Source organism: Jannaschia pagri, from assembly GCF_019655435.1.
In the GTDB taxonomy this organism is placed as follows: domain Bacteria; phylum Pseudomonadota; class Alphaproteobacteria; order Rhodobacterales; family Rhodobacteraceae; genus Jannaschia; species Jannaschia pagri.
The window spans coordinates 114,368-171,303 of sequence record NZ_BPFH01000001.1; the positions used below are offsets into that span (position 1 = coordinate 114,368).

At 64.6% G+C, this 56,936-nt stretch carries 53 protein-coding genes (1 of these 53 cut by a window edge); 14 read left to right on the plus strand and 39 right to left on the minus strand.

The window, feature by feature from the left end; all coding sequences use genetic code 11:
* Nucleotides 1-42 precede the first annotated feature (42 nt).
* Nucleotides 43-1,434 (plus strand): magnesium transporter, encoded by a 1,392-nt coding sequence (gene mgtE / locus K5R33_RS00535; protein WP_220747021.1) that lies wholly within the window; start codon nt 43-45, stop codon nt 1,432-1,434.
* Between the two features lie 29 nt (nt 1,435-1,463).
* Here mgtE and K5R33_RS00540 read toward each other — a convergent pair whose 3' ends face one another.
* The 21 genes from K5R33_RS00540 to K5R33_RS00640 all read right to left on the minus strand — a co-directional run bounded on the left by K5R33_RS00540 (nt 1,464) and on the right by K5R33_RS00640 (nt 24,001).
* Nucleotides 1,464-1,895, minus strand: coding sequence for a potassium channel family protein (locus K5R33_RS00540; RefSeq protein WP_220747022.1), 432 nt, complete (start codon nt 1,893-1,895; stop codon nt 1,464-1,466).
* A gap of 9 nt (nt 1,896-1,904) precedes the next feature.
* The gene (gene recN, locus K5R33_RS00545; RefSeq protein ID WP_220747023.1) at nt 1,905-3,557 is read right to left on the minus strand and encodes a DNA repair protein RecN; all 1,653 of its coding nucleotides are present in this window, start codon (nt 3,555-3,557) and stop codon (nt 1,905-1,907) included.
* Nucleotides 3,558-3,634: 77 nt separating this feature from the next.
* Nucleotides 3,635-4,474, minus strand: a complete 840-nt coding sequence (locus K5R33_RS00550; protein ID WP_220747024.1) for an outer membrane protein assembly factor BamD — start codon at nt 4,472-4,474, stop codon at nt 3,635-3,637.
* 92 nt (nt 4,475-4,566) lie between these two features.
* Nucleotides 4,567-5,481: a UDP-3-O-acyl-N-acetylglucosamine deacetylase gene (gene lpxC / locus K5R33_RS00555; protein ID WP_220747025.1), complete on the minus strand. Its 915-nt coding sequence runs from the start codon at nt 5,479-5,481 to the stop codon at nt 4,567-4,569.
* 401 nt (nt 5,482-5,882) lie between these two features.
* Nucleotides 5,883-7,529, minus strand: a complete 1,647-nt coding sequence (gene ftsZ, locus K5R33_RS00560) for a cell division protein FtsZ (RefSeq protein ID WP_220747026.1) — start codon at nt 7,527-7,529, stop codon at nt 5,883-5,885.
* A 130-nt stretch (nt 7,530-7,659) separates the two neighbouring features.
* Nucleotides 7,660-8,988 carry a cell division protein FtsA gene (ftsA, locus tag K5R33_RS00565; RefSeq protein WP_220747027.1) on the minus strand — a complete coding sequence of 443 codons (1,329 nt, stop codon included), beginning with the start codon at nt 8,986-8,988 and terminating at the stop codon, nt 7,660-7,662.
* Nucleotides 8,985-9,887, minus strand: coding sequence for a cell division protein FtsQ/DivIB (locus K5R33_RS00570; protein ID WP_220747028.1), 903 nt, complete (start codon nt 9,885-9,887; stop codon nt 8,985-8,987). Before K5R33_RS00570 ends, ftsA begins: the two co-directional genes overlap by 4 nt.
* Nucleotides 9,875-10,789: a D-alanine--D-alanine ligase gene (locus K5R33_RS00575; RefSeq protein ID WP_220747029.1), complete on the minus strand. Its 915-nt coding sequence runs from the start codon at nt 10,787-10,789 to the stop codon at nt 9,875-9,877. The genes K5R33_RS00570 and K5R33_RS00575 overlap by 13 nt, the downstream gene beginning before the upstream one ends.
* A gap of 96 nt (nt 10,790-10,885) precedes the next feature.
* The gene (murB, locus tag K5R33_RS00580) at nt 10,886-11,833 is read right to left on the minus strand and encodes a UDP-N-acetylmuramate dehydrogenase (RefSeq protein WP_220747030.1); all 948 of its coding nucleotides are present in this window, start codon (nt 11,831-11,833) and stop codon (nt 10,886-10,888) included.
* A gap of 257 nt (nt 11,834-12,090) precedes the next feature.
* Nucleotides 12,091-13,500 carry a hypothetical protein gene (locus K5R33_RS00585; protein WP_220747031.1) on the minus strand — a complete coding sequence of 470 codons (1,410 nt, stop codon included), beginning with the start codon at nt 13,498-13,500 and terminating at the stop codon, nt 12,091-12,093.
* A 102-nt stretch (nt 13,501-13,602) separates the two neighbouring features.
* Complete coding sequence (locus K5R33_RS00590) at nt 13,603-13,863, minus strand: DUF2484 family protein (protein WP_220747032.1); 261 nt, start codon at nt 13,861-13,863, stop codon at nt 13,603-13,605.
* 64 nt (nt 13,864-13,927) lie between these two features.
* Entirely contained in the window at nt 13,928-15,328 is a 1,401-nt protein-coding gene (gene murC / locus K5R33_RS00595; protein WP_220747033.1) for a UDP-N-acetylmuramate--L-alanine ligase, read from the minus strand.
* Complete coding sequence (gene murG, locus K5R33_RS00600) at nt 15,325-16,416, minus strand: undecaprenyldiphospho-muramoylpentapeptide beta-N-acetylglucosaminyltransferase (protein ID WP_220747034.1); 1,092 nt, start codon at nt 16,414-16,416, stop codon at nt 15,325-15,327. Before murG ends, murC begins: the two co-directional genes overlap by 4 nt.
* Nucleotides 16,413-17,582: a peptidoglycan glycosyltransferase FtsW gene (locus K5R33_RS00605; RefSeq protein ID WP_220747035.1), complete on the minus strand. Its 1,170-nt coding sequence runs from the start codon at nt 17,580-17,582 to the stop codon at nt 16,413-16,415. Before K5R33_RS00605 ends, murG begins: the two co-directional genes overlap by 4 nt.
* A gap of 296 nt (nt 17,583-17,878) precedes the next feature.
* Entirely contained in the window at nt 17,879-18,472 is a 594-nt protein-coding gene (locus K5R33_RS00610) for an SCO family protein (protein WP_220747036.1), read from the minus strand.
* A gap of 4 nt (nt 18,473-18,476) precedes the next feature.
* Nucleotides 18,477-19,052, minus strand: a complete 576-nt coding sequence (locus K5R33_RS00615; RefSeq protein WP_220747037.1) for a copper chaperone PCu(A)C — start codon at nt 19,050-19,052, stop codon at nt 18,477-18,479.
* Between the two features lie 116 nt (nt 19,053-19,168).
* Nucleotides 19,169-20,617, minus strand: coding sequence for a TRAP transporter large permease (locus tag K5R33_RS00620; RefSeq protein WP_220747038.1), 1,449 nt, complete (start codon nt 20,615-20,617; stop codon nt 19,169-19,171).
* Entirely contained in the window at nt 20,617-21,474 is an 858-nt protein-coding gene (locus K5R33_RS00625; RefSeq protein WP_308442977.1) for a TRAP transporter small permease subunit, read from the minus strand. Before K5R33_RS00625 ends, K5R33_RS00620 begins: the two co-directional genes overlap by 1 nt.
* A 172-nt stretch (nt 21,475-21,646) precedes the next feature.
* Nucleotides 21,647-22,693: a TRAP transporter substrate-binding protein gene (locus K5R33_RS00630; RefSeq protein WP_220747039.1), complete on the minus strand. Its 1,047-nt coding sequence runs from the start codon at nt 22,691-22,693 to the stop codon at nt 21,647-21,649.
* A 223-nt stretch (nt 22,694-22,916) separates the two neighbouring features.
* Nucleotides 22,917-23,717, minus strand: a complete 801-nt coding sequence (locus K5R33_RS00635) for an N-acyl homoserine lactonase family protein (protein WP_220747040.1) — start codon at nt 23,715-23,717, stop codon at nt 22,917-22,919.
* Nucleotides 23,714-24,001: a putative quinol monooxygenase gene (locus tag K5R33_RS00640; protein ID WP_220747041.1), complete on the minus strand. Its 288-nt coding sequence runs from the start codon at nt 23,999-24,001 to the stop codon at nt 23,714-23,716. The genes K5R33_RS00635 and K5R33_RS00640 overlap by 4 nt, the downstream gene beginning before the upstream one ends.
* 60 nt (nt 24,002-24,061) lie before the next feature.
* Between K5R33_RS00640 and K5R33_RS00645 the strand changes: the two genes are divergently transcribed.
* Both K5R33_RS00645 and K5R33_RS00650 read left to right on the plus strand, forming a co-directional pair.
* Entirely contained in the window at nt 24,062-25,129 is a 1,068-nt protein-coding gene (locus tag K5R33_RS00645) for an isocitrate/isopropylmalate dehydrogenase family protein (protein ID WP_220747042.1), read from the plus strand.
* Nucleotides 25,126-26,124, plus strand: a complete 999-nt coding sequence (locus K5R33_RS00650; protein WP_220747043.1) for a Gfo/Idh/MocA family protein — start codon at nt 25,126-25,128, stop codon at nt 26,122-26,124. The genes K5R33_RS00645 and K5R33_RS00650 overlap by 4 nt, the downstream gene beginning before the upstream one ends.
* A gap of 1,144 nt (nt 26,125-27,268) precedes the next feature.
* On the opposite strand, the gene rpe is transcribed toward K5R33_RS00650, so the two are convergent.
* A complete protein-coding gene (rpe, locus tag K5R33_RS00655; RefSeq protein WP_220747044.1) occupies nt 27,269-27,961 on the minus strand; it encodes a ribulose-phosphate 3-epimerase in 693 nt (230 codons plus the stop codon).
* 44 nt (nt 27,962-28,005) lie between these two features.
* Entirely contained in the window at nt 28,006-28,575 is a 570-nt protein-coding gene (locus K5R33_RS00660; RefSeq protein ID WP_220747045.1) for a 5-formyltetrahydrofolate cyclo-ligase, read from the minus strand.
* Between K5R33_RS00660 and K5R33_RS00665 the strand changes: the two genes are divergently transcribed.
* Together K5R33_RS00665 and K5R33_RS00670 are read left to right on the plus strand one after the other, a co-directional pair.
* Complete coding sequence (locus K5R33_RS00665) at nt 28,574-29,176, plus strand: VOC family protein (protein WP_220747046.1); 603 nt, start codon at nt 28,574-28,576, stop codon at nt 29,174-29,176. The two genes, K5R33_RS00660 and K5R33_RS00665, sit on opposite strands and share 2 nt — an antisense overlap.
* Entirely contained in the window at nt 29,176-29,571 is a 396-nt protein-coding gene (locus K5R33_RS00670) for a metallopeptidase family protein (protein WP_220747047.1), read from the plus strand. The genes K5R33_RS00665 and K5R33_RS00670 overlap by 1 nt, the downstream gene beginning before the upstream one ends.
* A 6-nt stretch (nt 29,572-29,577) precedes the next feature.
* On the opposite strand, the gene K5R33_RS00675 is transcribed toward K5R33_RS00670, so the two are convergent.
* From K5R33_RS00675 to K5R33_RS00695, 5 genes are all read right to left on the minus strand, one after another.
* Nucleotides 29,578-30,081, minus strand: coding sequence for a CarD family transcriptional regulator (locus K5R33_RS00675; RefSeq protein ID WP_220747048.1), 504 nt, complete (start codon nt 30,079-30,081; stop codon nt 29,578-29,580).
* 239 nt (nt 30,082-30,320) lie between these two features.
* Nucleotides 30,321-30,656, minus strand: coding sequence for a ferredoxin FdxA (fdxA, locus tag K5R33_RS00680; RefSeq protein WP_220747049.1), 336 nt, complete (start codon nt 30,654-30,656; stop codon nt 30,321-30,323).
* A 172-nt stretch (nt 30,657-30,828) separates the two neighbouring features.
* On the minus strand, nt 30,829-31,182 hold the full coding sequence (locus tag K5R33_RS00685) for an RNA-binding S4 domain-containing protein (RefSeq protein ID WP_220747050.1): 354 nt from the start codon (nt 31,180-31,182) through the stop codon (nt 30,829-30,831).
* The gene (locus K5R33_RS00690) at nt 31,179-34,016 is read right to left on the minus strand and encodes a helicase-related protein (protein WP_220747051.1); all 2,838 of its coding nucleotides are present in this window, start codon (nt 34,014-34,016) and stop codon (nt 31,179-31,181) included. Before K5R33_RS00690 ends, K5R33_RS00685 begins: the two co-directional genes overlap by 4 nt.
* 10 nt (nt 34,017-34,026) lie before the next feature.
* Nucleotides 34,027-34,599 (minus strand): tetratricopeptide repeat protein, encoded by a 573-nt coding sequence (locus K5R33_RS00695; RefSeq protein ID WP_255576107.1) that lies wholly within the window; start codon nt 34,597-34,599, stop codon nt 34,027-34,029.
* A 51-nt stretch (nt 34,600-34,650) separates the two neighbouring features.
* Here K5R33_RS00695 and K5R33_RS00700 point away from each other — a divergent pair, with 51 nt between their 5' ends.
* Both K5R33_RS00700 and K5R33_RS00705 read left to right on the plus strand, forming a co-directional pair.
* Nucleotides 34,651-34,935 (plus strand): SCP2 sterol-binding domain-containing protein, encoded by a 285-nt coding sequence (locus K5R33_RS00700; RefSeq protein WP_220747052.1) that lies wholly within the window; start codon nt 34,651-34,653, stop codon nt 34,933-34,935.
* A 5-nt stretch (nt 34,936-34,940) separates the two neighbouring features.
* Nucleotides 34,941-35,882 (plus strand): alpha/beta fold hydrolase, encoded by a 942-nt coding sequence (locus tag K5R33_RS00705; RefSeq protein ID WP_308442976.1) that lies wholly within the window; start codon nt 34,941-34,943, stop codon nt 35,880-35,882.
* Nucleotides 35,883-35,933: 51 nt separating this feature from the next.
* Here K5R33_RS00705 and K5R33_RS00710 read toward each other — a convergent pair whose 3' ends face one another.
* Entirely contained in the window at nt 35,934-36,608 is a 675-nt protein-coding gene (locus K5R33_RS00710; RefSeq protein WP_220747053.1) for an ABC transporter ATP-binding protein, read from the minus strand.
* The gene (locus tag K5R33_RS00715) at nt 36,601-37,869 is read right to left on the minus strand and encodes a lipoprotein-releasing ABC transporter permease subunit (RefSeq protein WP_373314117.1); all 1,269 of its coding nucleotides are present in this window, start codon (nt 37,867-37,869) and stop codon (nt 36,601-36,603) included. Before K5R33_RS00715 ends, K5R33_RS00710 begins: the two co-directional genes overlap by 8 nt.
* Nucleotides 37,870-38,125: 256 nt before the next feature.
* On the opposite strand from K5R33_RS00715, the gene K5R33_RS00720 reads away from it, so the two are divergent.
* Complete coding sequence (locus K5R33_RS00720; RefSeq protein ID WP_220747055.1) at nt 38,126-38,767, plus strand: CAP domain-containing protein; 642 nt, start codon at nt 38,126-38,128, stop codon at nt 38,765-38,767.
* A gap of 62 nt (nt 38,768-38,829) precedes the next feature.
* Here K5R33_RS00720 and proS read toward each other — a convergent pair whose 3' ends face one another.
* A complete protein-coding gene (gene proS / locus K5R33_RS00725; protein WP_220747056.1) occupies nt 38,830-40,170 on the minus strand; it encodes a proline--tRNA ligase in 1,341 nt (446 codons plus the stop codon).
* 180 nt (nt 40,171-40,350) lie between these two features.
* Between proS and K5R33_RS00730 the strand changes: the two genes are divergently transcribed.
* Nucleotides 40,351-40,854, plus strand: a complete 504-nt coding sequence (locus K5R33_RS00730) for a fasciclin domain-containing protein (protein ID WP_220747057.1) — start codon at nt 40,351-40,353, stop codon at nt 40,852-40,854.
* Nucleotides 40,855-40,942: 88 nt separating this feature from the next.
* Here K5R33_RS00730 and K5R33_RS00735 read toward each other — a convergent pair whose 3' ends face one another.
* Nucleotides 40,943-42,487, minus strand: a complete 1,545-nt coding sequence (locus tag K5R33_RS00735) for a Ppx/GppA family phosphatase (RefSeq protein WP_220747835.1) — start codon at nt 42,485-42,487, stop codon at nt 40,943-40,945.
* A 281-nt stretch (nt 42,488-42,768) separates the two neighbouring features.
* On the opposite strand from K5R33_RS00735, the gene K5R33_RS00740 reads away from it, so the two are divergent.
* Complete coding sequence (locus tag K5R33_RS00740; protein ID WP_220747058.1) at nt 42,769-44,142, plus strand: TrkH family potassium uptake protein; 1,374 nt, start codon at nt 42,769-42,771, stop codon at nt 44,140-44,142.
* Nucleotides 44,143-44,174: 32 nt separating this feature from the next.
* Here K5R33_RS00740 and K5R33_RS00745 read toward each other — a convergent pair whose 3' ends face one another.
* From K5R33_RS00745 to K5R33_RS00765, 5 genes are all read right to left on the minus strand, one after another.
* Complete coding sequence (locus K5R33_RS00745; RefSeq protein WP_220747059.1) at nt 44,175-46,367, minus strand: RNA degradosome polyphosphate kinase; 2,193 nt, start codon at nt 46,365-46,367, stop codon at nt 44,175-44,177.
* A gap of 70 nt (nt 46,368-46,437) precedes the next feature.
* Nucleotides 46,438-46,905, minus strand: a complete 468-nt coding sequence (locus K5R33_RS00750) for a CIA30 family protein (protein WP_220747060.1) — start codon at nt 46,903-46,905, stop codon at nt 46,438-46,440.
* A gap of 76 nt (nt 46,906-46,981) precedes the next feature.
* The gene (locus tag K5R33_RS00755; RefSeq protein WP_220747061.1) at nt 46,982-47,644 is read right to left on the minus strand and encodes a P-loop NTPase family protein; all 663 of its coding nucleotides are present in this window, start codon (nt 47,642-47,644) and stop codon (nt 46,982-46,984) included.
* 5 nt (nt 47,645-47,649) lie between these two features.
* A complete protein-coding gene (locus tag K5R33_RS00760; protein WP_220747062.1) occupies nt 47,650-48,753 on the minus strand; it encodes an AI-2E family transporter in 1,104 nt (367 codons plus the stop codon).
* A 581-nt stretch (nt 48,754-49,334) separates the two neighbouring features.
* The gene (locus K5R33_RS00765) at nt 49,335-49,787 is read right to left on the minus strand and encodes a GatB/YqeY domain-containing protein (RefSeq protein WP_220747063.1); all 453 of its coding nucleotides are present in this window, start codon (nt 49,785-49,787) and stop codon (nt 49,335-49,337) included.
* A 145-nt stretch (nt 49,788-49,932) separates the two neighbouring features.
* On the opposite strand from K5R33_RS00765, the gene carA reads away from it, so the two are divergent.
* Together carA and K5R33_RS00775 are read left to right on the plus strand one after the other, a co-directional pair.
* On the plus strand, nt 49,933-51,078 hold the full coding sequence (gene carA, locus K5R33_RS00770) for a glutamine-hydrolyzing carbamoyl-phosphate synthase small subunit (RefSeq protein WP_220747064.1): 1,146 nt from the start codon (nt 49,933-49,935) through the stop codon (nt 51,076-51,078).
* Nucleotides 51,079-51,310: 232 nt separating this feature from the next.
* Nucleotides 51,311-53,455, plus strand: a complete 2,145-nt coding sequence (locus K5R33_RS00775) for a glycosyltransferase (protein WP_255576106.1) — start codon at nt 51,311-51,313, stop codon at nt 53,453-53,455.
* A gap of 91 nt (nt 53,456-53,546) precedes the next feature.
* On the opposite strand, the gene K5R33_RS00780 is transcribed toward K5R33_RS00775, so the two are convergent.
* The gene (locus K5R33_RS00780; RefSeq protein WP_220747065.1) at nt 53,547-54,179 is read right to left on the minus strand and encodes a GntR family transcriptional regulator; all 633 of its coding nucleotides are present in this window, start codon (nt 54,177-54,179) and stop codon (nt 53,547-53,549) included.
* 65 nt (nt 54,180-54,244) lie between these two features.
* Here K5R33_RS00780 and K5R33_RS00785 point away from each other — a divergent pair, with 65 nt between their 5' ends.
* Together K5R33_RS00785 and K5R33_RS00790 are read left to right on the plus strand one after the other, a co-directional pair.
* Nucleotides 54,245-54,934: a pyrimidine 5'-nucleotidase gene (locus K5R33_RS00785; protein ID WP_255588385.1), complete on the plus strand. Its 690-nt coding sequence runs from the start codon at nt 54,245-54,247 to the stop codon at nt 54,932-54,934.
* Nucleotides 54,935-54,949: 15 nt separating this feature from the next.
* Complete coding sequence (locus tag K5R33_RS00790; RefSeq protein WP_308443207.1) at nt 54,950-56,122, plus strand: FAD-dependent monooxygenase; 1,173 nt, start codon at nt 54,950-54,952, stop codon at nt 56,120-56,122.
* 709 nt (nt 56,123-56,831) lie between these two features.
* Here the strand turns inward: K5R33_RS00790 and K5R33_RS00795 are convergent.
* Nucleotides 56,832-56,936, minus strand: partial view of an aminotransferase class V-fold PLP-dependent enzyme gene (locus K5R33_RS00795; protein WP_220747067.1) — the 3' portion only. The gene runs 1,023 nt beyond the window's last position; only the last 105 of its 1,128 coding nucleotides appear in the window; the start codon falls outside the window, past its right edge; its stop codon occupies nt 56,832-56,834.

Here is a 56,936-nt window from a genome sequence, read left to right on the forward strand (position 1 = left end):
GGCTGTATCGCACAACCAAGACGATCAAGGGGGACCCCAGCGATGACCCAGGACCAGACCGCCCCATCGCCTGATCCCCTCGACGAAGAGATCGACCTGGACGACGCCCGTCTGCGGTCTGTTCGTGAGGCCCTGTCTAACCGTGACCGCATGGCCTTGGACGATCTGTTGGAGCCCTTGCACGGCGCTGACATCGCGGACCTTTTGGAGCAGATCACCGAGCTAGAACGCGCTTCTCTCATCGAGCTGTGGCAAGGACAGATCGACGGGGAAATCCTGTCGGAGTTGGACGAGTCGCTGCGTGAAGAGGTGCTCGACGCGTTGCCCGCCGAGGACGTTGCCGAAGCGGTTCGGGAGCTGGACACCGACGACGTCGTCGATCTTGTGGAAAACCTAGACGACGAAGACCAGGCCGACGCCATCCTTGGGGCCCTGGACGACGTGGACCGCGTGGCCGTGGAAACGGCCTTGTCCTATCCCGAGTATTCCGCCGGCCGCCTCATGCAACGAGAGGTGGTTGTTGCCCCCTCTTTCTGGAGCGTGGGCCAAGCCATCGACTTTCTGCGGAATGCCACGGACCTGCCCGAACACTTCTACCACGTCATCTTGACGGACCCGAGGATGCGGCCCGTGGGATATGTGACCCTGGGAAAAATCCTCGGCGCGCCCCGGGATACGGCGCTCAGCGATATCGAAGAAGACAGCTTCCGCACGTTTGACGTCACCGACCCCGAGGAAGACGTGGCCTATGCCTTCAATCAGTACCACCTGATTTCGGCCCCGGTGGTGGATGCGGACGACCGCCTCATGGGTGTGATCACAATCGACGACGCCATCCGTATCTTGGATGAAGAGGCGGAGGAGGACATTCTGCGCCTGGCCGGTGTTGACGCAGATGAAGCGATTTCGAACCGGACCCGGGATGTGGTCCGGCGGCGCTTTCCCTGGTTGGCGGTCAACCTTGTGACGTCGATCCTGGCCTCGCTGGTGATCGCGCAATTCGACGCTGTGATCACACAAATCGTGGCCCTGGCGGTTCTGATGCCGATCGTCGCCTCCATGGGGGGAAATGCGGGCACGCAGTCCCTCACGGTGGCCGTGCGCGCGCTGGCAACCCGCGACCTGACCGGGGCAAACGTCTGGCGCGTTATTCGACGTGAGGTGGCCGCGGGCGCCATCAACGGTGCGGCCTTTGCGGTCATCATGGGGATCGTCGGCGTCGTCTGGTTCGGCTCGCCGATGCTCGGTGTGGTGATCGCCGTGGCGATGGTCATTAACCTGATCGTGGCTGGCCTGGCAGGTGTCGGCATCCCGGTGATCCTAGAAAAGGTCGGTGTGGACCCTGCCCTGGCCTCTGGTGCCTTTGTGACCACGGTGACCGATGTGGTCGGCTTCTTTGCCTTTCTGGGGCTCGCGGCGCTTTGGCTGCTTTGATAGGCTCAGCCCGGTTGTCCTAGGGCGGGTCAATCTCCCTCGCGTTGATGCACGCGCGTCGTGCTGAGCGTTTCGACCAGCATGGCGGTCAGCAAACCGAAGAGCAGCAGTCCGTTCGCCGCTGCCAGTCCGCCGAGTAAGCGCCATTCCGGAACCATCAGCACGTCGCCGAACCCGAGCGTTGTAAAGACCACCAGCGCAAAATAGACCGAAGCTTCGAAAGTCTCGAAAGTCCCCAGCCACCAGAAGGCAAAGGCCCAGATCCAGACCGCCACCGTGACCATGGCCAGCGACCAGAGCATCGCCAAAGCCAGGGTGAGCGTCAATTTCGGACCGTGGGGTCTGCGTGCAATCCGAGGGCGCAGCTTGCCCAGCACCGCCTCTAATGCCCACCAGCCCGGGGCCGTAACCAGGGCCGTTACCACAATAAGTAAGCTGCCGATGACCAGTTGTTGGACCACGCGCCCCGCTCAGGCGGCCGCATCGAGCAGCGCTTGCGCCGCCCCGCGCGCCGCATCGGTGATGGTGTCCCCTGCCAACATGCGGGCGATTTCGTCCACACGTCCCGCTTCGGCCACTGGCACGACGGTCGATGTGGTCACCTCCTGCTCCACGCGCTTTTCCACGCGCCAATGGTGCGCGCCCAGTGCGGCTACCTGGGGCGAGTGCGTGACCACCAAGACCTGTCCGCCCTCCGCCAAGGCTTTCAGGCGCCGTCCGACCGCATCCGCCGTGGCCCCGCCCACACCGCGGTCGATCTCGTCAAAGATCAAGGTCATGGAGCGGTCGCCCCCGGTCAGGCAGACCTTCAGCGCCAGCAGGAAACGGCTCAACTCGCCGCCGGAGGCAATCTTATTCAACGGACCCGATGGCGCGCCAGGGTTGGTCGCGACCTCAAAGGCGACTTCGTCCACACCCTCCGGGCCTGGTGCCGTGGCGGCCAAGGTTGTGGTGAAGGTCGCCCGATCCATCCTCAGCGGGGCTAGCTCTGCCGACATGGCCCTGTCCAACCGCTCGGCGGCGTCGCTGCGCAGGGCCGTCAGTGCAGAGGCCGCCGCGTCGTAGTCGGCCCGCGCGGCCTCGACCGCGATCCGCAGATCGGCAAGGCCCCCTTCGGAGGCATCGAGCAACGACAGACGTCCCCGCAAGTCTTCGGCAAACGCGGGCAGCTCATCGGGCGTGATCCCATGTTTGCGTGCGGCGGCGCGTAGGGCAAAGAGCCGTTCCTCGGTCTCCTCCAACTCGCGCGCGTCGAAGGTAAGCGCGTCCAGGCAGGTCTCCACCCCCTGCTGGGCGTCGCCCAGCTCGACCAGGGCGCGGCTCAGGGCGTCCAAGGCCGGGGCCAAGGCATCACCGGCCTGACCCGCCGCGCCATCCAACCATCGGGTCGCATCCAACATCTGTCCTTCGGCCCCGTTCGGACCAATGGCCTCAAACGCGCGAGAGACATCATCGCGGATCTTTTCCGCCGATTGCATCAAACGGCGACGCGTATCCAGCGCTTCGTCCTCGCCTGCCTCTGGACCCAGCTTGTCCAGTTCCTCAACCGCAAAGCGTAGGAAATCTTCCTCTGCACGGGCCTCTTCGGCGCGGGCCTCTGCGGCCTCAAGGGCCTTCTGCGCCTTGGCCAGCGTCCCCCAAGCCGCGCGGACAGGCGCCGTATCGGCACCGGCAAAGGCATCGAGCAGGCGCCGGTGCCCCCGCACGTCCAACAGCCCCCGGTCGTCGTGTTGTCCGTGTAATTCCAGCAGCGTATCGGACAGGGCACGCAGAACCTCCCCCGTGACGCGGGTTCCGTTAACCCAGGCGGTTTTGCGCCCATCGCGGGTGTTGACCCGGCGCAAGATGACTTCGTCGTCCTCCAGGAAGATGTCGTAATTTGCCAGAACGTCCCGCGCGCCATGCCCCTCGGGCAGGTCGAAAACGGCCGTCACCTCGCCCTGTTTGGCGCCTTGGCGGACCAATTCCGCCCTGCCGCGCCACCCAAGGACAAAGCCTAGGGAATCAAGCAGGATCGACTTGCCCGCGCCGGTTTCCCCCGTCAGCACGTTGAGACCGCCACCGAACTCCAACGAGAGGCGGTCAATGATCAGCATGTCTCGAATGTCGAGCGTTCTCAGCATCCCCAGACCCCCGCAGGACGGGGGTCACCCCGCCGCCCGTTGCCCTGTTCCACGCGCCAAGGCGCGCGACCGCGACCCTACAGCCAACGCCCCCGGACCGTGCGATCATAGATTGACCGCAGCCAGCCCGTCCCCGCAGCCTCCGCCGAAAGGCCCTGACCGGTCAACTGACGGAAGGCATCATCGTAGAAGGGCGACGACTGAAAGTTGTAACCCAAGATCGCCCCGGCCGTCTGCGCTTCCTCGGTCAGTCCTAGGGCCAGATAGGCCTCCACCAGACGCATCAAGGCCTCGGGCGTGTGAGTCGTGGTCTGGAATTCCTCAACCACAGCACGGAACCGGTTGATCGCGGCCGGGTAATGGGCCCGCTTCAGGTAGTACCGCCCGATTTCCATCTCTTTGGCCGCTAGGTGGTCAAAGGCCAAATCGAACTTCAGGATCGACGACCTAGCGTATTCACTTTCGGGGTAGCGTTCGATGACCACCCGCAGCGCCTGCAGGGCTTGAAAGGTTAGGCCCTGGTCCCGGCCAACCTGGTCGATCTGATCGTAATAGCTGAGCGCGAGGAGATACTGGGCATAGGCCGCGTCCTGATCCGCCGGATAAAAGTCAATGAATCGCTGGGCCGATGCGCGCGCGTTCTCGTAGTCGCGGTCTTTGTGATAGGCGAACGCCTGCATGATCAGGCCACGGCGGGCCCATTCTGAAAACGGATAGAGGCGCTCAATCTCCGCGAAGAGCTGCGCGGCGTCTTCGGCATCGCCGCTTTCCAGTTCCTGCTCTGCCCTCTGGAAAATCGTCTCAGGGGCAGTGTCTTCAAGTGGCACCTCATCGGCGCCGCCGCATGCGGACAGCGCCGCCACAAGTCCCAACACGCCCAACGGTTTGCGCAACCGGTGCCCCATTCCAACTGTCATGCGAACCTTCCCTGCCCCGTGCGCCTTGCGGGCGATTGCCTCCTTATAGTCAGAGGCTCCGGGGGTGTGAAGCACCACGAACACCGGCGGCGTCACAGGTGGGCGAAGACGTCTTCTTCCAGCCCAGCCCCCGGCAGCAGGTGGCATTCCGCCGCCGTCAGCGTCCGCACACGATAGGCAAGCGGGTCGGCGAACAGGGCGTGCAGCAACCGGTTGGTCATCGCATGGCCCGATCGAAGTCCGGTGTAGCGCCCCAGGATCGGCGCCCCGGCGAGGGCGAGATCGCCCAGCGCGTCGAGCATCTTATGGCGCACGGCCTCATCGGCATGGCGAAGGCCTTCGGGGTTAACCACCCGCGCGCCATCCACCACGACGGCATTCAACAAGGATCCGCCAAGGGCCTTTCCGGCGGCATGCATGGCGTCCACGTCTTGCTGACGACAGAAGGTGCGGCTGTCACAGAGTTCCCGCACAAAGGTCCCGTTGGATAGGCGCAGAACCTTGCGTTGCTGACCGATGGCCGCGTCGGCAAAGTCGATGGCGAAGTCGATCTCCAATTCCCGCGCGGGTTCCAAGGTCGCAAAGCGGTCGCCGTCTTGGACCGATACGCGCCGCAGCACCTCAATGGCGTGAACAGGCGCATCCAAACGCCGGACACCAACCGCCAGGATCGCACGCACGAAATCAGCGGCGGAGCCGTCGAGGATCGGCACCTCTGGCCCATCCACCTCGACCATCGCGTTCAGGATCCCGCACCCCGCCAGGGCGGCCATGATATGCTCCACCGTCGAGACGGAGACACCGGCCTCATTCACCAGCAAGGTACACAAAGGCGAGGCCTGCACAGCAGAGTGGCGCGCCGCGATCATACCGTCCCGCGCGACGTCCGTGCGCCGGAACCAGATCCCGTGGTGGGCACCAGCTGGGTGGATCGACACACGGGCAGCCGCGCCGGAGTGGAGGCCCACGCCGGACAGACGGATCACGGATTTGACGGTCGTTTGCATGGCGGCCCATTCGGTTCATCGGGCGTGAGAGACACCCGCTCGATTGTCAGATACGCGGGGGCCCCGGGCGACACAATTCAACCCTCGTTACGCCTTGAAATAGGAGCATTTACCCATCGGCGGATAGTTGCCGATTCCTTAACGCCAGCAATATAGGCCCGCGATTACAGTGACTTGAGGTCGGCTGAAACTGGCGAATTCCGTGTCGGAGCAGGCGGGACGTTATGATGCCGCAACGTCACGGCCTCTGGCGGGACCGCCTACAGCGGCTGCGGACCGGGCTGTCTCCCGCCGGATCGTCGAAGACCGCCCATCCGGGTCGGACGCACAGCCTCCGGAGCGGCACAAAAAAACGGCGCCCCGAAGGACGCCGTCGTCTTTTCTATAGAACCCTAGCCCGCTCAGTTGGCCTGACGGCGCAGGAATGCGGGGATCTCGATCCGCTCTTCCTCACCTTCCGCCTGGGGGGCCGGGGCGGGGGCAGCCGTTGGGGGCACAGGCTCCCCTGCGCCCGCATCAGCAGAGCCGGTCATGCGATTGATCAACGACCCGATCCCGAAGCGCGCCGATTGCTCGGGGTTCGCCGCAGGGGCGCGGGGTGCTGGAGCCGCGGGGGTCGCACGACCTTCGCCACGCTTCACGGCGTTACGCAACCGCTCCATGGCTTCGGGCGACGGCGCACTGCAGGGACGCGGCGCGGTGAACGCCGCCTGGGCCGGCTCCGCAGCGACCAAAGGCGCTTGGGCGGCGGCGGGGGCATACGTCTGTTGCGGCGCCTCTTCGACGGCAGCGGGGGCCGGCGGCTCCCGATGGCCAAAGAAATCGTCAATCACGGCTTCTTCTTCAGCGGCGGCCACGGTCGCGGCGTCGAAAAAGCTGGGCTCGCTTGGCTCTTCCACTTTAGGGACCGGCGCTGGTTCCGGTGCCACATCCTGGGCCGGAGCGGGTGCGCGTGCTGTGACGGGCGCCGCAACGGGTTCCGGCTTGCGGGCAGCGGCCACGGCGTTCTGAGTCTCGACCGGGGCGGACACCTCCGACAAGCGGCGGCGCGGCACGGGCATTTCCTGGCTGGCCGAGGCGTCGATGCCGGTGGCGACCACCGACACGCGCATGGTGCCTTCCATCGCGGGGTCCAGCGTGGAGCCGACGATGATGTTGGCGTCCTCGTCCACCTCTTGGCGAATGCGGTTCGCAGCCTCGTCCATTTCGAACAGGGTCAGATCATAGCCACCGGTGATGTTGATCAGCACGCCCTTGGCGCCCTTCAACGACAACTCATCCAGCAGCGGGTTGGCGATGGCCTTTTCGGCGGCCTCCACGGCGCGCTCTTCACCCAGGCCTTCGCCCGTCCCCATCATGGCTTTGCCCATCTCGTCCATGACGGAGCGGACGTCGGCAAAGTCCAGGTTAATCATACCGGGCCGGACCATCAGGTCGGTCACACCCTTCACGCCCTGGTACAGAACGTCGTCGGCCAGGCTGAACGCCTCGGTAAAGGTCGTCTTTTCATTCGCCAACCGGAACAGGTTCTGGTTCGGGATGATGATGAGCGTATCCACGACCTTCTGGAGGGCTTCGACGCCCTCCTCGGCCTGGCGCATCCGCTTGGAGCCTTCGAACTGGAACGGCTTGGTCACGACACCAACGGTCAGAATGCCAAGCTCCCGCGCGGCTTGTGCGATGATCGGCGCAGCACCCGTACCGGTGCCGCCGCCCATGCCAGCAGTGATGAAGCACATATGCGCACCGGCCAGACGGTCGACGATCTCTTCGATCGTTTCTTCCGCCGCAGACGCCCCAACCGAGGGCCGCGCACCGGCGCCCAGCCCTTCGGTGACGCGCACACCCAACTGAATGCGCTGCTGCGATTGGTTCTGGGCCAGGGCCTGGGCGTCTGTGTTCGCAACCACGAACTCAACGCCTTCCAGATCCTTCTGGATCATGTTGTTGACTGCGTTTCCGCCTGCACCGCCAACACCGAAGACGGTGATGCGCGGACGCAAATCGGGTTCGGCGCCGCCGCCGGGCATGGTGAGGTTCAATGTCATCTGCTCGTCCACCTGTGTCTTCGGCCCTGCCTGAGGCCCTTGGTTTTTGGTCAAACAGCTCTGCGGCTGCCTTAATTTCGCCCCAGTTTAACGACTTGCGGCCCGTCCGTCACCCCAAAATCGAATCGCTTCACCAATTGTCCCGAAACCAGCGCACCGCGCGGCGGAAGGGGGCGCCTGTGCTGCGTTGCGGCATGGCGTCGAAGTCCCAGAATTCGTCCTGCGGTTCAGCGCCCTGCATGCATAGCCCGACACAGGCCGCAAAGGCCGGACCCTTCGCCGCCTCCGGCAAGCCTTGCACCCGCAGCGGACGGCCCAGGCGCACTTGGTTGCCCAGGATCCGCGCCGCCAGCCCGTCGAGGCCTGGGATCTGGCTGGCGCCTCCGGTCAGAACGATCCGCTGGGACGGCAGGTCGCCGAAGCCCGCGGCATCCAGGCGCGCGCGCACCTCTTCCAGGATTTCTTCGACGCGGGGGCGGATGATCCCGATCAATTCCGTCCGCGTGACCGAACGGCGGTCGTGGTGCCAATCGCCCGTGTCCGCCTCCAAGGCGATTTGTTCGCGGTCGTCCATGCCGGTGGCCACAACGCCGCCGTAACGGGTTTTGATCATCTCAGCCATTTGAGCCGGGATGCGCAGGCCCTGGCTGATGTCGCTGGTGACATGGTCGCCGCCCATGCGCACGGTGTCCGCATAGACCATATGCTTGCGCATGAAGATCGAGATCCCCGTCGTACCGCCGCCCATATCCACGCAAGCGGCGCCCAACTCCTTCTCATCCTCGACCAAGGCCGAGGTGGCCGCCGCATAGGGGGCCGAGGCGAGACCAGCCAATTCCAGGTCGCAGTTGTGCACGCAAGACAGCAGTGCCTCGACCACATGGGCATCCACCGACAGTAGGTGCATATCGGCGCGCAGCATCTCTCCGGTCTGGCCACGCGGGTCGCGGAGCGTGGTGCGGTGGTCGATTCCAAAGTTCACGGGCTGCGCATGCAGCACCTCGCGCCCGGCCCCGATGTCTGGCGTATCGACCGAGGCCAAAACGCGGCCCACGTCTTGGACGGAACAGGGACCGGTTTCCAGCATCACCTCACCGGCCAACCCAAAGCTACCCGGGCGCCCTCCAGAGAAACAGGCGATCACATGATCCACCCGCACGCCCGCCATCTTTTGCGCGCCTTGAACGGCGGTGCGGATGGCGCGCTCCGTCTCGGGCATACTGTCCACTTCGCCCATATGGATGCCCCGCGACCGGGTCGTCGTCGCCCCAATCACGCGGAAGTTCGACTGCCCCGCCATATGGCCAACGCCTTCGCCCTGGGGGGTGTTTTCCTCAAACCGCAGAACGAGACAGGCTGTCTTGTGACTGCCCACATCCAAGATCGCGATGACACCCCGTTGTAGGGCAGCCTGGCGTTTGCGGCGCATGGCGCGTTGGGCGTGGAACAAGCGGCTCATTCGTCCTCCTTGGAATAGCTCAAGCGCTCCAGATCCTGGAGGCGTTTCAATTCTTTGCGGGCGTCCTGGGACAGGCGCAGGGTGGGCCGGTCGCCGAGGCGGAGATCCACGGTCAAAACATCCCGGCTGAGGACGTCTTTCGCGGCATGGAGGGCCAGCGCGCGGTCAAGGGCAGCGGCGGGGCCTTCCTCGGGCAATAGGATCCTCTGGCCATCGGTGAGGTTCACATCCCACCGCCGATCCCCCACCCGCGTCAGGCCGACCAGACGGTCCACAACGGGGCCAGCGGCCTCGATCAAGCGCAGCGCCTCCTGGACGTGACGGTCGGCGCCCTCGCCCGAAATCAGCGGCAGCGCACCGATGGTTGTGATGTCCTCCAGGCGGGCGACGTGGTGTCCGGTGGCATCCAGAACCATGATCCCATCGTCCGAGACCCAGGCCACAGCCGGTTCCCGTTCCGTGATCCGCAACAACAGAACCCCGCCCGACCGGATGCGCACTTCGGCCCGTTCCACCGGGTCCAACTCCTCCAGCTTCAGACGAAGGGCTTCAAGGTCGAGCACGAATTGGGACAGCGGCAGGTCGACCGGCAAGGCCTCCTGAATGTCTTCGCGAAGTTGATCCGAGGCGCCCTCGATCCGCATCAAAGAGACCATGAACTCGGGGCGGTCCTGGATGGCGCGAACCATCTCGTTCCAACTGTCCACGAGCGCCGTCTGACGCGCGTCGTCGTTCAAATACCACGTGATCAGAAACACCGAACAGAACGACGGAACGCCAATCCGAACCAGCGCCCGAAACAAAGGCGTGAGCCACAGCCGTTGGAGCCGGTAATCCCATTTGGACGGCGCCGGATCATGGGTCGGGCGCGCGCGCCGGTCTGCCTTCACCGGTCGCATGAGGCATCCTCCACCAAGTGGGCGCAGAGTTGCCCAAACGTCAGACCCGCATGGGCCGCCTGCTCTGGCGTCAAAGAGGTCGGCGTCATCCCCGGCTGAGTATTCGTTTCCAGCAGGATCAGCCCGTCGAGACCACGGCTTTCGTCCCAGCGGAAGTCGGTTCGACTGATGGACCGGCAGCCAAGCGCATGGTGGGCCCGCAGGGCATAGGCCTGACATGCCGCGAAGATCGGTGCTGGGATCTGCGCTGGCACCACGTGGGAAGATCCGCCTTCGGCGTACTTGGCCTCGTAATCGTACCATCCATCGGTGACGATCTCGGTCACCGTCAGGGGCGCGTCGCCCAGCACGGTACAGGTCAGCTCCCGCCCCGGAGCATAGGTTTCGACCATCACATGGTCTGGCATCGTCTCGGCCAGTTGCGGCGGCCGGTTCGCCCCGGCCTCCACAATATAGATCCCGACGGAGGAGCCTTCGTTGTTGGGTTTGATGACATAGGGCGGCGGCAGGACATGCCCGGCCATCGCCGTGTCCTTCGGGACAATTTCGCTCGCCACAACAGGCAGGCCCGCAACCGCAAAAACGGCCTTAGACCGGGCTTTGTCCATTGCCGTGGATGAAGCCATGACCCCCGAATGGGTGTACGGGATCCGCAGCCATTCCAGCAGACCCTGAACGCATCCATCCTCGCCCCAACGCCCATGGAGCGCGTTGAAAACCACGTCGGGATCAAACCGCCGCAGGTCGGCGACCAGATCCGGGCCAGCGTCGACCTCGGTCACGCGGTAGCCCTCGCCCCGCAAGACATGGGCACAACCGCGCCCGGTCGAGAGCGACACATCCCGCTCCGACGATTGGCCGCCCATCAGGACGACGACATGTGTGGGTGCCCCGCTCGACATACCCAAAATCCTGCGCCTCTCGCCGGGTCGCTTGCCACGCCTCGGCTTGTTATCTTTGATCCGCGCCCCCTATGTCGGAGCGGCCTCTGACGGGCCTTACGGAGTCGTCGTCGGGGTCCTGTCCGACGGTCCGGGTTCTCCGACCCGGCGTATTTCCCATTCTAGCGATATTCCGCTGGCGTCGTATACCCTTTTCCGCACCTCTTCTCCCAATCCCTCAAGATCAGCCGCCGTGGCGCCGCCTTGGTTGACCAGAAAGTTGGAATGTTTGGGCGACATAATAGCGCCGCCGCGAGTGGCACCGCGCATGCCTGCGTCGTCGATCACCTTCCAGGCCTTCAGATCATGGACGTCATCGGCCTTCCCGGTGGAGCTATACCCCGCCGGGTTACGAAACGTGCTGCCTGCGCTGCGATCCTTAGTGGGCTGGGTCTCATCGCGTTTGGCCAGCTGCGCGGCCATGCGCTCTTCGAGGGCAGCGGGGTCCCCAGCCTCTGCGCGGAAGGTGGCGCGCGTGATGACGGCCCCCTCGGGCAGGTCGCTACTGCGGTAGGCCAGACGCAAATCGGACGCCGGGATCACCGTCACGGTCCCGTCGCGCAAGACAGCCTCGACCTCAATCAGATGGTCGGCGACATAACTTCCGTAGCAGCCCGCGTTCATCGCGACGGCACCGCCGATGGAGCCGGGGATCGTCCGCAGGAACGTCAGATCCCGCCCCGCCTGGGCCGCGCGGCGCGCCACGTGGGCATCGAGCGCGGCCGCCCCCGCGTGGACCCGGTCTCCGTCAATCTCAATTCCGTTGAACCCACGCCCCAGCCGCACGACGACCGCCCGGAGGCCCCCGTCCCGCACGATTAGGTTCGAGCCAACCCCCATGGGGAACACGGGGATGCTCGGGTCCAAAGCGCCCAGGAACGCCGCCAAGTCCTCCCGATCCGCTGGCTGAAACAGAGCCTCCGCCGGCCCGCCCACGCGCAGCCATGTGAGGTCCGACAGGGGCCGGTTCGGGGTCAGTGTGCCTCGGGTTGGGGGGTAGGTCATGGGGGTGGGATAGGCGGGCGGACGGGCGGGGGCAAGGCCTTGGCTCAGCCACCACCATTCGTTAGGGACTCCAGCAACCGTCGCGCCAATGCCCCCAATCCCACTACACGCTTATCAATCTTGAGAACGGCGTCAGACGCAGCCGCGCCCGCCTTTCCGGCATTGTGAGTGTCGAACGCAAACATACGCAGCGACACGACCAGTTTCGCTAGCTGGAAATTGACCTCACGTCGGAGCGACGACCGCTCGCCCTCGTCTTACGCCCGGTCCATGTCTCGGATCATGCGGTCCACGCTTTCGATCATGTCCTCAAAGACGGCAACATCCTCAGGCGCCAAGGGACGCCAGGCCTCCCCATCCCCTTCAGCTGCTAGCGACAGAGCCTGACGAATGGTCTGAAGGACGGCGCGGTGGCTCTCTTCCTCCTCGACATCCAGTCCGCGCAGATCAGACAGCCGCAGCAGCACATGCGCGAAATGTTCGCGTATCAAAGCGCCCAAGCCGTCTACGACCGAGGCGAATGGATCGGCCACGGCGCCAAACTCAGAACGGACCTCCTCCCGCCGAACCTGGCCATCCAGCAAGCGTACCCACTCGATGAACTTGCTTACGCGGAGAACGCGTCGTTCCTCTGCCCGGCTTAATTCATCACGGATGCTTTCCAAGTAGGTCCGCGCCGTTCCGCCACCCTGCAAGGCCGTGCCTTCGCGCTCCAACGATAGGCAAACAAGGTCAACATCTTCGATCAAGTCGTCAACGTCCGCGAGCAGCCGCGCCAAGGCGTCTGGATCCTCTAACCGCTTCCAGTCCTCTGGCGGCTGCACTGCCCGCATGAGACGTGCAACTTGATCAAGCGTGAACCGATAAAGCGTTGCGCGCGTCAAATCGAAAAGATCATGATCCTCTGATGGCGAGCCAGCCCGATACCGCCGCCAAATCTCCCCAATGACAGGCAGCGCTTTGGAGGGACCCGCATCCCATATCTCAGGATCGATCAGCGCGATTTCGGTCATCATGTCGAGGTTGAGGGCCTGGCCCTCAGGGTCCAGGAGATGCTCATACCATTCGATGACCGGGGTCCAATCGTCGGGGGCCTCTGCCAGGTGTGTCTTAGCGCGCTGCCAGTCTGAGTCGACCCACGATGGGGCCTCCACGAGCCAAAGAGGCTGCTCCCTGAGATCTCTGCCGTCTTCGACAGAGCGTGCGTCGGCGGCGGAGGCGGCGTCGGCGGCGAAGGTGAGGACGCGGGCGGCGGCGGTGGCGGTGGCGGTGGCGGCGGCGGCGGCGAAGGTGAGGACGCGGGCGGCGGCGGTGGCGGTGGCGGCGGCGGCGGTGGCGGCGGTGGCGGTGGCGGCGGCGGCGGCGGTGGCGGTGGCGGTGGCGGCGGCGGTGGCGGCGCCAATATCATCGGTTGGAACAATAGCGGCAACCGATGATATTGCGAGCGCACGATACAAAGAGAGCGATGTCAAATCACGGTTGTCCCGCCCCTTCATTTCGGTTGGAAGCCGCGCAGCTGCGATTGGAAAAACACGCGCCGCCGCTCGGTAAGCAATGGTAATCGCGATTTGACGGGCGCGCGCCTCCTCCTCCGGCGTGTCGCGCGGGAGGGAGAGGAGCCAGTCCTTCAAATCATCGGAAGTCTTTATATTCGCCGGGTCAACCATCCGCGTCACCATCCCGGCGGGCGAACACGTTGGCAAGGGGATTGCTCCCTCAACCCCGGAGATCCTCGGATCACGTCCGAGGATGACAGTCCGCGCGGCGGCTCAGCGACCGGCCCGGCGGGAGGTCTCCACCGCCTCTCGCAGCCAGCGCCAGGCGTAGCGGAGGGGCCAGCGAAGGACGGCGCCCATGGTGAGCGCTCCGACCGCAGCCCAGACCCAGCCCATGGACCAGGCGAGCCAGACGACCAGCGGCACGCCCAAGGCGATCAACACGTAAGCGGCAGGCCAGCTTTGCTTGGACGTCAGCGTCACCATGGCGACCCAGGCCACCACGACCCACAGGCAGAGCGCGATCAGCGCCATCAGGCCCCTGCCCCGCCGTGCGCGCGATTGGCCAGCAGGTCAGCCCCAGGAGCCACGCGTCCGCTCACCCGGCCAGGTTCGCGGGCAGCCCGTTGGCCCAGGCCGAAATCGTGCCCGCGCCCAGGCAGACGACAATATCGCCCTCCCGCGCTTGTTCCCGCACCAGACGGACCAGATCGGCCTCATCGGTGACAGCGCGCGCGTGGCGGTGGCCGAAGCGGATCAGACCGGCGACCAGATCATCGCGGCCCGCGCCCTCGATGGGGTCCTCACCCGCCGCGAAGACCTCGGCGATGCCAACCACATCCGCATCGTTGAAACAGCCGCAGAAATCTTCGAACAGACTGGACAGGCGCGAATAGCGGTGGGGTTGATGCACGGCGATAACGCGGCCCGTGTCCCCGATGCTCTGCCGCGCGGCCTTGAGCACGGCGGCGATCTCAACCGGGTGGTGGCCGTAGTCGTCGATGATCGGCACCCCGTTCCATTCGCCCACCTTGGTAAAGCGCCGGTTCACGCCACCAAAGGCACCCAGTCCGTCGCGGATCACGTCCTTGGGCACGCCCAATTCGCGGGCAACGGCCACGGCGGAGAGCGCGTTGGAGACGTTGTGATCGCCGGGCATCGGCAGGCGACAGCCCTCGATCACCTCTCCCTCCCCTTGGAGCGCGATGTCGAAATGGGCGACCCCGGCCTCGTAACGCAGGTTCAAGGCGCGCACATCCGCCTGGGCATTAAACCCGAAGGTCACGATCCGGCGATCCGTCACACGCCCCACCAGGGCGCGCACCTCGGGGTGGTCGGTGCAGCAGATGGCAAGCCCATAGAAGGGAATGTTAGAGATGAAGTCATCGAAGCCGCGCCGCAGGTTCTCGATGGTGTGCCAATGCTCCATGTGTTCGGGGTCGATATTGGTCACGATGGCAACCGTGGCGGGCAGGCGATTGAAGGTGCCGTCGCTCTCGTCGGCCTCCACCACCATCCATTCACCGTTGCCCATCCGCGCGTTGGAGCCATAGGCGTGGATGATGCCGCCATTGATAACCGTCGGGTCCAGTTTGCCCGCATCCAGCAGCGCGGCCACCATCGTCGTGGTCGTCGTCTTTCCGTGGGTTCCGGCGACGGCCACGTTGGACTTGAGGCGCATCAGCTCCGCCAGCATTTCGGCCCGGCGCACCACCGGCAGGCCCTTGGCGCGGGCGGTGTCCAGCTCCGGGTTGCCGGGTTTGATGGCGGAGGAGATCACGACGACCTCTGCCTCCTCCAGGTTTTCGGCGCGCTGCCCCTCGAAGATCTTTGCGCCCAAGGACGCCAACCGGTCGGTAATCTTGGAGGTCTTCGCATCGGACCCCTGGACCGTATAGCCGTGGGAAATCAGCACCTCGGCAATGCCGGACATGCCGATGCCGCCAATACCGACGAAATGGATGGGCCCCATCTGTTGGGGCAGTTTTGTGGCGTTCATCGGGTCTGGCTCACGTATTGGACGAGGTCGGCAAGGCGCGTGGCCGCATCGGGCACGGCCACGGATAGGGCGGCGCGGGCCATGCGGCTGGCGCCGTCTGGGTTGGACAGGATCAGCGTGGCTTGTTCGGCCAGCGTCTCGGGCGTCAGCTTGCTTTCGGGCAGCATGATCGCCGCCCCTGCTTCGGTCAGACCCCGGGCATTCGCGGTCTGGTGGTCGCCTGCGGCTATAGCATAGGGGATGAGGATCGCGGGCCGCCCTATGACCGATAGGTCAGCAACCGTGGAGGCGCCCGAGCGACTGATGACCAGTTGCGCATCCGCCATGCGCGTTGGCACATCGGCGAAGAAGGGCTGCACCTCCGCCACCATGCCTGCCGCGTCATAGGCGGCAGTGACCCGCTCGTGGTCTTCGGGTCGAGCCTGGTGCGCAATGCGGAGTTGGCCGCGAATGGCGTTGGGCAGGCGCGACAGGGCTTCGGGCACCACATCGGACAGGATCCGTGCGCCCTGGCTCCCACCGATGACAAGCACCGACATGGGGTAATCGCCCGGCGCGATATAGGGCGCGGCAGCGCGCGCCATGACCGACGCCCGCACGGGGTTGCCGGTGTGTGCGCCCTCGATCCCCTTGGGCAAGGTCGTGGGCCAGGTTCCGCAGGCAAAGGCATCGACGCGGGTCGCGAAGACCTCGTTCACGCGCCCTGGCACACCGTTCTGTTCGTGAATGATGCGCGGCAGCTTGAGCAGCACAGCAGCCGCCAAGGCCGGGATCGACGGATAGCCACCGAACCCCGCCACCAGCGTCGGACGGTCTGCGCGAAACGCCTTCAGGGCGCGAAAGACACCGCCCGATAGCTTGACCGGCACCATCGCCTTGGCCGCCAGCCCCCCGCGCGCGAAGGTGGCGGCGGGGACGACTTCGATGTCGACGTCTTCGGGAAATCCACCCGCATAGCGCGCACCTCGGTCATCGGTCGACAGCTTCACGCGCCAACCGCGCGCCAGCATTTCCTCGGCCAAGCTTTGCGCCGGAAACATATGGCCGCCGGTGCCGCCCGCGGCGATGACGATCAGGGGTGCGGTCATCTAAACCCATTCGACAGAAGGTGGTCGCCGATTTCGGCCTGTGGTCGCTGGCGGGTAAAGCACAGCAGGCATCCCATCAAGAGCCCCATCGCGATGAGCGAAGACCCGCCATAGCTGACGAATGGCAGGGTCATGCCTTTCGCTGGCAACAGGCGCACGGCAACGCCGAGGTTGATGAAGGCTTGGGACGCCAACAGCACCGTGAGGCCGGTCCCCGCCAAACGGATGAACACGTCCCGCTCCACGCAGAGACGCATCAGCGATCGGAAGGTGATGACCGCGAACAGCGTCACGATGCAAAGCACCATGATCATCCCGTATTCCTCAGCTGCGACAGCAATGATGAAGTCCGTGTGGGCGTCCGGCAAGGTCCATTTCACGCGGCCTTCGTTGACGCCTGTGCCGAAGAACCCGCCCTCTCGGATGGCATCAATGGCATAGCCCATCTGCGTGCGTGGATCGACGTCCGCCGAGAGGAACCCGTCGATCCGCCGCGCGAAGTGCTCCGAGTTGTTATAGGCTACGACCCCGACCAAGCCGACGCAGGCCACAACCCCGGTCAGCAGGATGATCGGTGCGCCTGCGACGAAATACACCGACGACCAAGCGACAATGGTCAGCATCGCCTGACCGAAATCCGGCTGCATGGCCAGGAAGCCGATGATGACGCCCAAGAGGCCAAAGCTGATGGATTTTCCGGGCGGTCCGTGGGGCTCTGCGGCGGCGGCCATCAGCCAGGCCGTGGTGATGATGAAGACGGGCTTCAGAAACTCGGACGGTTGCAGGGACGCAAAGCCGAGCGAATACCAGCGCGTCGCGCCCTTGCCGAAGTCCGTGCCCAGCACCGGAAGCAGCATCAGCGCCACGGCGGCCAGGGCGAAGCCCAAAACCCCCAGCCGGCGCACCACTTGGGGTGACATCATCGAGACGACCAGCATCACGCCGAAGGCCATGCTGCCGAACACGGCCTGGCGTTGGACGTAGTGAAACGGGGCCAGGCCATTGCGCTCCGCCAGCGGAACGGAGGCCGCAAGCCCAAGCAAAAGGCCGAAGGCGAACAACAGGACAACGGCGAACAGCACCACCTTGTCCAACGTCCGCCACCAACGGGATAGGATGGCCTCGCCCGGAAGGACGACGACCGAGCCATGCGCGATCTCTGTCATAGGTCTGCCTGCATCTGCCTGCCCGGTTCTCCGGGTCTGGCCGAAAGTCTAGCGCAAGGTCCGAAATCACGCCAGCCTTTCCGACGCCCTGTCGGTCGGTTCGCCGTGCCAGAGGTGTTGCGCCGCCTTTGGCGACGAGCAAAGGGGGGCTCTGCCCCCTGGCCTGCGGCCACCCCCCGGCATATTTTGGGAACATCGAAGCCGTGGGTGGGTTCGTCAGACGATGCTTAGGGTCGGGGTGAGGGGCGGAGACGTGTGGTGGGGATATGGTCGCGCCGGGAAAGCGCTTGGCGATGTTAGCCGAGCACAGCGCGGATCTTGGCCTTGGCCTCGTCCGGGTCGGAGGCATAGGGGATCAGATCCACGACCTCCCCGGCGGCGTTCAAGACGAAAACCGAGGCATAGTGATCCATGGTGTAATCGCCATCGCCCAATTCCCGGCGCTGGAAGTAGACCCGCCAGGAGCGTGCCATGTCCCGGACGGCGTCCGGCTCACCGGTGATCCCGATGACGCGATCGGTCTGCCCTTCGAGATAGGCCTTGAGAAACTCGGGCGTGTCCCGCTCGGGGTCGATGGTCACGAAGTAGCCGCCGATCTCCTCCGGGCCAACGTCCATCTCCGCCAGCCAGGTTTCCATGTCGTAGACGGTTGTGGGACAGATTTCTGGGCAATGGGTGAAGCCGAAAAACAGAAGGGAGGGACGGCCGGTGAAGGCCGCTTCTGTGATCGTTTGGCCGTTATGGTCGGTCAGACTGAACGGCTCCCCCAACTGCGTGCCGACAACGGCTGGCGTGCGATTGTCCATCACCTGACGGACCGTGAACCCGGCTCCCAGGGCGACGATGGCAACCCCAAGGCCAAAGGCGAGTGTCAAAGCCCTGCGTGCCATTGATTCAATGCCCCTCGTGCTTGCCGTGCCCACTGTGCTCGTGCTTGTGACCATGGCCGTGACCATGGTCGCCGTGCCCATGACCGGCGTCCATGCCGCCCATTCCCTCAAAGGCCGCGCGAATATCGCCCAGCGTGGCGACGGGGGCGGTCACCGACATCTCGCCCGCCTGTTCGAAGGTCAGTGTCACCTCGTGCGTGGCCCCCGCCTCCAAAGGCCCGGTGAGCCCCATGAGCATCAGGTGCAAGCCGCCCGGTTGCAGCACGACCGTCTCCCCGGCTGGGACAGGGATCCCGCCCTCGACCTCTGACATCATCATGACGCCATCGGCCATCGTCATCTCATGGAGTTCCACCCGGCCCACGGTGTCCAGGTCGATGGTCGCCGCGACCAAGAGATCATCGGCTTCCGTCGGGTTCGTGATGACGAGGTAGCCGCCCGCCACAGGCGCCCCCGGAGCGGTGGCGCGCAACATGGGCTGGGACACGCTCAGCCCATCGACCGTGTCGGCCCAAAGCGCGGCAGTCAGCGTGGCGGTCGTGAACACAGTGACAGCTGTCACAGCTAGGAAATTGCGCATGGGATCTCTCCGGCAAAGGTCGTGTCGTTAAATGGCAAATGGCACCCGCCTGAGCGGATGCCAATTGCGTCACCGGGTCGCAACCTTCCAGCGCTGGAAGGTTGCAGAACAGGCGGTCAGTTGCCGTAGGCGACCGAGGGCAGCCAGGTCGTCAGCGCCGGGAAGAAGAAGACGATGAACAGGCCCGTCAACTGCAGCAGCACGAAGGGGATCACGCCGCGATAGATATGCGCCAAGGTCACACCGGGCGGGCACACGCCCTTGAGGTAGAACAGGGCGAACCCCACGGGCGGCGTCAGGAACGAGGTCTGGAGGGTCACCGCCACAAGAATGGCGAACCAAACGACCTGTGGGTCCCGCACCACATCGAACCCTGGCACCGACAGCGCGAGGCCCTGCACAATCGGCAGCATGAGCGGCATGATGATGATCGTGATCTCGATCCAATCCAACAGGAAGCCCAAGAGGAAGACGATGAAAAGGATGAAGAGGACCACCATGTAGGGGTTCTCGAAGATCCCGAGAACATGGCTCTCGACGATCTCATCGCCGCCATAGGCTCGCAGAACATAGGCGAAGAAGTTCGCCGCCAGGAAAATCCCGACAATGTAGCCAGAGGTGTTCAGGGTCGAACGGGCGACCTCCTTGAAGACTTTCCAGTTCAGTTTGCGGTTCACCAACGCCAGCAACGTCGCGCCCAGGGCGCCGAGGCCAGAGGCTTCGGTCGGCGTGGCGATACCCGCAAAGATGGAGCCGAGCACCAGCAGGATCAGGAGGAGCGGCGGAACGACCGCGATCAGAACCTCTTTGACCGCGTCCCAGCCCACGTTGCCTGCATTCGGCGGCGCCGGCATGGAGTCGGGCCGAATGAGACCGTAGATCACGATGAACCCGATATAGAGACCGCCCAGGATCAGGCCAGGGAACAGCGCCCCCATGAACAGATCGCCCAGGGAAATCGCCAACTGGTCCGACATAATCACCAGCATGATCGAGGGCGGGATCAGGATGCCCAGCGTCCCTGCGGCGGCGATGGTGCCGGTCGAGATCTCCTTGGAGTACTTTTGTCCCATCATCTGAGGCAGGGCCATCACGCCCAGCAGCGTGACAGACGCACCGATAACACCAGTCGAGGCCGCCAGGATGATCCCGATCAGCAGGACGGTCAGTGCGAGCCCGCCGCGCAGGCCCCGGAACAGGGTCTGCATCGACATCATCATACGCTGCGCCACACCCGATTGGTCCAGCATCAGGCCCATGTAAATAAACATCGGCAGCGCCACGAGGACCGGGTTCTTGACCACGTTGCCGAAGATCCGGCCAGAGACGGCCAGGAATTTGCGGTATTCGATCCCGATACGGTCGAACTCGATCACGTCCTCAAAGGCACGGCGATAGGGATCGAGGAAAATCTCCCCGAGCAGGGCGAAGACCAAGGCAACACCCACCAGAGCCATGGCCACCGGAATGCCGCGGAACAGCATCCAAATGAAGGTCAGGAACATCACCAGCACGGCGAGTTCGTTCAGGGTCATCACCTGACCGATTGCAGAAAGTAGTCCCATTAGTCGGCGCTCCGATCCCGGCGGGCATAGAGCAGCCCGATGAGTGCCAGCGTCAGGACAAGGGCGACCATGACGGTGATCTTGGCGTCCTGGCCGGGCAGCAGTTCAATTTCGTCGTAAAACCAGGTGCGCGTGGCTTCGCGCGTGGTGCTGGCCTCGGTGAAGGCGATGGTCAGACCCACGCCGACATACCAGACAGCCAGTTGGATCGCGAACCAGGTGGACGGGAAGGCGAACAACAGCTTCTTCCACCACAGGGGCGTCGTGATCTGCGACAGGGCCCGGACATAGGCAAACCAGGTCGCGGCGGCCATGAAGATGAACGACAGGTTCATGAAGATCTTCAGCAAGTAGAGACGGTGCAGGCCGTTGGGGCTGTCTGAGCCTTCGCCCGCGCGGACCGACGACAAAGCGTAATCCAGCGTCACGTCCCAGCACATGATGAGGAACGGCAGGAACAGCCAGGTCAGCGCGAAGATGTCGATCTTGCGTTGCTTCTCGGACTTGTAATTGTCGTAAAAGATATCGACGCGGACGTGGCTGTTGGTGGTGACTGCATAGGCCACACCGATCAGGACAGCCGCGCCGTAAATCCACCATTGCAGATCGTCGAGCCACGCCAGGTTTCCGGGCCCGATACCCATGCGACCGCCATTGCGCAGAAACACCTGAAGGCAGATGGCGATCATCAGAATGGGGAACAGCCAAGCAAACACGTTGGAGACCTTGACGATAAACCGGTCCCCGCTGTTGTGCTGCTCGCGCCCGACCTCGCCCGGGTCCGAGATGGCGACGGCAGCGGCGGCGCCCTGCCCTTCGACCTCCTCGGAGAGTTCGCTGTGACTGATCTGGCTCACGTGGTGTCCCCCTTGCGGTTTGGACGGAGATCCATCGGTCGGTGCCGACGCCCCGCCCCGCGGTGCCCATCTGGGCGAAGCACCGCCGCAGCGGTGCTTCGATTGGTCATTCGATGTCAGATCGCGTGGGTGACGACGGGTTGGCCCGCGCCGTCACACATCGCATCCGAGATCAGTTGCGCGGACGCGGCAGATAGATCGAGTTGCCCCAGGTCTTATAGCCTGCGCGATACTCTTGCAGATCGGCCCAGACCTCGGCGAAGAACTCGTCCTCGGCGGCCAGCTCGGCGGCAACCTCGTTCCAGGTCTCTTCAAACGTGGCCAGAATCTCGGGGGACCACTGCTTGATGGTCACGCCGTTCTGCTCGCTGTTCTCAACCATGGCCGCGAAGTTCGTGGCCTCACCCTCGGCGAAGTTGGTCGTGATGTTGGCCAAGCAAGCAACCTCGATCTGCTCTTGGGCGCGCTCGTCCAGATCGTCCCAGCGGTCCTTGTTGATCAGCAGTTCAAACATGGTCGCGGGCTGGTGCCAGCCGGGGAAGTAGTTGTACTTCGCGATCTGGTGGAAGCCCAGGCGCGCGTCGATGCGGGGCATCGAGAACTCGGTCGCGTCGATGGCGCCACGCTCCAGCGCCGGGAAGATGTCGCCAGCCGCCAGCAGCGAGGTCGACACACCCAGGCGCTGCATCACTTCGGCGCCCAGGCCGAAGAAGCGCATGTTCAGACCTTCCAGGTCTTCCAGGCCGTTGATCTCGTTCTTGAACCAGCCGGATGTTTCGGGTGCGATGATCCCGCAGGGCAGGACGTGAACGTTGTAGCCGTTCTCGTCGTACATGCGCTGGAACAACTCGGCGCCGTCGTCATAGAGCATCCAGCCGAGGAATTCGCCCGCTTCGGGACCGAAGGGCACAGCGGCGAACAGCGAGGCGGCCGTGATCTTACCCTGCCAGTACCCAGCGGTCGCGTAGGACGCATCCACGGAGCCATTGGAGACGGCATCCAGCGCTTCCAGCGTGGGGACCAACTCGCCGGGATCGAAATGCTCGAACTCGACGTCTTCGGAAATCGAGTTAATCTTCGACACGAAGTCCACGGCGGCGGTGCCGAGGATCGGCAGGTTTTGCCCGAAGGACGAGGTCATCTCGATGACTTCCTGCGACTGGGCACCGGTGGTGGTGAGCGCGGCGGCCGAGGCCAGCGCGATGGCTTTGAGTTTCATGGAACGGTTCCTCCCTATATGAACCTTTGATTGGCGAGCGTTGGGCCCGCGACGACCGCTCCCGTGGTCGTCTGGTAAAGTTTCCTTACCGATTTCGGCGCCTCGGTACTAGCGCGAATTACCCCCTTCACAACCTCCGTTAGCGTTATCAGACCCCAATTTTTTAAGGCTCTACGCAGTATTGGGTAGGGCGAACCGGCTCTCCCAAACCAATCCGCGTTTGTTAATCATAGGACGGCACCTGACCAATCAAGCCTGAAGACAGGCGCCAGGCCTCGGCGTGTTCCCGGGGGAACACTTGCCGCACAATCGGGTCGTGTCCAGGCACAACAAGACCGGGGGCCGAGGCCAGCGACTGAATCGTCGCGAACCCGTCCAGCATCTCGGCCACGTCCGTCACGATCGGGAAGGGTTTCGCCGCCAAAAAATTCTCGTAGTAGTGGGTCGCATCCGACGCCAAACACAACCAGCCGACGCTCGTCCGCACACGCACGACCTGCAATCCCTTCGAATGACCGCCGACACGGTGAACGGTCACACCCTCCGCCACTTGACCGTCGCCGTCGTGGAACGTCAGCCGTCCAGAGTAGAGCCGCTGCACCGCCTCACAGATGTGGTCACCGGTAAAGGGCATCCGGAGCGTATCGTGACACATGCAGGGACCAGTCGCATAGGCCATCTCGGCGGCTTGCAGATGCAGGTGCGCGTTTGGAAACAGGTGAAGCCCACCCGCATGGTCATAATGCAGGTGGGTGACGATCACCGTTTGAATGTGCTCCGCCGTCAGCCCAAAAGGCGCCAAGGCCTCCCGGGGATCGGTGAGGATCGGCCGATTGCGCGCTGCCCCTTCGGCTGCGTCATAGCCCGTGTCCACCAGGATGACCTCTGCCCCACGGCGCAACAGCCACAGATAGTAGTCCATCCCGTGGGGCGCGCACGCATGGTCGTCGAAGATGAAGCTATCACCCCGCGTGCGGGCATTCCGTTCCGCATAGCGGAGGGCGAAGACCTCCCACTCGCTCATGCGTCGACCACCGAATAGGTTCTGACGTCCTTGGACTGCACCAAAGGCGCAACGGCTGCGTCAAACACCTTGTAGTGGGGCATCTCCCGATGGGCATCGAAACCCGCAGCATCATCGTAGATTTCATAGAGGAAGACCTCATCGGTCCGCGCCGGGTCGGTCGCCACATCGAACCGCTGGCAGGCAGGCTCGGCCCGTGAGGCGGCGGCGTTTTCCAACATCGCGGCCATGAACACCGGCATTTGGCCCGGATGAACCGTGATCGTGACAACGACTGCGAACATGACTGGCATTCCTGTATCTGTTTGTGTATTCATTAATGCACACTCACCGGAGGAGCGCAATTGCCCAAGACGTTCGAGATCGCCGTTTTCAACGGTGACGGCATCGGCCCCGAAATCATGGCCCCTACCCTGACGCTCCTGTCGGGTCTGTCCAGCGACTACGACTTTGTATGGCACGACTGCCCCGCCGGTGCGGCCAGCTATCTGGACTGCGGCAGCGACCTGCCTGAGGCGTCGCTGGACACGGCGCGGCGGGCGGATGCCATCCTGCTGTCCGCCTTGGGTGACCCGGCGGTGCGATTTCCCGATGGGACCGAGATGACGCCCCAGATCGACATTCGGATCGCGCTGGACCTCTATGCCGGGGTGCGCCCCGTCCGCGTGGTGCCGGGCATGCGGACGCCGCTCGCCCTGCCGGAGGGACGCACGATTGATTTTGTCCTGATCCGCGAATCGACCGAGGGGCTGTTTCACACCCAGGGCAAAGGCACCGTCACCGACGATATGGCCGAAGAAACCCTGCGCATCACCCGTGCCACCACGGAAAAGGTCTGCCGCTTCACCTTCGATTTGGCCGAGGCCCGTCGCGCGGGGGGCCACCCGGGCCGCGTCACCAGCGTCGACAAGGCCAATGTCTTCCGCGCCTTTGCGTTCTGGCGCGAGATCTTTGATGGGATCGCCAAGGATCACCCAGAGCTGACTGCGGACCATGCCTATGTGGATGCCATGGCGCTCTACATGGTGCAGAAGCCTTGGGACTGGGACGTCATGGTCACCGAAAACATGTTCGGGGACATCCTGTCGGACCTGGGCGCCGGTTTGATGGGCGGTCTTGGCATGGCGCCCTCCGCCGACATCGGGGACGACCATGCGCTGTTCCAGCCTTGCCACGGCAGCGCGCCTGACATCGCCGGTCAGGGCATCGCGAACCCTTTCGCCATGATCCTGTCAGCGGGCATGATGCTGGACTGGCTGGGCCGCCGACAAGGGATTCCGGCAATGGTGGCCGATGCGGCACGGGTTCAAGCCGCCGTCGATGCGTGCCTCGCGGCGGGCGAAACGACGGGTGACCTGGGCGGCACGCTCGACACCCAAGGGGCAGCCCATGCCGTGATAGCCCGCCTATGACGTTGCGCGTGGGCCTGCTGGGGCTGGGATACTTCGCACAGTTCCACCGCGAAGCCTGGGGCCGGATCGATGGCGCAACATTGGCGGCGACAGCGGACGCGAACCCCGAAACGGGGGCTACATATGCGTCTCTCGAGGCCCTGCTCGGTCATGGGATCGACCTTTTGGACATCGCCACACCCCCTCCGACCCATGCAGCCGCTATCCGCGCGGCCCTCCCACATGGGCTACGCGCGATCATCTGCCAAAAACCTTTCTGCACCTCCATGGAGGAGGCCCAGGCCGTCACCGCCGAGGCCGAGGCCGCGGCGGTCCCGCTGATCGTGCACGAAAATTTCCGGTTTCAGCCCTGGTTCCGCAGCATGAAACAGGCGCTGGATGCGGGTCAGATCGGCACACCACTCAACCTGACCTTCCGCCTTCGGACGGGGGATGGTCAGGGGCCGGAGGCGTACCTCGCGCGACAGCCGTACTTCCAGACAATGCCACGCCTGTTGATCCATGAAACGGGCGTCCATTACGTCGATGTTTTTCGCTACCTTCTGGGGCGTCCCCAGGGTGTCTATGCGGATCTGCGGCGTCTGAACCCGGCCATTCGCGGCGAAGATGCAGGCCATGTTTTGTTTGACTATGCCAACGGCGCGCGCGCGCTGTTCGATGGCAATCGGCTGCTGGACTTTGACACCGACACGCCCCGCCGCACTTTCGGCGAATCGCTGCTGGAGGGGACGGAGGGGACCCTTTCTCTGGTCGGAACCGGCCAGGTCACCTTGCGTCGCAAAGGTGACGCCGGTGGTGACGTCATCCTTGAGGGCCGGGACTGGCCCGGCTTTGCCGGAGACTGCGTCCATGGGTTTCAGTCCCATGTGGTCCAGGCCGTGCAAGGGGAAGTCGCGGCCGAAACCTCTGCCCGCAGCTATCTCGACGTCCTGAGCCTCGTGGAAACCGTCTACGCCGCCAGCGCCGCCGGCACGCGCCTGCCGGTTTTGCCGTGAATTAGCGTCAAAACGGCAGCGCATCCCGCAGGCTGTTAATGCCTTGTTTGCAAATCACGTTCATACCGATCACGCCACCATAGGTTGTAGGGGCGCAGGAAGGGGCAAGATCTGGCACAGGCCATGTTCCCCCCCTGTTCCGTTGGGCTGGCCGACATGTGAAACATGAGGAACGTGAGGGATCGGATGAAAGACGATATAAGGGATCAGCGCGCGCTAGGACGTCCCTGGGGTGCGAGCGTAACGCTTCTCACCCTTTTGATGGCTTTGCTTGGGATTGGCCTGCTTCCAGTACAGTCTGAGGCCAATGTGGAAAGAGACGGCTGCAAGGTGTTGCCATCTGCCGTGACGGACTGTGACACCATGCGCTTCTGATCCAATCTCGCCGAAGATCTCTGTCGTCGCGACGTGTTCCTCCCCAGCTACCACACAAGCGGTCTGATCCTGGCAAGGATCTGAGACCTGGATGATCCCGTATTTGGTTTAGGCATCATCCCGGTGTGTGCGCACCGCCCTCCACATGGATCGGGCACGGTGGATCACCTCTCCGAGGATAGAGATTGGGCGCGACTGGCGCGTGTTGCTCGTCAATTCCGCGTTGTCCGAGTGGCGGTCGAGGACTGTTGGACATCGCGGGGTGCAGGCTTGCCGCACCACAAGCTTTCCAAGTGCGATGCGTCGCATGATGGACGGTAGACCAAGCGCTCCGGCCTCCAATGAATTGAGGGGGCCGGGGCGCAAACCCCTTTGGACAACGGCGCCCTTTGCACCACCGTGCGGCCGTTGCCCTCGCTGAAAGACTGCTCTCGCCGAGTGGAACGCGACTGGTGCCGATCATTCCTGGCTGTGACGCGATCCAGTGCGATGGATCATGTGGTGCGCTCGCGAGTTCAACAAACAGCGAAGGACTTTCAGCCGCGCAAAAGGGCCGCATACCGCTGCCCCTCCACACATCTAGGCTGTGGTTTATCCCCCAGGTGGACGGGCGGTTAACGTCCGTTGAAACGGGACGGCCCGGCGTCGCACACAGGCAAGAGCCCTTGGTTCACCTGGCGCTTGCAATGAGCCATCCCCGGTTGAACACGACACGTTAACGGTCACCTGAGGACTGTTTTAGAAGCCCGCCCGAAGACCTGCCCGACTGTCAGATCGCAGCCTCTGCGACCGTACGGATCCTGCGGATGTTCTCTCCATACACCTCGGGCGCCGCCGCAGTTCCCCCGCGAAACACCGCTGAGCCTGCCACGAGCACATCCGCCCCAGCCGCCGCAACGAGGGGCGCGGTTCGGGCATCGACACCACCGTCCACTTCAATATGCACGGGCCGGTCCCCGATCATTTCTCGCAACTGCTGGATCTTGGTGACTTGGCTTTCGATGAAGGCCTGCCCGCCGAACCCAGGGTTTACGGTCATGACACACACCAGGTCGATCTCATCCAACAAACCGCGGACAGCCTCGGCAGGGGTACCGGGGTTGAGCGCAACCCCCGCCCGGACACCTCCCGCACGGATCGCTTGAACCGTCCGGTGGATATGCGGCCCGGCCTCGACATGGGCTGTGATCACATCCGCCCCCGCCGCGATGAAGCCGTCCAGGAACGGATCCACAGGCGAGATCATCAGGTGCACATCCATAACCCCCTTTATGTGGGGTCGGATGGCAGCGCAGGTGGCAGCGCCGAAGCTGATGTTGGGGACGAAATGTCCGTCCATCACATCCACATGAATCCAATCTGCGCCCTGCCCTTCGACGGCGGCACATTCCGCGCCAAAGTTGGCGAAGTCCGCCGCAAGGATGGACGGGGCAATCTTGATCGAGCGGTCGAACGCGGTCATGGCACACCTCTGGGGATCGTTCGGGATAGGCTTTGGCGCGAGCCTTACCCTTTGGTGGCGGCGCCGAAAACCCCGCGCTCCGTCACGATCCAGGGCAAGACGATGTCCGTTGGCTCCCGTGGGATGCGCGGCAGGCGCTGCGCCTCGACGGCGAGGCCAACGATCAGCACATCGCCCAACCCAGCCAAGGTTCGGTCATAGAACCCGCCTCCGTAGCCCAGGCGCCCGCCGTCGCCGTCAAAGCCCACAAGCGGCACGATCAGCACATCCGGGACGCGCCAGCCACCCTCCACCGGGACAGGCACGCGAAAGGGCCCCTCCTCAAGGGCACACCCGGGGGTCCATTGCCGGAACCGCAGGGGCGCGCCTTTGGCCGTCACGACCGGCACACAAATCTCATTGTCACGGGACAGCGTACGCATGGTCGCCCGAGGGTCCGCCTCGGAGCCGATGGGCAGATAGCCCGCAATCGTCTTCCCCCTAAGTCCCATGAGCCGCGCATAGAGCCGTGCCCCCGCCGCAGCCCGCGCCACATCAGACGCCCCGTCCCGCGCGGCAAGGCATCGCTTGCGCAGTTGCGCCTTTTCTTCGGCAAGCCTAGCGTCCGGTGCCATGGAAACCTTCGATCATCTCGTCATCTCCGCCGACACGCTGGCCGAGGGCTGCGCCCATGTCGAGGCGCAGACGGGGCATACCATGGGGCCTGGGGGCACACACGCGCGAATGTCGACGCACAATCGTTTGTCTGGGCTGGGACCGGCCGAGTACATGGAGGTCATCGCAATCGATCCTGACGCCCCAGCCCCGGACTGCACACGCTGGTACGATCTGGATGCCCGCCAAGGACAACCGCGTCTCAGCAACTGGGTTTTGCGGACGACCGATCTGGATGGATTGGTCCGCAGGTTTCCGGGCGCGGGCCATATCCTTTCCTTCGCGCGTGGCGCGTATCGGTGGCGGATGGCCGTCCCCGAGGACGGGAATCTGCCCTTCGATGGGATTTTTCCTGCGTTTATTCAGTGGGATGTGGGGCCGCCGGATTTTGAGGACGCCGGTCTTCGCCTGACGAAGCTGACCCTTTGCCATCCCGAAGCGGATCACCTTGCCAGCACCTTGGCGGAACTGACGTCGGACGCGCGGATTGAGATCCTGCCGGGGAAGAGGTCCATCACAGCGCAACTGGAGACGCCACACGGGATTCGCAGCCTCCGATGATGGCGGATGGCATAGCACCGACCGAAAGCGTTTTGTTGGCATGGGCCGAGGAAACACGGTCCCACTTTCCTGAACCTTTTCAGAGCCTTGCCGCAGAAGTTCTTCTGTCAGTCACGGATTGGCCAGACGATGAAATGCTGGACGACATGGAGATCGAGAACGCCTACGATCTGACCGGCGTTTACGAGGGCGTGGCCTTGACGGAGCGCTCCGTCGACCAGCCGGAGTCTCCCTCGCGGATCACCCTATTCAGACGACCGATCCTAGACGAGTGGGCGGCGCGCGGTGACGTGGCGTTGCGAGATCTGGTGGCCCATGTGACGGTGCATGAATTCGCCCATCACTTTGGGTGGTCCGATGCGGACATCGCCCGCATCGACCGATGGTGGGAATAGCCTGACTCAGGCGGCGCGCGACATCAGGATTTCATCAACGGCCTTCAGCGCGCCATCCTCGTCCATGTCATTCACGGCCGCCAGTTCACGGGTCAGCCGGTCGAGCGCGGCTTCGTAGAGTTGACGCTCGGAATAGCTCTGCTCGCGCTGCTCATCGTTGCGGTGCAGGTCGCGGACCACTTCGGCGATGGCGATCAAATCGCCGGAGTTGATCTTGGCCTCATACTCCTGCGCTCGACGGGACCACATGGCGCGCTTCACACGGGCCTTGCCCTTAAGCGTTGCCATGGCCTTGGTCACTACGTCCGGGGACGACAAGGACCGCATGCCAACATCGGTCGCCTTGTGGGTCGGGACGCGCAACGTCATCTTATCCTTGACGAAATTGATGACGAATAGCTCTAGCTCCAGCCCGGCAACCTCTTGCTTTTCAATCGATACGATCTGGCCCACGCCATGGGCCGGGTAGACGACGAAATCGTTGGGGCTAAATTCAGGCTTCTTCGACATGGACTTCCTCTCGGTGACGCAGGCTACCTGACATGAGGCGGCAAAAACCCCGACCCCAAGTCACCCCGGGGCCCGAGCAGCTACGCTAGATTGATCGGCCTGTCCAAAACGCGGACAGCCCTCAGTGGCAGAACATGCCCCGCATTTCTGTGAGGCTTCGTAACAATAGCATAAAAACCGCCGTTATGAAAGCGTCACGGTCGTTGACCCATCACGGAGGTTTCGGTCTGGTCGCTGTGTCAGCCGCCTTCGCCCGCCGTCTCGGAGAACAGCTCCATCTTATCGGGCTTGCCGTCCATCTCCTCCGCCTCGGGAAGCGGATCTTTCTTGGTGATGATGACCGGCCAGCTTTCGGAGTATTTCCGGTTGAATTCCACCCACTTATCCATGTCCGGCTCCGTATCCGGGCGGATGGCGTCGGCGGGGCACTCGGGTTCACACACGCCGCAGTCGATGCATTCATCCGGGTGGATCACGAGCATGTTCTCCCCCTCGTAAAAGCAATCAACGGGGCAGACCTCGACGCAGTCGGTGTATTTGCAAGCGATGCAATTGTCGGTGACGACATAGGTCATGGGTCAGTCCTCAGTGCGATTCTGCAGGGTCAGTAGCCGCCTGGTCCCACAGGTTCAAGACGCGACCAAAGAACCGGGGTGTGCTCGAGTGTGGGGCATAACGCCCCGTCACACCCTGTACAGACAGGTGTACGCCCCCCGGAGGGATCACAAGGCCCATGCGGCGTCGTGTTCACATGTCCGAGAGGTCGCGGTCGGCATCCAACCGGCGGCGGTCCCGTCCGGTCGGACGCGGCCCGACGCGGGGCACGGGCTTTGGGCTTTCGTCGATATAGGCCGCCTGGGCCTCGGGCGCGGGGCCGCGACGATCCAGCAGGCCCACAACCTCAATCACGCGGATTCGGCTGCCGGTGGGGAAGGTCAGGCGGTCCCCTGCGCAGATGGTCTGCGCGGGCTTTGTCACGCGCGCGCCGTTCACGCGCACCTGCCCGTCGGCGATCACCCGGGCGGCCAGGCTGCGCGTTTTGAAAAACCGCGCATGCCACAGCCATTTGTCCAGCCGCCCACGGGCGACAGGCTCCGTCACTGGTTCTTGAGCGCGGCCAGCGCGGCGAAGGGGTTGTCCGGGTCGATGGGCTTGTCGCGCTTGGGCTTCGCTTCGTAGGTCTTTGGCCCACGGTCGCCGCCCTTGCCGCCGCCGCGCTTGCCCTGGGGGCCGCCCTGTTTGCCCTGGCCGCCTTGCTTACCGCCGCCCTTGCGCTTGCCACGGTCGCCCTGACCGTCGCGGCGGGGTCCACGGTTGTTTTGTCGACGGGGGGCCCAGGTGAAGGTGTAGAAGACCTCGACCTCGGGGGCCTCTTCGGTGGCGGGCGCGTCCTCGGCGACGGGGATCTCCGCTGAGACTGGCGCCTCTGGGACAAGTGTCTCATCGGCCTTCGCGGCCTCTTCGACGGGGGGCGTCGCGGCGGCCTCATCGGTCGTATCTGCGGGCGCGTCGGAGGCCTCGGGCGCTTTGGCCTCCACCTCTTTCGCCTCGGGCTTGGCCTTGGCGCGCTCCCCCTTTTCAGCCTTATAGCCCAGCCCGCCCATCAGATCGGCGAATTGCTCCAAGGTCATGCCAGTGATCGAGAGCATATCGGGCGTTGCCTCGAACCCACCGCGACTGTCAGCGCCCCGGATTAGGTCGGCGAGCCGTTCCAGCATATCGATGCGGATCGCGCGGGCGCCGGACAGGCGATAGCCCGCCATGGTGTAGTAGCCCTGGGGCGCTCCTTCGACGGCGGGCACGGTCACCAAACCGGGCGGTGGGCTTTCGGGGAACTCGGCCAGATCCCGCCAGAGCGACCACAGAACCAGGCGCAGACGTGTCGGCGCGGGCTTGAGCAGCAACTGCTGGAACACCGTGAACTGACCAAATCGCACGCCGTGCTTGCGCAACTGGCCCCGCGCCTCTTGGTCCAGCTCTTTCACCTCGGTTGCCACCTCGGAGCGGGGCAGAACCCCGACGGCCTCCAGCAGGCGGAAGGCGAAGCCACGGGCCAATCCTGTGACCGCCTCGTCGCGGGACATGGCGAGCAGCGGCTCAAACCCGGCGGCGACCTTACGGTCGATGAAGTGTTGCAGGCGGCGGGTGACTTTCTGCATCACCTCCGGTCCGGCCTCATCGTCGACAAAGGCCTCGACGGCGGGCTTCAGGATCTCGGGGCCCTTCACCAGCTTGCCGACGGCCTGGTCGCCCCACATGAGGCCCCCCTGCTCGGTGAAATCCATCTCGGTGTCGGGGGCGTTGTAAAAGCGGTCGGCGCGCAGATGAAATTCAGGACGCAGCGCCTGGGTGGCGGCCTGACGCACTGTCTTGGCCTCGTCCGGCGTCGTAGTGCCCGTCTGGTGGAAGCGGAAGCCTTCGAGACGGCCCAGCGTCTCGCCCTCGACGATCACCTCGCCCTTGTCGTTGATGTCGGCCAACAGGCCCTCCTTCATCTTCAGCCGCCGCAGCAGCACGCTTGTCCGCCTGTCGACGAACCGGTTTGTCAGCGCCTGGTGGAGCGCATCCGACAGGCGGTCTTCTACCGCCCGCGTGGCCTCGCGCCAATGGTCTTCGTTATCCACCCAGCCCTTGCGTTGCGCGACATAGGTCCAGGTGCGGATATACGCCAGACGTTTCGAGATTGTGTCGATATCCCCTTGGGTCTTGTCGATCCGTTTGATCTGCCGGGCGAACCAATCGTGATCGACCCGACCGCGATCGTGGAGGAAGTCAAAGATCCGCGCGAGCATCGTGGTATGTTCGCCGTGGCTGATGCCTTGAAAATCGGGGATGCGACAGACGTCCCACAGCAGACGCACGTCGCGGGCGTCTTTCAGCCGAGAGGCAACGCTTTCCAGCTGATTGAGGGTCTTGAGCGATTGCACGTCGTCCGCCTCTCGCCCCCGGGTCAGGATCATCTCGGGCGCCGGGGCCTCCAACGACGCGATGAGCGCTTCGGCACTGCCGAACTCCAACCGGTCATTCCGCCACATCAGGCGGTCGATGGGCTTGAAGCGGTGCTCCTGGATCGCCTCAACCAGACCATCGTCCAAGGGCGATGCTTCGCCTGTGACGCCGAAGGTGCCGGGCTGGGTGTGGCGACCAGCACGGCCCGCGATCTGGGCCAACTCATGGGGCATCAGCGGGCGCATCCGCCGCCCGTCGAACTTGGAGGTGGCCGAAAACGCCACGTGGCGGATATCGAGGTTCAGGCCCATCCCGATGGCATCGGTGGCCACCAGGTAATCCACATCGCCGTTTTGGTACATGGCGACCTGGGCGTTGCGCGTGCGGGGGCTGAGCGCGCCCATCACGACGGCGGCGCCGCCCTTTTGGCGGCGCAGCAACTCCGCGATGGCATAGACGTTATCGACCGAAAACCCGACGATGGCCGTCCGCCCGGGCATTCTGCTGATCTTTTTTGAGCCTGTGTAGGTAAGCTCGCTGAATCGCTCTCGCCGGGCAAAATGGGCCTCTGGCACAAGCTGGGCGATGGCGGGGCGCATGGTGTCGGCGCCCATGAACAGCGTCTCTTGCAAGCCGCGCATATTGAGCAGGCGGTCGGTGAAGACATGGCCCCGCTCGGGGTCAGCGCAAAGCTGCACCTCGTCGATGGCCACGAAATCGGCGCCCATCCCTTGGGGCATCGCCTCAACAGTGCAGACCCAATAGGCGGCGCGCGGCGGCACGATCCGTTCTTCGCCGGTGACCAAAGCCACGACCGAGGGGCCGCGCGCGGCGACCAGCTTATCATAGACTTCCCGCGCCAGCAGACGCAGCGGTAGGCCGATCACACCCGTCCGATGGGCCAGCATCCGTTCCAACGCGTAATGGGTCTTGCCGGTGTTCGTCGGCCCAAGGACCGCCGTCACCCTGCCCTTGGGCCTGTCCATCGGGGTCCTTTCAGAGCGTGCGTTCGCCCGTCTCACGCTCCAACCGCTCGATGGCGGCGTTCACGTTCTCTTCGGCGGGAAACACCTGTTGGGCGCGGCGAAAGGCCATGAGCGCGCCCTCTGATTCGCCCAATTGCTCGAGGATGATGCCCAGGCCCGCGAGCGCCCCGAAATGCCGTGGCTCCAGGATCAGCACCTGCTCGATATCCGAAATCGCGGGGCCATACCGGTCGGCCATGAAAAACGCCGTGGCGCGCAGGTTCCAGCCTTCGGCGAAGTCCGGCGCATGGTCGGTCAACGCCGTCAGATGGGCAATGGCACGGGGCCAATCCTCGTCGTCCATGGCGTCTCGGCCCCGGCGCAGCAACAGGTCCATGGCCGCACTGCCCGAATGGGTCCAACGTTCCTGAATTTCGGCGGCCAGACGCTGGGCCTCGCCCGCGTCCTCTTCGGCGGTCAGGGTTCCAAGGCGATTGAGCAGGGTCTCGGCATCGCGGGCGATCTCCTGCGCGGGCAAAGACGTCGCGTAAGAAAGGGCAATGCCCGCCACGAGACAGTTGAAGGCTGCGCGCAGGTCAATCATCTTAGTGCCATCCCTTCCTGCCGCCTGGGCGGCCAATGTCCCGAGGACCCTATGAGCGACATCATCTCCGAAGCCGTCACACAGCTTAGCGCAAAGATTGGCAGCTTCGATAGCAGCGTCAAGTTCGTGATCGAGGACGAAGGCGCGATCATGATCGACAGCGACGGCGTCCGGGCGGCCGATGAAGAGGCCGAGTGCACCATGACCGCCGATGCAGAGACCTTCAAAGGGATCCTGGACGGGGACGTGAACCCGACCGGTGCGTTCATGTCGGGCAAGCTGACGGTGGACGGCGATATGGGCGTCGCCATGAAGCTTGGCGGGGCCCTGTCCTGAACGCCTTGGCTGAACTGCGGGCCGACACCGCGCCCTATTACGAAGACGTCGCTTGCGGGCCCGCGGGCGGCCATGCCGTGTGGCTGTCCGCACCCGACGGAATCCGTATCCGCGTCGGCGTGTGGCCCGAGGGCAGCCGGGGGACGGTGTTTCTGTTTCCAGGGCGGACCGAATACGTTGAGAAGTACTCCGATGCGGCGCAGCATCTGGCTGACGCGGGCTATGCCGCGCTGGCCATTGACTGGCGGGGTCAGGGCCTGACCGAACGCCCGGCCCATGACCGCAAAATCGGCCACGTGAAGGATTTCCGCGACTTTCAGCGCGATGTGGATGCCATGTTGGCCCATGCCCGCAGCCTGGGTCTGCCTCGACCTTGGCACCTGTTGGCGCACTCCATGGGCGGCCTGATCGGCTTGCGGAGCTTGATGGAGCGCCAAGTCTTTGCGCGTGCCGCGTTCTCCGCACCCATGTGGGGGCTGCCGCTGCCACCGCATTTGCGCGCGGTGGCCTGGACGGTGTCATCGCTGGGGTCGGCTATTGGCCTCGGGGAACGGGACACGCCGCGGTCTGGCAAGGTGGCGGACCCCGCAGCGGCGCCGTTTGACGGGAACCTGTTGACCACGGATCCGGATATGTTCGCCTGGATGCAGCGGCAAGTGGTGCGGCACCCCGATTTGGCCCTGGGGGGCCCGTCGCTCGGGTGGCTCTGGGCAGCCCTGCGAGAGATGCACGGCTTGGCCCGACAAGCGGCCCCTGACACGCCGTGCCTGACCCTGCTTGGCAGCGACGAAGGCATCGTTGACCCCGACGCGATCCAAGTGCGTCTAGCGTCTTGGCCGGGCGCGCGGTTGCGGATGGTCGAAGGCGCCCGGCACGAAGCGCTGATGGAGGGCACCGACCTGCGCGGCGCGCTTTACCGGGACATCATCGCGCATTTTGAGGGGTAGGAGCCGACCGTCCTGCCCATCGCCCGCCCGTGGGGCCAGTCAGGGCGCGCGTCAGACCAGGCGCCCCGCCTCCAGGCGAACCGTGCGATCCATGCGCGCCGCCAGGTCCAGGTTATGGGTCGCGATCAGCGCGCCCATCCCCGTCTCCCGCACCAATCCCATAAGCGCGTCAAAAACCGTATCAGAGGTGCCCGGGTCGAGGTTCCCCGTCGGCTCATCGGCCAGCAACAGCGCCGGGCCATTGGCCAAGGCCCGGCAAAAGGCGACGCGCTGTTGTTCGCCGCCCGACATCTCAGCGGGGCGATGGGTTAGGCGATGGGACAGGCCCACGCGATTGAGCAGGTCTTCGGCCCGTTGGCGCGCGGCCTCCGGGCTTTCGCCATTCGCCAGTTGAGGCAGCACGATGTTCTCGGTCGCGGTGAACTCGGGCAACAGATGGTGGAACTGATAGACGAAGCCGATGCGCTGACGCCGGGCGCGGGTTCGGGCCCGGTCCCCCTGCCCCGTCAGATCGTCCCCAGCAACGGTCACGCGGCCCGCATCCGGCGTATCCAACAGCCCGGCGATATGGAGCAGAGTGGATTTACCGGCCCCCGAGGGCGCGACCAAGGCACAGACCTCGCCAGGTGCTACGTGCAGGTCGACACCGGTCAAGACACGAATCTCATTGGGCTTCCCAAGGTGATACCCTTTTTGGATCCCGTCTAAGCGCAGGGCGTCATTCATAGCGCAGCGCCTCCACCGGGTTCATGCGCGCCGCACGGCGTGCCGGGAAGATCGTCACCACGAAGGACAGGCTGAGCGACAGGGCCACCGCCGAGATGACGTCGGAAAGTTCCAACCGCGCGGGCAGCGCACTGATGTAGCGGATCGACGGGTCCCAGACACCGCCGCCCGCAAGCGCGTTCACCGCGTTGAAGATCGGGTCGATATAGATGGCGAACAGGCAGCCCAGGATCACTCCGATCCCGGTACCTACGACCCCGATGGAGGCCCCGCACAGGAAGAAGACCCGCAAGATCGTGCCCTCGGACAGCCCCATGGTGCGTAGGATCCCGATGTCGCGGCCCTTATTTTTGACCAGCATGACAAGGCCCGAGGTGATATTGAGCGTCGCGATCAGCACCAGGATCGAGAGGATGACGAACATGATGTTGTCCTCCATCTGCAAGGCCCGCAGGAAGGCACCCGACGCGTCCTGCCAGGTCCAGAGGTAGGTATCCTCGCCAGCGGCCAGCGTGATGCCGGGCGCGTAGCGAGAAATGGCCTCGGGGTCATCCACGGCGACGTGGACCGCATCGGCCACGCCCGTGCGGTTGAAATAGGTCTGCGCCTCGGCAAACGGCATATAGACGCGCGTTGAATCAATGTCATAGCGGCCCACCTGGAACACGAAGACCACCGGGTAGGCCTTGATCCGTGGGCTTGTTCCGAAGGCCGTCTTGACCCCATCGGGTGAGATCAGGCGAACGCGATCCCCCACGTCCACGCCCAAACTGCGCGCCACGCCGGAGCCGATGGCGATCCCTTCGGCGTAGTCATCCAGGCTGCCCCGCGCCTCTTCGGGCTGGGCGATGCGCGGGATGGCGGCCACATCGGCTTGCCGCATCCCGATGACCTGAACGCCCGCGTTTCGGCCCTGGGCCGTGGCCATGACCTGGCCCGTCACCACGGGTACGGCGCTTTCGACGCCCTCGGCCTGGGCCACGGCGGCGGCCACGGCATCGTACTCGGCCAGGGTGCGGGTCAGACCGCCATTGGGCAGAACCTCGCCATAGCTGAGCACGGTGATATGGGGGTTGGCGCCGACAATGGTGTCCACGAACTCGTAGCGAAATCCGGACCGCACAGCGAGCGTTGCGATCAACGCAAAGACCGCCAGCGCGATCCCCACGAGGCTGATCCACGTCATAACGCTGATCCCGCCCTCGGACCGGCGCGCCCGCAGATAGCGCCAGGCGATCATCATCTCGTAGCGTTTGAACATGGGCGGCTCCATTTTTCGCCGAAAAATGGACCTTCGGCGGGCCTTAGGTGCGGACTATTGGCAGGAGGGTCAAGTCGCGTCCCGTTGACGCGGGAAAAGCTTGCCGGATGCCGTCCGTCCCGTCAGGAAAGCAAGAAGATCTTCGCCGCCGCCCTTGCCCTTTGCCCCCGGACCGCCAATGCCCCTCCCCTCTCCAGTGCACTGTCTGCTTTGTCTGTGCGTTCTCGCGGTCGCCGCCTGCGGCCCAAGGGTCCGCGTGACGACCACAAGCGCGACCGCGCCCCTGTCTGCTCCGGGCTGCGACATTCAGACCGCCGATCTGATCGCAACAGGCGGTGTCCCGGCGGGCCTAACGTTCGATTATACGCAGCCCTCCGGCCAAGACGCCCTTTCGCCGACGGAGCGGCGGTTGCTCGAGCTGATCTCCGCCCATCGTGCCGGTCTGGGCCTGCCGGACATTCCGGTGTCGCGCGCCTTGACCGCTGTCGCGGGACGCCATGCGGGCGACCAGATTTTCAATCTGTTTCCCAAGGGCTTGGCGCCAGGGACGAACCTGCATTCCTGGTCGGATGTCGACTACTTCGGCGATCATCGCAACGCGCGGCTGATGTGGCAGACGCCTGCGAGGCTGGGCACCGGGTACTGTTGGTCCGGGTTCGAGATTTCGGGCGCGGGCTACCGCACGCCGGAGGAAGCGCTGGCCGGTTGGCTGTCGTCACCGGGGCACCGTGCAGTGATCGAGAACACAGGCATTTGGTCGAAGTCCACCTGGCGCGCCATTGGCATCGGATATGTCGGCGGCGGGAGCGTCCGGAGTCCCTACGATCACGCGTGGCACGTCTGGTTCGGCAAGGTGCCAGACCCGACAGGGCGCCCGCCGGAGACCGGCGCGCCGTGATCTAAGCCGCGCCTGCGCCCGCCTGATCGGAGCGAGCGCGTGGGGTAGGCCAAACGGCCTGCTCAGCGATGGGCGGCATAGACCTCCGACAGACGGGCCACGGCCTCCTCGGGGGCAAGCTCCTCGCTTTCGCCCGTGCGGCGGGAGGTCAGTTCGATCTTGCCAGCGGCCAGGCCACGCGGGCCAACGGTGATGCGCCACGGCAGGCCGATCAGATCCATAGTGGCGAACTTCGCGCCCGCCCGGTCTTTGGTGTCATCGTAGAGGACGGTCAAACCAGCGGCCTCCAACGCCTGATAGATCCCGTCACAGGCCGCGTCGGTGGCCCCATCGCCCTGCTTGAGGTTGACCAGCCCCACATGGAACGGCGTCACGCCCTCGGGCCAGATGATGCCCTTGTCGTCGTGGTTCGCCTCGATAATCGCGCTAAGCAGGCGGCTGACCCCGATCCCGTGGGAGCCCATGTGGAGCGGTACAGGCTTGCCGTCGGGGCCCTGGACCGTGGCGCCCATGGCGTCGGAATACTTGGTCCCGAAGTAGAAAATCTGCCCCACTTCAATGCCCCGTGCGGTGCGGCGACGCGCCTCGGGGATCGCGTTGAACAGGGCTTCGTCGTGGGTCTCATCGGTGCGCGCGTACCGGGAGGTGAATTCCTCCATCACACCCGCGCATTGGGCCACATCGTCGTAATCGATATCCCGGTCGCCAAAGGTCAGGTCGGTGACTTCGCTGTCGTAGAAGACCTCCGACTCGCCCGTTTCGGCCAGCACCAGGAATTCATGGGTGTCGTCCCCGCCGATGGGGCCTGAATCGGCGCGCATGGGGATCGCTTGCAGGCCCATCCGCTCATAGGTGCGCAGGTAGCTGACCAGGTGGCGGTTGTAGGCGTGCAAGGCGTCTTCGCGCGTGAGGTCGAAGTTATAGCCGTCCTTCATGAGGAACTCCCGGCCCCGCATGACACCGAACCGCGGGCGCATCTCGTCCCGGAACTTCCACTGGATATGGTAAAGCGTCAGCGGCAGGTCTTTGTAGGAGGCCACGTTGGATCGGACGATATCGGTGATCATCTCTTCGTTGGTAGGACCATAGAGCATATCCCGGTCCTGCCGGTCGCGGATGCGCAGCATCTCGGGGCCATAGGCATCGTAGCGGCCCGATTCCTTCCACAGATCGGCAGGCTGGAGGGTTGGCATCAGCATGGGGATATGGCCCGCGCGCTGCTGCTCCTCATGGACGATCTGTTCGATGCGGCGCAGGACACGGTGGCCGAGCGGTAGCCAAGAGTAGATCCCGGCGCTGGATTGTTTGATCATCCCCGCCCGCAACATCAGCCGATGACTGGCGATCTGCGCCTCGGCGGGCGTTTCCTTGAGAACGGGCAGGAAGTAGCGGCTGAGGCGCATGGGTCAGGCTCCGACGGGTGTCTTTGCACCGCGCTACCAACGCGGGCGCGTCGCGGCAAGCCAGGAGCGGCGATCACGGGTTCGTGAGCAAAGTGATCCGAACCGATCCCTGGGACGTTTCCCTTACATTCCTGCTTCGTGGGAATTTTGCACACGCCTTTGTCCAATGGGAGACACGATATGAAAACCCTTCTCGCCGCCGCAGCTATTGCCGTCACCGGAACCGCTGCCTCTGCCGCGTCCATCGCCGAAATCGCCACCCAAGATGGTCGCTTCGGCACCCTTCTGGCGGCTGTTGAGGCGGCTGGTCTGACCGACACCCTGGCCGGGCCGGGTCAATTCACGGTCTTCGCGCCCCTGGACGATGCCTTCGCCGCCCTGCCCGCCGGAACGGTCGAGACGCTGCTGCAACCGGAGAACAAGGACCAATTGACCGATGTGCTGCTGTACCACGTCGATGACCGCGTCCTGACCAGCGGCCAAATCCCCGCAGGCTCGATCTATGTGAAGCCGATCCTGACCAGCGCACGGCTCTGCGTGACCAAATCCGGCGGCGGTGTCTCCATCGCGGATTCCACGGATCAGATGGCTAACGTGGTCGTGGCCGATATCCAGGCCGACAATGGCGTGATCCATGTGGTCGATAAGGTTCTGTTGCCCGGCGCCCGCCCCGCCTGCCACTGAGACGACCCTGGGGGGCACTTCGGTGCCCCCGCTGGACCTGGGCTGACCCTCCGACAAGACCGGTCACGGTCGCGGAGGATCCCGCCCCTCAGCGGCGCGGGCGCTTCAGCTTTGGCGCCGCACCCAAACTATTAGCTAGGGAACGAAACCGCGCTTCGGCCACCTCTCCCCAAAGGGCCTCGCCGTCGCCGGGCGGCAGCGTCAGCTCCAACTCGCCGCGTTTCGGATACAGCTTCAGCGCGCCCATCAACGAGGGATCCTGCGCGGAAAACATGGCGCCAAACCGCATGGCCTTGCCCACAACCTCGGCCTGCTGGGTATCGGCCTGGTTCAACAGCGGTGACAGAACAGCAAAGGGTGTGCCCTCGCGCTTGTTGCGATAGCGGTGCAAGAGCGCTAGCCCCAAGAACACCCGCTCGGAATGGGTCAGACCACCGAGATTGGCGCGCGTCGCGTTGTCAAAACAGATCTCCGCCCGGTAGTCGGGATGTGCCCGCCAACTGACGTCGTTGAGCAGACAACAGGCCCGGATCAGGCGCCGCCGTCGGGCATCTACGCGGGAAAAGAGCGGCTCGATAAATCGGTAGAGAATGCGCCCAAATCCCGGCAAGCGCGCCGACGCCGCCTCGGACGCGCGGCAGCTTTCGATCAGCGGATCGCGGGCGCGCAACACCTCGGGCATCTGCTCATAGAGCAAGCCCTCCCGAATCCCATAGCTTGAAATGGCGATCTCTTTGGGGCCAAAGCGGCTCAATACCCGAGACAGGACTTCGGCGGCCATGGGCACCAGCGACATCCGCGCGGAGCTTGTGTTCGATTGCTTGCTGAGCACCGCCGGATCCGCCTTGGCGATGTGCTCCAGCGTCGCGCGCAGATCCCGGGGCGTCATGGTGTATTCATGCAGCACATGCAGCGGATACGCCCGCCGCAACATGTCGACCCGGGCAATCGCCCGCCACGACCCACCCACCAAGTAGAGACGGTCATACTTCGTTGCCGCCAAGGAACCGGCCATATCGTCCAGCGCCGCGTCGATCTCGGTCTTGCGGTTCGCCTTGCCCCGGATGGACTGGAGCTTGAGCGGCCCAAGCTTGCCCGAGACCGCAGCACCGACACCGCCGCCGGACACTTCGGCCAGCTCCATGCTGCTGCCGCCGATGTCACACATCAGACCCTCGGCCTCTGGCCAACCCAGCAAAACGCCTTGCGCCGACAGGCGGGCCTCCTGTGGGCCATCGATGACCCAAAGGCTCAGGCCTGTCGCGGCGGTCACCTCCGCCTCAAACGCCGGGCCATCCTCAGCCTCCCGCACGGCAGCGGTGGCCACCGCTGTCAGGGAGTTGACCTCCATCCCGCGCGCCAGAATGGCAAAGCGTTTCAACGCGTTCAGGGCGCGCTGCCGTCCTTCGGGGTGCAGCTTGCCCGTCTCGGCCAAGCCCGTTCCCAACCCACACAGAATCTTTTCGTTGAAGAAATAGGCGGGCGACCTGGCCGCCCCGTCGAACACGACCAACCGGACGGAGTTCGATCCCACATCAATCACGCCCACGCGCCGGAGCGCTCGGGCCTCGGGCCCATCGAAGAGCGGCGCGCCGAAGGGCCCAAACTCCTCCGCGTCGATCGCGTCATCCATCATCGGCAGTGTCCCCGGTGCCGTGGTCTATTGGCGGTGGTCTGACATGGCGGAGGCTGGGGCGTCAATTGCGCGGCGCGCCATGGGTTGGACGGGACGCGACGCCCAAAAGGGGGCCTGGCCGGAAACCGCAACACGGGACGGACGGCCCCACCGCCGATGCAAAAGCAGTTTTCCAATCGCCGCGTTTGGCGGTCACGGGCCTACGTCCTATTTCCTGGGGCAATAGGGGTCTGGCCACGCTGGCGGAGCGCGGGCGCCAGCCCCCCGAAGGACAAGATATGCCCGACCACCAATCCCTGCATGATATCTCCCGCAGCCTACGGCTCAGCCGCGCGGCAGAACGCATCGCCCTTCTGCGGATCAGCCCGGCGAAGCTGCTGCTGATCGGCTATTCCAGCTATATCCTGCTGGGGTGGATCCTGCTGAGCCTACCGGTCAGCCAGGCGGTCCCCGTGGGCGCGCTGGACAACCTGTTTATCGCTACCTCGGCGGTCTCGACGACCGGTTTGGTCAGCGTCGATCCGGGGTCCAGCTATACGTTTTTGGGGGAGGTCGTTATCATGGGCCTGATCCAGATTGGCGGGCTGGGGTACATGACCCTGGGGTCTTTTGTGGTGCTGTCGCTGACGAATGGCCTCAGCAGTGCGCGGACCAAGGCCACGCGCAACGTCTTCAACCTGCCCGAGAGCATCTCGCCGCGCAGCTTCATCCTGGCGGTGGTCATCTTTACCTTCCTCTGCGAGGCTATCGGCGCGGCGCTGCTCTATCCGATGTTTGTGGCCGAGGGCGTCGAGGCCCCGCTGTGGAGCGCGATTTTCCATTCCGTCTCTGCCTTTTGCACGGCTGGGTTCAGCCTGAACGCCACAAGTTTCGAGGCCTTTCGCGGCCATGTGGGGATCAACGTCACCATCGCCGCGCTCAGTATTCTGGGGGCGATGGGCTTTTTGATCGTCGTCGACGGCTGGCGCACGGTCACGGGCAAAGCCAGCCACCTGGGGTTCTCGTCCAAAGTCATCGCGCGGATCACCTTTGCATTCCTGGCAGGCGGCACGGTCCTGTTCTTTGTGATTGAGCCGTCGATCCAAGACCTGGAACCGAGCGAACGCCTGCTTGCGGCCTTCTTCCAGGTCATGACCGCCTCGGCCACGGTGGGGTTTAACACACATCCCATCTCGGCGCTGTCGTCGGCGGTGTTGATCGTGCTGTTCTTTCTGATGATCGTCGGCGCCTCGCCCGCGGGCACCGGCGGGGGGCTGAAAACCACGTCCTTCGCCGCCCTTGTCGCGCTGGTCCGGTCCACCCTGAAGGGGCGTGACCGGGTTCGGTTCTTTAAGCGGGAAATTCCGCCAGGGCGTCTGCAAAACGCCACGGCCTCGGTCAGCTACTACGCCGTAGTGGCGATGGTCGCCGCCTTCCTGTTGTTTTTGACCGAACCCCAGGGCGCCTTCGACGTGGTCCTGTTTGAGGTGCTATCGGCCATGGGCACCGTCGGCCTGAGCATGGGGCTGACGGGCGAGCTTAGCGACCTGGGCAAGGTCATCGTCATCATTCTGATGACCGCGGGTCGGATCGGGATTCTGACCTTTGGCATCGCGATTTCCGCCCATGACGAAAGCCGTGAAGAAGAAAGCGACAACGAACTGGTGCTGTAACGGGCCACCGCCAACCGGCGGCCCGGCCCGCCCTACCCGGCGGAGTGGGTCAGTTCGGGCACATCCTTCGCCCCGGCGGAGCCCCGGCCCGAGAGCGAGGGGTTTTCCATAAAGAACCGGTGGCAGTTAAAGGGGTTGTCGATCTTGCTCGTGTCGGCGCGCGTCCACTCTCCCTCGGGGCCCAGAACCCAGCTTTGGGAGACATCGGCGAGGTTCGCCGCCATAATCTGCGACACGATCTGAGCCTTCACCGTCGGATTGGTGCATTCCACCAGGGTTTCCACACGGCGGTTGAGGTTGCGTCCCATCCAATCCGCCGAGGAAATATGGACCCGCGCCTTTTTCGACGGCAACCCCGTTCCATTGCCAAAACAGACGATACGCGAGTGCTCCAGGAAGCGGCCCACGACGGATTTCACCCGGATGTTCTCGGACAGGCCAATGACACCGGGGCGGATACCGCAGATCCCACGAATGACAAGGTCGATCTTCACGCCCGCCTGACTGGCCCCGTAGAGCGCGTCGATCACGTCTGGCTCAATCAGAGAGTTCATCTTGGCCCAGATCTGCGCGGGCCGCCCCGCGCGCGCATGGTCCGCCTCGGCAGCGATGGAGGTCAGCAGGAAGTCTTTCATCTGGCTCGGTGAAATCGCCAGCGCCTCCAACCCCTCGGGCGGCGCATAGCCAGAGATATAATTGAACACTTTGGTCGCATCGCGCCCCAGCTTTTCCGACACCGTGAACAGGGACAGATCGGTGTAGATGCGGGCCGTGATCGGGTGGTAATTCCCGGTGCCGAAATGGGTATAGGTCACCAGCTTATCGCCCTCGCGCCGGACCACGGTGCTGATCTTGGCGTGGGTCTTATAGTTGGTGAACCCATAGACCACATGGGCGCCTGCCCTTTCCAGGCGACGGGATTGGCGGATATTGGCGGCCTCATCGAAGCGGGCCTTCAACTCGACCAGGGCCGTGACCTGTTTCCCCGCCTCCGCCGCTTCGCAGAGGGCGGCGACCACGGGGCTGTCCCGCGATGTGCGGTAGAGCGTCTGCTTGATGGCCACCACGTTCTTGTCTTGGGCCGCTTGCTGCAAAAAGCGGATGACCATGTCGAAGGTCTCATAGGGGTGGTGCAGCAGCATGTCCTTTTGCCGGATGGCCGCGAACATATCCCCGTCGTGATCCTGCACCCGTTCGGGCACACGTGGTGTGAACGAGGACCACAGGAGATCGGGGCGGTCGTCCACCACCAGCTCTTTGAGGGCAGCCAGGCCCACCAGGCCGTCCACCACGATGACCTCGTTCTCATCGACGCCGATCTCATCCACGATTTCCCGCAGCAGCCCGGCGGGCGCGCCCGAGGTGATCTTGAGTCGAATGATTTCCCCGCGCCGACGGCGTTTGAGGGCGGTCTCAAACTCCAGCACGAGGTCTTCGGCCTCTTCCTCGACCTCCAAGTCGCTGTCCCGCAGGACCCGGAAGGCGCAGTGGCCCTGCAGATCGTAGCCGGGAAACAGCCGCTCGATCTGCATCAGCAAAAGCTGCTCCAGGGGCAAAAACCGGATCTGGTCGCCCTTGTCGGCCAGACGAATAAAGCGGTCGATCTGATTGGGGATCGGCAGCAGGGCCCGCAACACGCGGTTGTCGGATCGGCGCTTCAGTTCGATGGCCAAAGCGAACCCTTCGTTCGGAATGAATGGAAAGGGATGGGCCGGGTCGATGGCCAGGGGCGACAGCACGGGAAACACCTGACGCAGGAAGTGATCGGCCAGGTCGCGCCGTTCCGCCGCGCTCAGCGCCTTGGGCGACAGCAAGCTAATCCCCGCCGCCTCCATCTCCGTCCGCAGGGTCTTCCAACAAGTCTGTTGTTCGGCGAGCAGCCGTCCGGCATCCTCGTCGATCATCGCAAGCTGTTCAGCGGGCGACCGCCCATCGGCCCCCGGCGAGGTATTGCCCGCCCGTGCCAGTTCCCGCAGGCCCGCGACCCGCACCGTATAGAATTCGTCCAGGTTGGCGGCGCTGATCGACAGAAAGCGCAGGCGTTCCAACAGCGGCAGCTTGGGATTGTTCGCCTCATCCAGCACGCGCCAATTGAAGGCGAGCCAGCTGAGTTCGCGGTTGAAGAAGCGGCGCGGGCCAGTCACCCGCGCGTCGTCCAAGGGAACGGGCTTGGGCAGCGGGGCACGCAGGAAATCGGCGGATGGACAAGGGGCGGTATCGGACATGGGGCGCTGCTAGCTATCGGAGGTGACGGATTGGTGACATTGCGCCGGTCGCGGGCACGTGGGGCGGGCCTCAGACATACAACCCCAGGCGCGCGACCGCCACTTCGGCACGAAAGACGCGCCCGATCCCCAGAACCCCGATCCGCCGCAGACGAGCCGTGTTCAGCGGCATATCGGTCTTATGGGGGACGAAATCGGCGAATGGCACTTGGAGACGATGCCAAGCAGGTCGGGCGATGATCTCCGCGCGGTAGGATTGCCAAGGACGGGCCAGATCGTCGGTGCGCAGCCGCAGGTCATAGACCTCGCCGTTGCCCCAAATATCGACCTCGACCCCGGTCCAGGCACTGGCGTCCAACGGTCCCGGTTGACCCAGATCGCCCGCCATCTGGACAAAGCCGCCATCGTTGTCGAGCGAGACATCACCGCGCAACTGCACCGCCGCGCGGCCGTCCAGCGTCACCCGCGACAGCGCCCCGGTGGACACACCGCCCATCACCGTATCGGCCACAAAGGTCCAGTCGGGGGTCAGCTCCATCTGTTCTCCTTTCGCGCGGCCCGCGACGCAGGCTGTCAGGCCGCCCAGGCACAGGGCGCGTCTGGTCAAACGCGCCCTATCCACCAAGCAAATCGCGCGCCAGCCGCACGTCGATGGGCCGCCCCTGGGCCAGCGCTTCGCCGTCAAGGCGGTCGACCATGTGGTGCGCGGCGGCAAAGCTCCGCTCCATCCGGGGCAAGAGGTATTGCACCAGCGCGGGTCGCACGGTGATCTGGCGGTCCGCGAACAGCTTGACCATCACCGCCGACAGCAAGGCCTCGTCCGGGTGAGAAATGACCGCAGGCGTCAGCGAGGCCAAGCGACTGGCCAGATCCGGCAGGGCCACGGGCCAGTCCGAGGGCGCGCTGCGCCCCGTCAGCAACAGGCCGTTGCCCGCGGCCGCACAGGCATTCCACAGGTGGAACAGCGCCCTCTCGTCCGCGTCCCCAGCAAGCCGTCGGTCCACGTCTTCGACCACGAGCGGCCGTGTCGCCAGATCCAACACAATCTCGGCCCGCAGGTCGCCCGCGTCCAAAACCTCGGCACCGGCTGTCTCGGACCAAATGGTGGCCAGGTGGGACTTGCCCGCACCCTCTGGGCCGATCAAGGCCAACCGCCGCTCGGGCCAGGATGGCCAAAGCTCCACCAGGGCATGGGCGCGGGCATTGGCCTCGGACACCATGTAATCGCCGCGCCCCAAGGCCGTCAGGCGCGGCAGGTCGATACTGGTCTGGCGCATGGCGGTCATTCCGCCGCCTCGGAGGACGGCGCCACCTCAACCTGCTGCTCCACGCCTGGGCCCCGCCCCTTGTAGAGCAGACTCTCTTTATACTCCGCGATCACGAAGCGCGTGACCACGCCTAGGGATGCCGCCACGGGCACGGCCACCAGCATACCCACGAAGCCATAGATCGACCCAAAGGCGGACAGGGCAAACAACAGCCAGACGGGATGCAGGCCAACACTGTCGCCCACCAGCTTAGGTGTCAGAATGTTGCCTTCCAGAAACTGGCCCAGGAAAAAGATACCGGCGACGATGCCGATCAAATGCCATTCGCCCCAGAACTGGAACAACGCCAACCCAATGGCCAAGGCGCCCCCGACCAGAGCACCGACGTAAGGAATAAACGTGATCAACCCAGCGACGGCGCCCACCACCAGCCCGAACTGCAACCCGACAAACATCAAAGCCGCGGAATAGAAGGTCCCCAGGACCAGACAGACGGTCAACTGGCCCCGCACGAAACTGGCCAAGGTGGCGTCGATGTCGCTGGCAATCTTGCGAATGGTGCCAACGTGATCGCGGGGCAGCATCTCGTCCACTCGGGCAATCATACGGTCCCAGTCGAGCAGCAGGTAAAAGGCCACCACAGGCACCACAACCGCGAAGACCAGCGCATTGACCACACCAAAGACCCCCGCCAGCAATTGTTGTGCGAACTGCCCTCCGCGCTCCCGCGCTAAGTCTCCGAGATCGGCCAGCGCCTGTTGCAACATGCCGCCTTCGACGACCAAATCCGGGAAGCGAGCGCCCAACCAATCTCGCAGGGCATTTACGTAAGTGGGGGCCGCGCGGACCAGGGCCGTCGTCTGCTCGACCAGGGTTGGGATGATAAACCCAACGGCCAGCAACAGCCCCAAAACCCCGACGAGGGTGATCACCGTCGTTGCCGCCGCGCGCGGCAAGCCGACCGCCTCTAACCGGTCCGCGAGCGGATCAAGAATATAGGCAATGGCACCGCCCACGATGAACGGCAGCAGGATCGGCCCCAAATACCAAAGCAGCACCAGAAAGACGGCGGCTGCGACGCTCCAATAGGTTACCTGTTGCCGGGCTGGCAGGGCCATGGCCGCTTTCCTCAATTGTCTGAAGGTGAATGTGGGGCGCTTATGGCATCTCCACAAGCGCATCGAAAGACTGCGGACCGCTGTCGGGTGCGGCGCGACCCTGCCGAGCGTCCGTTAACGCGGGAGTTGGCGTGCGCAACGGCAGCGGCGATGAAGCGCGCGCCCTGAATGCAACGGGACGTTCAGATGCCCGATGACACCGCCAGGGTTGAGCGCCTCAAGCGCGTATGGGCCCCTATCTCCGACATCCTCCACCAGGTCTCACAGCGCGGTCTCCGACACTCCGGACGACGGCACTCGACAAAACGCCGCGTCTCAGATCTTTCTGATCGCAGATGCCCGACAGATCGTAACCCGCACGGTCGAGAGGATCCTTGCGGCGAATGGCGAACCAATTGCCCGGACGTCACGGAACAACCCCGGCCAATTCTGTGTGCATCAAGCCAACCGCGACCCTGGCGACCGTTCTGGAGGTGCAATCAATCACTCGCGAAACCGATCTGCTAGAAGGCTCCGGACGACCGGTCGAGACTGGCACCAACCAGCCCAGTCAGGCACTCACCATGGCCACGCCTTGCCCGTTAGGCCAGACGCGCCTTCACCATCGGTCCGACGGCGCCAAAATCCATTTGGCCCGCGTATTTGCCTTTCAGCACACCCATTACCTTGCCCATGTCGCGCAGGGACCCGGCCTCCGTCTCGGCAATCGCCTGAACGACGGCGGCCTCCACCTCGTCATCGGACAGTTTGCGCGGCAGGAAGTCCTCGATCACCTTGATCTCGCCCTGCTCCTGCTCGGCCAACTCCAGCCGTCCCGCCTCTTCGTAGGCCCGCGCACTTTCCTGGCGTTGCTTCACCATCTTGGCCAAAATCGCCAGGATCTCTGCATCACCAACACTGCGCCCCTCGGCACGCAAGGCGATGTCCTGATCCTTGATGGCCGCGTTGATCAGGCGCAACGTGCCCAAGCGCCCCGTGTCTTTGTCGCGCATGGCGCTTTTGAGGCCAGCGGTCAGCTTTTCGCGCAGTTCCATGGGGTCCCCCGTCGTCGGATCAGCGAACCAAGGACCTAGCCCAGCCATCCCGGCACGGCAACGCCCAGCCGTTGCTTGACGCCCCGGCGCGGGCGCCCTAGACCCCGGCAAGTTTGCCCCGCCCCCACCCTGCCGGAGACCGACCATGGCCCAGACGCCCACCGCTTGCCTCGCCCTCGCCGACGGGACGATCTTCATGGGACGCGGGTTTGGCGCCACAGGCACCGCCGTAGCGGAACTCTGCTTCAACACGGCCATGACCGGCTACCAAGAGATCATGACCGACCCCTCCTACGCGGGTCAGATCGTGACCTTTACCTTCCCGCACATCGGGAACACGGGAATCACGCCCGAAGACGATGAAACCGCCGACCCCGTTGCCGCCGGAATGGTCGTCAAATGGGACCCAACGGAGCCGTCGAACTGGCGCGCCACCCGCGATCTTGAGGATTGGTTGGCTGCGCGGGGTCGCATTGGCATGGGGGGCGTGGACACGCGGCGCCTGACCCGGGCGATCCGCCAGCAGGGCGCGCCCCACGTGGCCCTGGCCCATGACCCCGACGGCAACTTCGACATCGAGGCCCTGGTGGCCCAGGCCCGCGCCTTCGCCGGACTGGAAGGGATGGACCTGGCCAAGACGGTCACCACCGCCCAATCCTACCGCTGGGACGAGACCAAATGGGCCTGGCCCGATGGCTTCGGCAAGCAGACTGATCCGAAGTACAAGGTGGTCGCCATCGACTATGGCGCAAAGCGCAACATCCTGCGGTCGCTCGCCTCGGTTGGCTGCGATGTCACCGTTTTGCCCGCCACCGCGACTGCCGAGGACGTCAAAGCCCTGAAACCCGATGGGCTGTTCCTGTCCAACGGCCCCGGCGACCCGGCGGCCACTGGCGAATACGCGGTGCCCATGATCCGCGAGATGGTCGACACCGGCCTCCCCGTTTTTGGCATCTGCCTCGGCCACCAGATGCTGGCCATGGCCCTAGGCGCACGGACGGTCAAAATGAACCACGGCCATCACGGCGCCAACCACCCCGTGAAGCGTCACCGCGACGGGAAGGTTGAGATTACGTCGATGAACCACGGCTTTACCGTCGACGCCCAAAGCCTGCCCGAGGGCGTGGAAGAGACCCACGTCAGCCTGTTCGACGGATCTAACTGCGGCGTGCGGCTGAGCGGAAAGCCCGTGTTCTCGGTGCAATATCACCCGGAGGCGAGCCCTGGGCCCCACGACAGCGCCTATCTGTTCGACGATTTCGCCGCCGCAATGGACGCCGCCCGCGCCTGACCCGCGCGGCGCCGTGTGGCGCGCCGGCCTATCGGCCCTGTGCCAGGGCCCCATGTGGTGGTGGAGCTTAACCGTCTAGTCCCTGCACCTCAGGCGCTGGGGCCGTCTCGGGTGCGCCCCTGTCTCTGCGCCGCATCCGGCGCGTCCTGATGTTCTGCGCGCTCCGCGTATGTTAACCTGATCTTAACCTTCTCTCCCCAGGATTGTGCGGCACGACAGAGGTAGGGTGACCATGCCGCCGCCCCAGGCCCCGGATCAAAGGTCCCCCACGGCGCCGGACACATCGGAGGTTCAACAGGCGCTCGGCCTCGCCTCTGGCGCGGGCTTTTTGGCGCGGTCGGCCGATCCAGCCCGTGTCGTCGTCCCCTTTCCAACGCCGGAACCGGCCAAACCGCCCCCACCAAAGCGGCCCTTCACCCCGCGCCGGATTACGTTGTTGCCCGAGGGGGGGCCCCAGGCGGCCACGGTCCGCCCGCCCACCTTCCAACGGCGACGCTATGTCCGGCGCAGGGCTTTGGGCGAAATCCTGGTGGACAACGGGGACCTTTCACCCATCCAACTGGCCCGCGCTTTGGTCCTGCAACGGGACATGGGGATGCGCCTGGGCGATTTGTTGGTCCGGACCGGCATGTTGGCAGAGGACCGGGTGACCGAAGCCCTGGGCCGACAGCACGGCATGGGCCTGGCCGAACGTCTGCCGCCCTCGGACCCGGCCTTGGACCACTGGGCCCGGCGCATGCCCCTGGCCCTGGCGCGGGAGTTTCGGGCGATTCCCTGGGCGCGCATTGGCAACCGCACGGTGATCGCAACGGCCCGACCGGATCGCGTCGATGCGTTGACGGCGGCACTCCCGCCGCAGCTCGGCCCCTGCGTCTTTGCCGTCGTCTCGGATCGCGCCTTTGACCGTCGGCTGGGCGATGTCCATGGCGCGGCCATGGCCCGCGCTGCCGAATGCCGTGTCCCCGTAGGGCTCAGTTGCCGACGGCTGCGCGCGAGGCGGGGTGCGACCGTCCTGGCGCTCATCTTGGTGGCGCTGTGCTTTGCGATCCTCCAAGCGCCGCTCACCGCCCTGGGGCTGGCCACGCTGCTTGGTGCGGTGGTGATGGCCTGCAACCTTGGCTTGCGACTTGCCGCTTGGCTGGTGCTTGTGCGGGCGAAACGGGCGGGCGGGGGCTTTGCCACCGTGCGGACGGGCAAACCCGCCATCGGGCGAATGCCTGTAATCTCCGTGCTCGTCCCCCTCCACAAAGAGCCGGAGATCGCCACCGCCCTCACCGAACGTCTGTCGCGCATCGACTACCCCCGCGCGCTGTTGGACATCTGCCTTGTCGTTGAGGCGGACGACTTGGCGACGCGCGCAGCCCTGGCAGACGCCGATCTACCCCATTGGATGCGTGTGATCGCCGTGCCGGACGGAACGCCGCGGACCAAACCCAGGGCCATGAACTACGCGCTCAACTTTGCCCGGGGTGACATCGTGGGGGTCTACGATGCCGAAGACGCGCCTGCCCCCGATCAACTGCGCCGCGTGGCCGCCCGTTTCCTGGCCGCCCCGCCCGAGGTCGCCTGCCTGCAAGGGCTGCTCGACTACTACAACCCGACCCGCAATTGGATGTCCCGCTGCTTCACCATCGAATATGCCAATTGGTTCCGCCTGGTTTTGCCGGGCATCGCGCGCATGGGCCTCGTGGTGCCGCTCGGGGGGACAACGCTGTTTTTCCGCCGCTCCGCGCTAGAGGCCGTGGGCGCCTGGGACGCCCATAACGTAACCGAAGACGCGGACCTTGGAATCCGGCTCGCCCGCAAAGGGCTGCGGACGGAGATCCTGCAAACCACAACCCTGGAGGAGGCGAACGCCTCCCCCGTCGCTTGGATCAAGCAACGGTCCCGCTGGATGAAGGGCTACGTCCTGACCTGGGCGGTCCACAGCCGCCACCCCTTCCAGCTTTGGGCGGACCTGGGACCCAAACGCTTCTTGGGCTTTCACTTGCTATTTCTGGGCTCGATCCTGAACACCATCCTGCTGCCCGCCGTCTGGTCGGTGATCGTGCTGACCTTTGGGGTGTGGCATCCCATTGTGGAGTGGATGCCAAACGGGGATGTGACGCCCCTGGCGATCTTCTTCGGGGTGATGACGCTTCTCAACATGGCGCTCAGCATGGCCGGCTGTGCCGCGCCGCACCACAGATCCCTGCGCCCCTGGGTGCCCACGTTGGAGGCCTATTTTCCCCTGGCCAGTCTCGCCATGGGCAAAGCTCTGCTGGAAATCGCGCTACGACCCTTCCATTGGGACAAGACCACCCACGGCGCCTTTGGCGGCGATGCCTCCGGCGCGGAGATCGAGACCCTGCACAACGGTCTGGCAAACCTACGCTAGGGCGCGCAACGGGTTGCTTGTAGGTCGTCCAAGGGCAGGCACTGAGCATTCCGGTCACCGACCCATCCGGCCCGGAACCAGTGGCGCGCGCCTAAAGGGTCCGCGCTTCCTCCCGCAGGCGCACCTCAAACGCCGTGCTCAGGTGCTGGCGCAGGGCGTTGGCAGCCCGATCCCCATCCCTGGCGGAGATCGCGTCGACAATATCCGCATGCTCCGCCAAAGCCGTCTCACCCCGCCCTTCGGCGGCCAGCGAGGTTGTGGCCATCAACGCCATGGACCGGTGCACCATCCCCAACTGCTGCACCAGGTAGCGGTTATGGGACGCCAGATGGATCTGCATATGAAAGCGCCGATTGGCCCGTGACAGGGCCTGGGCATCCGTCAAAAGCACGCGGTCTTCCTCGACCATGGCCGCAAGCACGGCGATTTCCTCCTGCGCGGCGTGTTGTGCGGCGAGGCGCGCCGCCAGGGCCTCCAACTCCGTGCGCACAACATAAAGTTCCGCCATCTGATCATGGCTCAGAGTCGCAACAATCAACGACCGACCATCGCGCGTCAGAAGGCTCTGGGTTTCCAGCCGCTGCAGGGCTTCGCGCACCGGAGTACGGCTCACGCCGAAGCGGTCGGCCAATTCGCTCTCCACCAACCGGTCGCCTGGACGGTAGAGCCCCTGGTCGATGGCGTCGATAATCAGGGCATAGGCATCGGTCTGGGTTGACTGCACGGGGCTCGGTCCTCTGGGCTGGCGTGATCGCGACCGTAGCCCCGGCCCCCTTGCGGATCAACCACATGCCCGATAGCCCCGATCCCATGGACACGCGCTTTGCCCATATCGACACCTGGGTCTTTGACTTGGACGAGACGCTCTATCCACCGGGCGCGTCGCTCTTTCCCCAGATCGAGACACGCATGACCCGCTGGATCCAAGACTTCTTGCGTGTGGACGCCGCCGAGGCCGACCGGTTGCGCAGCCAATGGTGGCACGATCACGGGACCTCCCTGGCCGGGTTGATGGCCGACCACGGCGTGGCGCCGGAGCCCTTTCTGGAGGACGTCCATGACGTCGACTTCGGCGGGCTGTCTCCCGACCCGATCCTGGCGGGTTTGATCGACGCGCTGCCCGGCCGCAAGATTGTGTTCACCAACGGTACCGCAGACTACGCCCGCAACGTCCTCGCGGCGCGGGGTCTGACGGGGATCTGGGATGCGGTCCACGGGGTGGAACACGCGGGCTACGTTCCAAAACCCCAGCGCGCGGCCTACGACCGTGTGTTTGCCCGTGACGGCCTGACACCCCAGCGCGCTGCCATGTTTGAGGATACAGCCCGCAACCTGGCCGTGCCCCACGACCTGGGCATGTCCACCGTCCACGTCGCCCCAGCCCGGGCCGAGGGCGCCCATGTCCACCACCACACCACCGACCTCAGCGCCTTTCTGCGCGGCATCCTGACGCCTGGCTTGGCGATTTTGCGTCCTTAGGTCTGGGACATGGACATGCAGACAGACATCCTCATCTCAGGCGCGGGCCCGGCGGGTCTGGCGGCGGCTTGCGTCTTTGGGGCCGAGGGGCACCGCGTCACCCTGGTCGATCCCGCACCGCCCGTGACCGGCGAGGACGCGCCCGGCGCCGACCTCCGCACCACCGCACTGCTACAACCCGCCCGCGACCTGCTGGACCGGGCGGGCGCCTGGGCCGGGCTCGCGCCCCATGCGATGCCACTGGACGTGATGCGGATCACCGATGCCTCGCAAGATCCGCCCATCTCGCGGGATTTCGACGCCTCGGACATCTCTGATACGGCCTTCGGCTGGAACTTTCCCAACTGGCTCCTGCGGCGAGAGCTTTTGGCCCGTGTGGCCGAACTCCCGACGGTCACCACCCGCTTTGACACAGCGGTCACCGGGCTGTTCACCCGCAGCAGCGGCGCCCGTGTCACCCTATCCGACGGCAGCCGCCTTCGCGCCGACCTCGTGGTGGCCTGCGATGGGCGCGACAGCCCGCTCCGGGACCTCGCGGGCATCGGCGCGCGCACGGTGGACTACGCCCAGACGGCCCTTGTGTTCGCGGTCCGCCACGACCACCCGCACGAAAATGTCTCCACGGAAATCCACCGCAGCGGCGGCCCCTTCACCCTTGTTCCCCTGCCCGACCGTGATGGATGCCACCGCTCCGCCGTGGTCTGGATGGACGACGCCCAGGCCCACGCCCGCCGCATGGACCTGTCCGATGCCGCGTTCGAGGCTGAGGTCAATGATCGCTCCGCCCAGGTCATGGGCCCGCTGACATTGGTCAGCCCCCGGGCAGCTTGGCCGATCATCTCGCGCCTCGCGGACCGCTTGACAGCCCCACGCCTGGCGCTGGCCGCCGAGGCCGCCCACGCCATGCCGCCCATCGGGGCCCAGGGGCTGAACACCTCGCTGAAGGATATCGCCGCGCTGCGCGACTTGGTGGCATCCGAGGGCGTCGGCACACCCGCGATGCTGCGCGCCTATCAACGCCGCAGATGGCCCGACATCGCCGCCCGCATGGCCGGGATCGACGCTCTGAACCGAACGTCAAAGCTTGATATCGGAGCGGCACAAGCCTTCCGAGCGCGCGGTATCGCCGCCCTACATGACATCGCGCCTATTCGGCGGGGGCTGATGCGCTTGGGCCTAGGGACCTGACCGCAGTGGTCGCCCGCATCATTGCCAGACTGATCTGACTGGACACGAGAGGAGTTCGCACGCCGGACTACGGGTGGTGGCACGATGACCCTCGAGGAGCCTAACAGCGCCCACCTTCCCAAAGGCTTACTCATGCCAATGGGCGCTGAAGCAATGGGTAACCCACCTTTCTCAACACGCTATGGGGATACTATCGCTCAGCCAATCCCCTAGGCGGTTCTCGAGGTAGGAAGCAGCCAGTAGTTCTTCCTTATGACGCCCTACTCCAAATCGCACGACCAGGACAGCTACCGCAGGGGCCTCGCCGGAGACGACCTAGCCTTAAGATCAACGGGCGTTGCCCGAGAGTAGACCATGTCACACGTTCAAAGATGGTCGCTTGCACCTGGCAACCGCGTCGGACCGCTACGGAGGCGGGGCACCGTACGGCACTGGCCCCGCTAGAGCGGGTAACTGGCCAGATACAGGCACTGAGCCGGGGGAGCGACTAGCCCGACAAAAGCACCAAGAGAGACGCTCCGCTGGCGAAAGCGAGCGCCTCAGGAACCCAGACGGCCGCCAAACCTCAAGTAAACCAGCACGAGGCCGTGCAAACAGACCGGTCGACTAGATCAAGCCCCCGACCGCCAATGCGGTCCCCACCTAGATCACTCACGTCCTAAAGAAGCAAGCACGGCCCGGCGCAGCGACCAAGATCAGGGCGCTGCCATCACGGGAAGACTTGGGACACAACCCGCTCCAACCGCGCGACCGTCCCATCCACGTCCTTCAACTTGTCCAAGCCAAACAATCCAATGCGAAACGTCGCGAAATC

Bases quoted from the DNA above. Each gene is read 5' to 3' on its own strand.
- mgtE (WP_220747021.1), top strand. From the start codon at position 43: ATGACCCAGGACCAGACCGCCCCATCGCCTGATCCCCTCGACGAAGAG.
- recN (WP_220747023.1), bottom strand. From the start codon at position 3,557: ATGCTGAGAACGCTCGACATTCGAGACATGCTGATCATTGACCGCCTC.
- K5R33_RS00550 (WP_220747024.1), bottom strand. From the start codon at position 4,474: ATGACAGTTGGAATGGGGCACCGGTTGCGCAAACCGTTGGGCGTGTTG.
- lpxC (WP_220747025.1), bottom strand. From the start codon at position 5,481: ATGCAAACGACCGTCAAATCCGTGATCCGTCTGTCCGGCGTGGGCCTC.
- ftsZ (WP_220747026.1), bottom strand. From the start codon at position 7,529: ATGACATTGAACCTCACCATGCCCGGCGGCGGCGCCGAACCCGATTTG.
- ftsA (WP_220747027.1), bottom strand. From the start codon at position 8,988: ATGAGCCGCTTGTTCCACGCCCAACGCGCCATGCGCCGCAAACGCCAG.
- K5R33_RS00570 (WP_220747028.1), bottom strand. From the start codon at position 9,887: ATGCGACCGGTGAAGGCAGACCGGCGCGCGCGCCCGACCCATGATCCG.
- K5R33_RS00575 (WP_220747029.1), bottom strand. From the start codon at position 10,789: ATGTCGAGCGGGGCACCCACACATGTCGTCGTCCTGATGGGCGGCCAA.
- murB (WP_220747030.1), bottom strand. From the start codon at position 11,833: ATGACCTACCCCCCAACCCGAGGCACACTGACCCCGAACCGGCCCCTG.
- K5R33_RS00585 (WP_220747031.1), bottom strand. From the start codon at position 13,500: ATGGTTGACCCGGCGAATATAAAGACTTCCGATGATTTGAAGGACTGG.
- K5R33_RS00590 (WP_220747032.1), bottom strand. From the start codon at position 13,863: ATGGCGCTGATCGCGCTCTGCCTGTGGGTCGTGGTGGCCTGGGTCGCC.
- murC (WP_220747033.1), bottom strand. From the start codon at position 15,328: ATGAACGCCACAAAACTGCCCCAACAGATGGGGCCCATCCATTTCGTC.
- murG (WP_220747034.1), bottom strand. From the start codon at position 16,416: ATGACCGCACCCCTGATCGTCATCGCCGCGGGCGGCACCGGCGGCCAT.
- K5R33_RS00605 (WP_220747035.1), bottom strand. From the start codon at position 17,582: ATGACAGAGATCGCGCATGGCTCGGTCGTCGTCCTTCCGGGCGAGGCC.
- K5R33_RS00610 (WP_220747036.1), bottom strand. From the start codon at position 18,472: ATGGCACGCAGGGCTTTGACACTCGCCTTTGGCCTTGGGGTTGCCATC.
- K5R33_RS00615 (WP_220747037.1), bottom strand. From the start codon at position 19,052: ATGCGCAATTTCCTAGCTGTGACAGCTGTCACTGTGTTCACGACCGCC.
- K5R33_RS00620 (WP_220747038.1), bottom strand. From the start codon at position 20,617: ATGGGACTACTTTCTGCAATCGGTCAGGTGATGACCCTGAACGAACTC.
- K5R33_RS00630 (WP_220747039.1), bottom strand. From the start codon at position 22,693: ATGAAACTCAAAGCCATCGCGCTGGCCTCGGCCGCCGCGCTCACCACC.
- K5R33_RS00635 (WP_220747040.1), bottom strand. From the start codon at position 23,717: ATGAGCGAGTGGGAGGTCTTCGCCCTCCGCTATGCGGAACGGAATGCC.
- K5R33_RS00640 (WP_220747041.1), bottom strand. From the start codon at position 24,001: ATGTTCGCAGTCGTTGTCACGATCACGGTTCATCCGGGCCAAATGCCG.
- K5R33_RS00650 (WP_220747043.1), top strand. From the start codon at position 25,126: ATGACGTTGCGCGTGGGCCTGCTGGGGCTGGGATACTTCGCACAGTTC.
- rpe (WP_220747044.1), bottom strand. From the start codon at position 27,961: ATGACCGCGTTCGACCGCTCGATCAAGATTGCCCCGTCCATCCTTGCG.
- K5R33_RS00665 (WP_220747046.1), top strand. From the start codon at position 28,574: ATGGAAACCTTCGATCATCTCGTCATCTCCGCCGACACGCTGGCCGAG.
- K5R33_RS00660 (WP_220747045.1), bottom strand. From the start codon at position 28,575: ATGGCACCGGACGCTAGGCTTGCCGAAGAAAAGGCGCAACTGCGCAAG.
- K5R33_RS00670 (WP_220747047.1), top strand. From the start codon at position 29,176: ATGGCGGATGGCATAGCACCGACCGAAAGCGTTTTGTTGGCATGGGCC.
- K5R33_RS00675 (WP_220747048.1), bottom strand. From the start codon at position 30,081: ATGTCGAAGAAGCCTGAATTTAGCCCCAACGATTTCGTCGTCTACCCG.
- fdxA (WP_220747049.1), bottom strand. From the start codon at position 30,656: ATGACCTATGTCGTCACCGACAATTGCATCGCTTGCAAATACACCGAC.
- K5R33_RS00690 (WP_220747051.1), bottom strand. From the start codon at position 34,016: ATGGACAGGCCCAAGGGCAGGGTGACGGCGGTCCTTGGGCCGACGAAC.
- K5R33_RS00695 (WP_255576107.1), bottom strand. From the start codon at position 34,599: ATGATTGACCTGCGCGCAGCCTTCAACTGTCTCGTGGCGGGCATTGCC.
- K5R33_RS00700 (WP_220747052.1), top strand. From the start codon at position 34,651: ATGAGCGACATCATCTCCGAAGCCGTCACACAGCTTAGCGCAAAGATT.
- K5R33_RS00710 (WP_220747053.1), bottom strand. From the start codon at position 36,608: ATGAATGACGCCCTGCGCTTAGACGGGATCCAAAAAGGGTATCACCTT.
- K5R33_RS00715 (WP_373314117.1), bottom strand. From the start codon at position 37,869: ATGTTCAAACGCTACGAGATGATGATCGCCTGGCGCTATCTGCGGGCG.
- proS (WP_220747056.1), bottom strand. From the start codon at position 40,170: ATGCGCCTCAGCCGCTACTTCCTGCCCGTTCTCAAGGAAACGCCCGCC.
- K5R33_RS00730 (WP_220747057.1), top strand. From the start codon at position 40,351: ATGAAAACCCTTCTCGCCGCCGCAGCTATTGCCGTCACCGGAACCGCT.
- K5R33_RS00735 (WP_220747835.1), bottom strand. From the start codon at position 42,487: ATGGATGACGCGATCGACGCGGAGGAGTTTGGGCCCTTCGGCGCGCCG.
- K5R33_RS00740 (WP_220747058.1), top strand. From the start codon at position 42,769: ATGCCCGACCACCAATCCCTGCATGATATCTCCCGCAGCCTACGGCTC.
- K5R33_RS00745 (WP_220747059.1), bottom strand. From the start codon at position 46,367: ATGTCCGATACCGCCCCTTGTCCATCCGCCGATTTCCTGCGTGCCCCG.
- K5R33_RS00750 (WP_220747060.1), bottom strand. From the start codon at position 46,905: ATGGAGCTGACCCCCGACTGGACCTTTGTGGCCGATACGGTGATGGGC.
- K5R33_RS00755 (WP_220747061.1), bottom strand. From the start codon at position 47,644: ATGCGCCAGACCAGTATCGACCTGCCGCGCCTGACGGCCTTGGGGCGC.
- K5R33_RS00760 (WP_220747062.1), bottom strand. From the start codon at position 48,753: ATGGCCCTGCCAGCCCGGCAACAGGTAACCTATTGGAGCGTCGCAGCC.
- K5R33_RS00765 (WP_220747063.1), bottom strand. From the start codon at position 49,787: ATGGAACTGCGCGAAAAGCTGACCGCTGGCCTCAAAAGCGCCATGCGC.
- carA (WP_220747064.1), top strand. From the start codon at position 49,933: ATGGCCCAGACGCCCACCGCTTGCCTCGCCCTCGCCGACGGGACGATC.
- K5R33_RS00775 (WP_255576106.1), top strand. From the start codon at position 51,311: ATGCCGCCGCCCCAGGCCCCGGATCAAAGGTCCCCCACGGCGCCGGAC.
- K5R33_RS00785 (WP_255588385.1), top strand. From the start codon at position 54,245: ATGCCCGATAGCCCCGATCCCATGGACACGCGCTTTGCCCATATCGAC.
- K5R33_RS00790 (WP_308443207.1), top strand. From the start codon at position 54,950: ATGCAGACAGACATCCTCATCTCAGGCGCGGGCCCGGCGGGTCTGGCG.